Source organism: Pseudomonas sp. RP-B7 (genome assembly GCF_059803535.1).
This window is the reverse complement of the sequence record NZ_JAPFHC010000012.1, coordinates 1-55887: the sequence shown is the minus strand read 5'-3', so window position 1 is coordinate 55887 and position 55887 is coordinate 1. Positions and strand designations below refer to the sequence as shown.

Genomic DNA, 55887 nt, shown 5'->3' with positions numbered 1-55887 from the left:
TTTTTCCATGACCTTGTCGATGCGTACGAAGTCCACGCCGGCGCTGACCAGCTTGGCGAAACCGCCGAAGTACGGGAACAGCACACGGTTGACCAGGAAGCCCGGGCAGTCGTTGACCACGATCGGGTTCTTGCCCATTTTCTTGGCGTAGGCAACGGTGGTGGCGATGGCCAGCTCGCTGGACTTCTCGCCACGGATCACTTCTACCAGCGGCATCATGTGCACCGGGTTGAAGAAGTGCATGCCGACGAAGTTTTCCGGACGCTTGAGAGCCTTGGCCAGCAGCGAGATGGAAATAGTCGAGGTGTTGGACGCCAGGATGGTGTCGTCTTTTACCTGAGCTTCCACTTCGGCCAATACGGCTTGCTTGACCTTCGGGTTTTCGACAACCGCTTCGACCACCAGGTCGACATGGCCGAAATCACCGTAGGACAGCGTAGGACGAATGCCGTTAAGCACTTCAGCCATCTTCGCTGCGGTCATGCGACCTTTATCCACACGACCGACCAGCAGCTTGGCGGCTTCCGCCAGGCCCTGCTCGATGCCGTGTTCATTGATGTCTTTCATCAGGATCGGCGTGCCTTTGGACGCCGACTGATAGGCGATACCGCCGCCCATGATACCGGCGCCGAGTACGGCAGCCTGCTTCACGTCCTTGGCGATTTCGTCGTAGGCCTTGGCCTTTTTCTTCAGTTCCTGATCGTTCAGGAACAGGCCGATCAGGCTCTGGGCCGCCGAGGTTTTCGCCAGTTTGACGAAACCTGCTGCTTCGACTTCCAGGGCTTTGTCGCGACCGAAGTTCGCCGCTTTCTGGATGGTCTTGATCGCTTCAACCGGCGCCGGGTAGTTCGGGCCGGCCTGGCCAGCCACGAAACCTTTGGCGGTTTCGAACGACATCATTTGTTCGATGGCGTTGAGCTTGAGTTTTTCCAGCTTCGGCTGGCGCTTGGCCTTGTAGTCAAATTCGCCGCTGATGGCGCCCTTGATCAGGTTCAGTGCGGCTTCTGCCAGCTTGTCCGGGGCAACCACGGCATCGACGGCGCCGACTTTCAGCGCGTCTTCAGCACGGTTTTCCTTGCCGGCGGCAATCCACTCGATGGCGTTGTCCGCACCGATCAGGCGCGGCAGGCGGACGGTGCCGCCAAACCCTGGGTAGATGCCCAGTTTGACTTCAGGCAGGCCGATCTTGGCCGTGGCTGACATGACGCGGAAGTCCGCCGCCAGGCACATTTCCAGGCCGCCGCCCAACGCGATGCCGTTGATTGCGGCAACGGTCGGCACGTTGAGGTCTTCGAAATCGCTGAAAATCTTGTTGGCTTCGAGGTTGCCAGCCACCAGCTCGGCATCGGGCAGCTTGAAGTTGTCGACGAATTCGGTGATGTCAGCGCCGACGATAAACACGTCCTTGCCGCTGGAAACGATCACGCCCTTGACCGAAGCATCTGCTTTGATGGTGTCTACGGCCTGACGCAATTCATTCAGGGTTAGACGGTTGAACTTGTTGACGGACTCACCCTTGAGGTCGAACTTCAGTTCGACGATGCCACTTTCAAGAGCCGTAACCGTGATGGCTTTACCTTCGTAAATCATCAACTGATCTCCACGATATGGAAGCTGAACAGTACACATTGGACGCTGGCCTATTGGTTGGACATTGATGATTTAGTCAACGTTCAGGCCAATCCGCCAGGCACACCCGCCAATGCGATAGTCGGGATTATGTATGAGCGGTCTGACAGACAAACGCTCAATTCATACGCCCGTTTGATTTGGGTACGCCACCTTCATCCAATTCCAGGCAATTGTCAATCGCTCGAAAGGCTAGGAAAAACGCGACTTTCCAGTCATTTCAGAACCCCGCGCCCACACCGACGCCTCGTCAATATTCGAATATTCAAGAAATCAATAATAGAAAAGAGCCGGGAAAAGGCTGTACAGATTCGGATATACGGCTAGGCTAGCCGCAACCGCAAAGCGCACGGATGAACATCCGGCGCAAGACAACTCAGAATTACCGGCCTGCCTGGCCAACTCCAGCCCGATGATGATGTCGGGCTTTTTATTGCCTGCCATTTTTGCTGCACGGGTTGGCTCAGGCCAAGGCTTTGAGCAGCGTATCAATGTCCTTCAACACACTCGCATCACCCTTCTCGCCCCAATACAAGGCGATCATTTGTTTATCCGCCTCGATTTTGTAGACGTTGTCCGGCAGCGTCGAAAAATACCCCAGCAACGTCTCGTCGACGCACACTTCACGCCACTGGTTGACCCACACCCCCGGCTCCAGTTGCCAGTAACTCCAGAGCGCCGGTGTGCTGCCGCGCCGTGGCCGACAGTACTGCGCGCACGGGCTCGGCGGCTCCTGCTTGAGCCAGTGCGGCCACTCCTGAGGCGCCAATTGCATGGCCAGGCCGATGCGGCGCGCCTCCATGCGCAGGGCCATGCGCCCGCTCTGATGGCGCGAAGGGCGCAGCCAGGCCAGAGGGCTCAGAACCACCACAAGGATTGACACCACTATCCAGACCGTCATATGTGTACTCCCGAATTTCTAGATGAGCGGATTTGATCTGACGCAACCCCATCCGCTTGAAAGCAGCCATACTGAATCTATTGCAGTCCCCTGGAGGAACGCCCCATGTCCTACGAACGTATTCTGGTCGCTGTCGACCTGACTGAAGAGTGCGATCCAGTCATCAAACGTGCGCGCGCGTTAGCCGTCGCCAGCGGCGCCAAATTATCGCTGGTGCATATCGTCGAGCCCATGGCCATGGCCTTTGGCGGCGATGTGCCGATGGACCTGTCCCAGCTGCAGCAACAACAGTTTGATCAGGCCAAGGAGCGTCTTGACCGCCTGATCCTCAAATATCCTGAGGTGACCAAGGAAAATTCCCACCTCACCTACGGCCAACCACGCCAGGAAATCCACCACCTGGCCAAGGAACAGAATTGCGACCTGATCGTGGTCGGCAGCCATGGGCGACACGGCCTGGCGCTGCTGCTGGGCTCCACCGCCAACGACGTGCTGCACGGTGCGCCGTGCGACGTACTGGCCGTCAAGCTGGTCAAAGCCCCTTGAGCGATATGAAGATCCAATGTGGGAGCGGGCTTGCCCGCGAAAGCGGTCTGTCAGCTGCGGCATTTGGCGGCTGATACACCGCTTTCGCAGGCAAGCCAGCTCCCACACGTTTGATAGCATTTCATACAAAAAGCCCGGCGTTCATGCGAATGAAAGCCGGGCTTTTTAATGCGCAGGAATCAATCAGGCATCCAACTCAGCCCAACGCTCAACCAACGCTTCCAGTTCCTGGTTCAATTTTTCCAGGGATGCGATGACCTTGGCAGTCTCAGCCGCCGGACGCAGGTAGAACCCCGCGTCAGCCATTTCCGCTTCTACCGCCGCAATCTGCTGTTCCTTGGCGTCGATGTCACCCGGCAGGGCTTCCAGTTCGCGCTGCAGCTTGTAGCTCAGCTTCTTCTTGGCAGCCGGTGCTGCTTCCTGGACCGGTGCAGCGGCGACCACAGGCGTCACCACCGCCGACGTCAGGTCGGCCTTGCCGGACTTGCTCTCGGTCACGCCCAGCAGGCGCGGCGAGCCGCCCTGACGCAGCCAGTCCTGGTAACCACCGACGTACTCGCGCACCTTGCCTTCACCTTCGAAGACCAGGGTGCTGGTGACCACGTTGTCGAGGAATGCCCGGTCGTGGCTGACCATCAGCACGGTGCCGTTGAAGGTCAGCAACACCTCTTCCAGCAGCTCGAGGGTTTCCACGTCGAGGTCGTTGGTCGGTTCGTCGAGGACCAGCAGGTTCGCCGGCTTGCTGAACAGCTTGGCCAGCAGCAGGCGCGCACGCTCACCACCAGACAAGGCTTTCACCGGCGTGCGTGCACGCTGCGGGCTGAACAGGAAGTCGCCCAGGTAGCTGAGCACGTGACGGCTCTGGCCGTCGATGTCGATAAAGTCACGGCCTTCGGCGACGTTGTCGATCACGGTTTTTTCCAGGTCCAACTGGTGGCGCAACTGGTCGAAGTAAGCCACGTCGATGCGCGTGCCCTCCTCAACCTTGCCGCTGGTCGGTTGCAGGCCGCTGAGCATCAGCTTGAGCAAGGTAGTCTTGCCAGTACCGTTGGCGCCCAACAGGCCGATACGGTCACCGCGCTGCAGGACCATGGAGAAGTCCTTGATCAGGAACGGGCCGTCCGGGTGATGGAAGCTGACGTTTTCCAGCACCATCACCTGCTTGCCGGATTTCTCGGCGGTATCCAGCTGGATATTCGCCTTGCCGGTACGCTCGCGACGCTCGCTGCGCTCGACGCGCAGGGCTTTCAAGGCGCGCACGCGGCCCTCGTTACGGGTGCGACGGGCCTTGATGCCCTGGCGGATCCAGACTTCTTCCTGGGCCAGCTTTTTGTCGAACAGCGCGTTGGCGGTCTCTTCAGCCGCCAGGGTGGCTTCCTTGTGCACCAGGAAGCTGGCGTAGTCGCCGTTCCAATCGATCAGGCCGCCACGGTCCAGTTCAAGGATGCGCGTGGCCAGGTTTTGCAGGAAGGAACGGTCGTGCGTGATAAACAGCACGGCGCCCTGGAAATCCTTGAGGGCTTCTTCCAGCCAGGCGATGGCGCCAATGTCCAGGTGGTTGGTTGGCTCATCGAGCAGCAGCAGGTCCGGTTCGGATACCAGGGCCTGGGCCAGCAGCACACGACGACGCCAGCCGCCGGACAGCTCGGCGAGGGTCTTGTCGGGCGGCAGCTGCAGGCGGCTCAGAGTGCTGTCGACCAGTTGCTGCAAACGCCAGCCGTCACGGGCCTCGAGGTCTTGCTGGACATGCATCAGCTTGTTCAGGTCGTCTTCGGTGACGCAGTTCTGTGCCAGGTGGTGGTATTCGGCGAGCAGTGCGCCGACGCCGTCGAGGCCTTCGGCAACCACGTCGAACACTGTCCGTCCGTCGGCCACCGGCAATTCTTGCGGCAATTCGCCGATCTTGAGGCCTGGGGAGCGCCACACGGAGCCGTCATCGGGCTTCTGGTCGCCTTTTACCAGCTTCATCATGCTGGACTTGCCGGTGCCGTTGCGGCCGATGATGCACACCCGCTCACCACGGGCGATCTGCCAGGACACCTTGTCCAACAACGGCATAGCGCCGAAAGCAAGGGACACATCGCTGAATTTGAGCAGGGTCATACGCTTCTCCAAAAACTGGGCGCGCATTCTACCTGAGTTAGGGGTGGGATGCGGCTGGCATTTTCGCTATCGACACGTTCTGTAGGACATTTCCGGCGAACCTGAACGAACCGGCCAGCAAAGCTTTCGTAGGTGTCGGGCAAAAGGCTAAGCTAGGGGCAATCTAGTGTCGGCCTTACCGGCGCTCTTCGTGATTTCTCTGCACGGACGTCTCATGCGCAGTCGCCTTTTCAACTTTTTATCTTGTCTGCTTCTTTCCGCCACTGCCGCCCAATCCGCCCAGGCCGTGGACCTCACCACCCAACGTCAATATTACGATGAGGCCAAGCGTGCCCTGGCCAAGGGCGATTCCGGCCCGTACATGCAATACAGCCAGGCGCTGGCCGACTACCCGCTGACGCCGTACCTGGCCTACGACGAGCTGACCGCGCGCCTGAAAACCGCGAGCAACGAGGAAATCGAACAATTTCTCGGCAAAAACGGTGACCTGCCCCAAGCTAACTGGATGAAGTTGCGCTGGCTGCGCTGGCTGGCCGAGCGCGGCGACTGGCAGACCTTTGAAAAGTACTACGAGCCCAAGCTCAACTTCGTCGAACTGGACTGCCTGCACGCCCAGTACCAACTCACCCACAATCTGAAGGCAGAAGGCTACAAGACCACCGAAAAGCTCTGGCTGACCGGCAAGTCCCAGCCAGCCGCCTGTGATGCCACCTTCGCCCAATGGGCCGCAGACGGCCAACTCACCGAACAGAAGATCTGGGACCGTGCCAAACTCGCCGCCGAAGCGCGCAACTACGCGCTGGCCAACAGCCTGGTGAAAACCCTGCCAACCCTCGGCGCCCAAGGCCGCCTGATGGTGGACGTTGCGCAAAAGCCCGAGATGCTGAGCGACCCGTCGCGCTTCCGGCCGGTCAACGAGGCCATGTCTGACGCCGTGGGCCTGGGCCTGCGTCGCCTGGCACGCCAGGACCCGGACAAGGCCATGGCCCTGCTCGACGGCTATGCCAGCAGCATGCACTTCTCCCGTGACGAAAAAGTGTCGATCGCCCGTGAAATCGGCCTGACCCTGGCACGTCGCTACGACCCGCGCGCCCTTGACGTGATGACCCAGTACGACCCGGAGCTGCGCGACAACACCGTGTCCGAATGGCGCCTGCGCCTGCTGCTGCGCCTGGCACGCTGGGAAGATGCCTACCAGCTCACCCGCAAGCTCCCACAAGACCTGGCGACCACCAACCGCTGGCGCTACTGGCAGGCCCGCGCCCTGGAACTGGCCGAACCCAAAAACCCGCAAGCCCTGGTGCTGTACAAAAACGTGGCCAAGGAACGTGATTTCTACGGTTTCCTCGCCGCCGACCGCTCCAAATCCCCCTACCAGTTGACCAACAAACCGCTGGTGATGAGCCAGGCGCTGACCAACAAGGTGCGCAACACCCCAGGCGTGCGCCGCGCCCTGGAGTTCTACGCCCGCGGCCAGATCGTCGATGGCCGTCGTGAGTGGTATCACGTCAGCCGCCACTTCAACCGCGACGAAATGGTCGCCCAGGCCAAGCTGGCCTACGACATGAAGTGGTACTTCCCGGCGATCCGTACCATCAGCCAGGCGCAGTACTGGGACGACCTGGACATCCGCTTCCCGATGGCCCACCGCGACACCCTGGTGCGTGAAGCCAAGGTGCGCGGCCTGCATTCGAGCTGGGTGTTCGCCATCACCCGCCAGGAAAGCGCGTTCATGGACGACGCCCGCTCCGGCGTCGGCGCCAGTGGCCTGATGCAACTGATGCCCGGCACCGCCAAGGAAACCGCGCGCAAGTTCAGCATCCCTCTGGCCTCCCCGACCCAGGTGCTCGATCCGGACAAAAACATCCAGCTCGGCGCGGCCTACCTGAGCCAGGTGCACAGCCAGTTCAACGGCAACCGCGTGCTCGCATCGGCCGCCTACAACGCCGGCCCCGGTCGCGTACGTCAATGGCTGCGCGGCGCCGATCACCTGAGTTTCGACGTGTGGGTGGAAAGCATCCCGTTCGACGAAACCCGCCAGTACGTACAGAACGTGCTGTCTTATTCGGTGATCTACGGGCAGAAGCTCAATTCACCGCAGCCGCTGGTGGATTGGCACGAACGCTACTTTGACGACCAATAGTCCTGGTTGTAGTGAGCGGGCTTGCCCCGCGCTGGGTGGCGAAGCCGCCCTAAACCCAGGCACCACGGTGTATCAGTAAGACCGCGGGGCCTGGATTTGGGGCGGCTTCGCCCCCCAGCGCGGGGCAAGCCCGCTCACTACGCCCGTCAGGGGCTGTCACTGAACTGCAACGCCGCCAACCGCGCATACAGCGCATTGCTCGCAATCAGTTGCTGATGCGTGCCCACCGCCACCAGCTTGCCTTGGTCCATCACCGCGATCCGATCCGCGTTCTTCACCGTTGCCAACCGATGGGCGATCACCAGCGTGGTACGGCCCTGCATGAGTTGCGGCAGGGCTTGCTGGATCAAGTGTTCACTCTGGGCATCCAGCGCACTGGTGGCTTCGTCCAGCAGCAGAATCGGTGCATCTACCAGCAAGGCGCGGGCGATGGCCAGGCGTTGGCGCTGGCCGCCGGAAAGGCCCATGCCGCCGTCCCCCAGGTGGGTCTGGTAGCCGTCGGGCATTTGCAGGATGAAATCGTGGGCGTGGGCGATGCGTGCGGCGGCTTCGACCTGTTCCCGGGTGGCGGTCGGGTTGCCATAGCGGATGTTTTCTTCGACGCTGCCGAAGAACAGCGCCGGGCTTTGGGACACCAGGGCGAAGTGGCGGCGCAGGTCCATGGGCTCAAGTTCGGTCAGCGGCTGGCCTTCGATCAGGATACGGCCGTGCTGCGGGTCATAAAAACGCAGCAGCAAATCGAAAATCGTCGATTTGCCTGCGCCGGACGGGCCCACCAGGGCCAGGGTTTCGCCAGGGTTAATCGTCAGATTCAAGCCGTCGATGGCGTAGCTGTCCGGCCGCGATGGGTAGGAAAAGCGCACGTCTTGCAACTCCATACGACCGCTGACGCGCTCCGGCAACTGGACCGTGCCAGTGGCAGGTGCCTGGATGTCATTGTTTGACTGCAACAATTCGCCGATGCGCTCGGCGGCACCGGCAGCACGCTGCAATTCGCCGAGCACTTCACTCAGGGTGCCGACAGCGCTGCCGACGATCAGGCTGTAGAACACAAACGCCGCCAGCTCCCCACCGGAAATGCGCCCGCCAATCACGTCCATACCCCCCACCCAGAGCATCACACCCACGGCGCCGAGCACCAGCATGATCACCAGGGTAATCAGCCATGCGCGCTGGACGATACGTTTGCGCGCCGTGGCGAAGGCCTCTTCCACGGTCATGGCGAAGCGCTGCTCGTCCTGCACCTGATGGTTGTAGGCCTGCACGGTCTTGATCTGCCCAAGGGTCTCGGACACATAGCTGCCCACGTCGGCGATCCGGTCCTGGCTCTGGCGCGACAAGCTGCGCACGCGGCGGCCGAAGATCAGGATCGGCGCAAGCACCAGCGGCAACGCAACCACCACAATACTGGTGAGCTTGGGATTGGTGACAAACAGCAGCACGATGCCACCGATGACCATCAACCCATTGCGCAGGAACAGCGACAGCGACGAACCGATCACCGATTGCAGCAACGTGGTGTCGGTGGTCAGGCGCGACTGGATTTCCGAGCTGCGGTTGTTCTCGTAGAACCCCGGGTGCAGGTAGATCAAGTGGTTGAACACCTGACGCCGGATGTCCGCCACCACCCGCTCGCCAATCCACGACACCAGGTAGAACCGCGCAAAGGTGCCCACGGCCAGGCCCAGTACCAGCAGCATGAACAGACCGATGGACTGGTTGAGCAGGTGCGGCGATTGGGTCATGAAGCCCTGGTCCACCAGCAGGCGGATGCCCTGCCCCATGGACAGGGTGATGCCTGCCGTGATGATCAGCGCCAACAAGGCACCCAGCGCCTGCCAGCGGTAGGGCGCGATAAAGCGGCTGGCCAGGCGGATCGCACGGCGTTGACGGATCGAGAACATGGAGGGCATCACCTGCGCAAGGAGGATAGGTATCTACACTGCAACATTGGGGGAACTTGGCTGAATAACAATGAGTCAGGTTAATTATGCCCGCCAGCATGGGCGCCTAGAGGCTATCGGTCTAATACCCGGCTGGAAATCCGCAGTGGTTTCTGGTGGACTGAGGGTTCGAACCGATGATCTTGCAGGGAGTTGTAACAGCGCGGTCACGCGGGGGAATTAGAGTAGGTACACAACCTGATGAGGAGACAGGCCATGACCTTGCACACCAGCAGCAATGCCAAGATTGAAGTGATCCGTCAGCCGCAGCAGTTGCCTTGCTCGTATATCGATGCAACGGGCCGCGAAGTGCAGATCACCGAAGAGATGATCCAGCAAGCGTGCAGCGAGCTGGAACAGCGACTGGTAACGCCTGCCAAGCAAGGCTGAAGCGCCCAAGCTCTTTCAAACCCGGCCCAGGTGGCCGGGTTTTTTTGTGGAGTGGGAGCGCCTACAGGGACTTGGCGCCCAACGCCGAGACGATACGGGTCAGCACCGCCGACTCACCGTTGATGCGCACGCTCAAACCATCGATCTCACGCCGCGCCGGATAATGCTTGCGCAACAGATCAAAGGCCGTGCGCTGTTCCTGCACCGTACCTACAAGGCTGCGGCGAAAATCCGCATCGTCGCGGCGCGGGTCGTACACGCTGCGGCACAAGGTCGCCAGCGCCCAGGCCGGGTCGGTTTCTGCATTCAGGTGCACCTCGGCCAGCCACAACGGCGGCAGCAGGTCGCTCAGTTGAATGCTCGGCGCCTGCCCCAGATAAGCACAGAACGCCTGATAGATCTGCGCCGTACCGCGCTGGCGGCCTTCCAGGCTATAGCCGGCGATATGCGGCGTGGCCAGCACGCACAGGTCGGCCAGGTCGATGTCGACCTCGGGCTCGCCTTCCCACACGTCCAACACTGCTTGCAGGTCTTCGCGCGCCAGTAACACTTCGCGCAGGGCCGCATTGTCCACCACCGGCCCACGGCTGGCGTTGATCAGCCAAGTGCCGGGCTTGAGCTGGTTGAGGCGCTGACGATCAAACAGGTGCCAGGTGGAACCGTTGCCAGACTTGGTCAGCGGCGTGTGCAGGCTGATCACATCGCACTGCTCGATGATCTGCTCCAGGCTGACGTAATCCCCGCCTTCGGCGCCCTGCCGTGGCGGATCGCACACCAGCACGTTCCAGCCCAGGCCCTTGAGCACCTTGACCAGCCGCCCGCCGACTTCCCCGGCGCCGACGATGCCGTAGGTGCGCTGATTGAGGTCGGCACCTTCGATCTCGGCCAGGGTCTGCAAGCTGCCCAGCACGTAATCCACCACGCCCCGCGCATTGCAGCCGGGGGCGCTGGACCACTGGATGCCGGCCTGCTGGAAGTAGTCGAGGTCCAGGTGATCGGTGCCGATGGTGCACGTGCCGACAAACCGCACCGACGAGCCTTCCAGCAGCGCGCGATTGACGTTGGTCACCGAACGCACCAGCAGCACATCGGCCTGCTCCACGGTGGCGCGGTCAATGGAACGGCCGGGCACCCGGCGGATCTCGCCAAAGCCTTCGAAGAAGGCATCGAGCAGCGGAATATTTTCGTCGGCAACAATCAACATGGCAGGCTCCTTTCGCGGACCCGCAGTGTACACAGTTCCCATGCAGGGGAGCTTGTGTGGGAGCGGGCTTGCTCGCGAATGCAGTGGGTCAGTAACAAATCAGTCGCCTGACACGCCGCCTTCGCGAGCAAGCCCGCTCCCACACAAACCAGCTCCCACAGGGGATTTGTGGTGCTTGGAACGGTGCTTACAAATCGCTAACACAGGTTTTTTCCTGACCATTGCGTCAGGGCGTAGAATCCGCCGTCCTTGCGTCTCCCTTATTCCTGGACACCCGTACGTGAACACTGCCACCGCTCCCCTCACCCGCCCCGCCCGCATCAGCCGGGAAGTGCGCGACCTACTGACGCTCGCCCTGCCGATCATGATCGGCCAACTGGCAACCACCGCGATGAGTTTCGTCGACGCCGTGATGGCCGGGCGCGTCAGCCCGCAGGACCTGGCGGCAGTGGGCCTGGGCAATTCGATCTGGATCCCGGTGTATCTGCTGATGACCGGCACGCTGCTGGCGACCACGCCAAAAGTCGCCCAGCGCTACGGTGCGGGCACGTTCAGCGAAATCGGGCCGTTGGTGCGCCAGTCGCTGTGGCTGGCGCTGGTGGTCGGGAGCATCGCCTCGCTGTTGCTGCTCAGCGCAGAACCGATCCTGCACTGGATGAACGTCGAGCCGGATCTGATCGTACCGTCCATGGGCTACCTGCACGGCATCGCCGCCGGCATGCCGGCGATCGCGCTGTATTACGTGTTGCGCTGCTTCAGTGATGGCCTGGGCCGTACGCGGCCAAGCATGGTCATGGGCCTGTGCGGCCTGGCGCTGAACATTCCGCTGAACTACATCTTCATCTACGGCCACCTCGGCGTGCCAGCCATGGGCGGCGTGGGCTGCGGCTGGGCCACGGCCATCGCGATGTGGGTGATGATGCTCGGCCTGGCCGGCTGGACGTTTTTCGGCCCGGCGTACCAGAGCAGCGAACTGTTCAAGCGGTTCGACTGGCCGCAGTGGGCGGTGATCAAGCGCGTACTGGGTATCGGCCTGCCCATCGGCGTGGCGATCTTTGCCGAATCGAGCATCTTCGCGGTGATCGCCCTGTTGATCGGCAGCCTCGGTGCCACGGTGGTGTCCGGTCACCAGATCGCACTGAACGTCAGCTCGCTGGTGTTCATGATCCCCTACTCCCTGAGCATGGCCGTCACCGTGCGCGTCGGCCAGGCACTGGGGCGGGGCCAGCCGCGGGAAGCGCGCTTCGCCGCCGGGGTCGGCATGGGCACCGCCCTCGCCTACGCATGCTTGTCATGCAGCCTGATGCTGGTGTTTCGCGAGCAGATTGCCGCGATCTATACGCCGGACCCGATCGTGATCCACCTGGCCTCGACGCTGATCGTGTTTTCCGCGCTGTTCCAGTTCTCCGACTCGCTGCAAGTCACCGCCGCCGGTGCACTACGCGGTTATCAGGACACACGGGTGACCATGGTGCTGACCCTGTTCGCGTATTGGGGCGTGGGGCTACCGGTCGGCTACGCCCTGGGGCTCACCGACTGGCTCGGCGAACCGAGCGGCCCCAGCGGTTTGTGGCAGGGCCTGATCGTCGGCCTGAGTTGTGCGGCAGGGATGTTGCTGGTGCGCCTGGCGCGCAGTGCACGTCGACGCATTCGCGCGGCAAAAGCCCTGGGTTAAGCGGACTTCTTGCGAATCCAGTACAGGTACGTACCGGCCTGCTCCTGCTGATCCACCAGTTCGTGGTCAAGGAACACGCAGAACTTGGGAATATCGCGACGGGTCGACGGATCGGTCGCGATCACCTTGAGCAAGCCGCCGGGCGGCAGGTCGCGGATGTGCTGGTGCAGCATCATCACCGGCTCGGGACAGTTGAGGCCGGTGGCGTCGAGCACAGCGTCTACAGGCAAATCGAGGTTCATACATCACTCCTGAAACGGGCGCCGCTCCAACTGTGGGAGCGGGCTTGTGTGGGAGCGGGCTTGCTCGCGAATGCGGTGTGCCAGTCACTGATGATTTGACTGAACCACCGCTTTCGCGAGCAAGCCCGCTCCCACAGGGGTTTTGAGGTCACTTCAAGTATTCAGCGGTTCTTGGGTTTCTTGGCGGTTTCCAGGCGGCGCAGGTGGCAGGTCACTTCCTCGCGGTCGTGGTACAGCTGCTTGCAGCCGATCTCCACCCGAATCCCACGCGCCTTGAAGCCGTCCTCGATACGCTCGAGCAAACGCTTCACTTCAGCATAACGCTGCTTCATCGGCAGCTTCAGGTTCACCACCGCTTCACGGCAATGCCCTTCGCCGATCCAGGTTTCCAGCAACGCGGCATTGCGCGCGGGCTTCTCGACGATGTCACACACCATCCAGTCCACCGGCTGCTTGGGCACGAAGGTAAAACCGTCGGCCATCAAGTGTTGCACCAGGCCGGTGTCCATCAGGCTTTCGGCCATGGGGCCGTTGTCGATGGCGGTCACCAGCATGCCGCGGTTGACCAGTTGCCAGGTCCAGCCGCCGGGGGCGGCACCGAGGTCGACGCCGGTCATGTCGCCGTGCAGGCGCTCGTCCCACTGGTCGCGAGGGATAAAGTGGTGCCAGGCCTCTTCCAGCTTGAGCGTCGAACGGCTCGGCGCCTCACGCGGGAATTTGAGGCGCGGAATGCCCATCGGCCACATCGCCGAGTTGTTCGACTCGGCCAGGCCCATGAACACTTCGCGGCCGCTCTTGAAGGTCAGCAGCAGGCGCGGCTTGCTCGGGTCGTCCACCAGCTTGCCGGCGTTGAGCAGGGCTTTGCGCAAGTGCACTTCGAATTTCTTGCAGAAGTTCGACAGTTCCTTGCCGTCGTTGGTGTCGACCATCTCCAGCCACAGGCTGCCACATACCGGGAACTCGCGCAGGTGGGCAAGGATCACGCTGATACGGTCGGTTTCCGGCAGGTCGATGAATACCCCGCGCGCCCACTGCCTTGGGAAGATCAACTCGGCAAAACGCTGGCCGTGCATCAGGCGCTGGGCGCCGTCTTCTTCGGTGCAGACAAATTCGGCGCAGGCGCTGCCGGTCTTGGCCTTGGCGTAGCCGGAAACGTTCAGGCGCGCGGCGTGTTCCGCGATCTCGGAACAGACTTCACCTTCAAACCCCGGGCGGCAGTGCATAAAAAGGGTGTTCATCAACTCTCCTGGTGACTCGACCGACGTTGCGCTATCGCAATGTCTGTCATGAAAACGCGCGCATGATAGCTGAGTTCGGAACCTTGGACTTAACCATAGAGTCCAGTTATTAGCCTGCTAATGAAAACAGCGCTAGCTTTATAGCTCTGTCTGTCCCGTCAGGTCCGTAGCCGTGCGGATCATAAGGAGTCGCGTCATGTCATCGCTTGATAGCCTGAAAACCCTTAAAACCCTGCAAATCGACAGCAAGACCTACCACTACTTCAGCCTGCCCGAGGCGGCCAAAAGCCTGGGCGACCTGGACCGGTTGCCGATGTCGCTCAAAGTGCTGCTGGAAAACCTGCTGCGCTGGGAAGACGACAAAACCGTCACCGGCGCCGACCTCAAGGCCATTGCCGCCTGGCTCAAGGAGCGCCAGTCCGACCGCGAGATCCAGTACCGCCCCGCCCGCGTACTGATGCAGGACTTTACCGGCGTCCCCGCCGTCGTCGACCTGGCCGCCATGCGCGCCGCCGTGGCCAAGGCCGGGGGCGACCCGCAGCGCATCAACCCGCTGTCGCCGGTGGACCTGGTGATCGACCACTCGGTGATGGTCGATAAATTCGGCAACGCCGACGCCTTTGAACAAAACGTCGATATCGAAATGCAGCGCAACGGCGAACGCTACGCCTTCCTGCGCTGGGGCCAGAGCGCCTTCGACAACTTCAGCGTGGTGCCGCCCGGCACCGGCATCTGCCATCAGGTCAACCTCGAATACCTGGGCCGCACCGTGTGGACCAAGGACGAGGACGGCCGCACCTACGCCTTCCCCGACACCCTGGTCGGCACCGACTCCCACACCACCATGATCAACGGCCTCGGCGTACTCGGCTGGGGCGTCGGCGGCATCGAAGCGGAAGCGGCGATGCTCGGCCAGCCGGTGTCGATGCTGATCCCGGAAGTCATCGGTTTCAAACTCACCGGCAAGCTCAAGGAAGGCATCACCGCCACCGACCTGGTGCTGACCGTGACCCAGATGCTGCGCAAGAAAGGCGTGGTGGGTAAATTCGTCGAGTTCTACGGCGACGGCTTGGCCGACCTGCCTCTGGCCGACCGCGCCACCATTGCCAACATGGCTCCGGAATATGGCGCCACCTGCGGTTTTTTCCCGGTGGATGAGGTGACGCTGGACTACCTGCGTCTGTCGGGCCGTCCGTCAGAAACCGTCAAACTGGTCGAGGCCTACACCAAGGCCCAGGGCCTGTGGCGCAATGCCGGCCAGGAACCGGTGTTCACCGACAGCCTGGCCCTGGACATGGGCAGCGTCGAAGCCAGCCTGGCCGGGCCAAAACGTCCGCAGGACCGTGTTTCGCTGCCGAATGTCGGCCAGGCGTTCAGCGACTTCCTCGACCTGCAGTTCAAACCGGCCAGCAAAGAGGTCGGCCGCCTGGAAAGCGAAGGCGGCGGCGGTGTCGCCGTGGGCAATGCCGACTTGGTGGGTGAAGCCGATTACGACTTCGAAGGTCAGACCTATCGCCTGAAAAACGGCGCCGTGGTGATCGCCGCGATCACCTCCTGCACCAACACCTCCAACCCCAGCGTGATGATGGCCGCCGGGCTGCTGGCGAAAAAGGCCGTGGAAAAGGGCCTGACGCGCAAGCCCTGGGTCAAAAGCTCCCTGGCACCGGGCTCCAAGGTAGTCACCGACTACTACAACGCCGCCGGGCTCACCCACTACCTCGACAAACTTGGCTTCGACCTGGTGGGCTATGGCTGTACCACCTGCATCGGCAACTCCGGCCCGTTGCCGGAGCCGATTGAAAAAGCCATCCAGAAAGCCGACCTCGCCGTGGCTTCGGTGCTGTCCGGCAACCGCAACTTCGAAGGCCGCGTGCACCCACTGGTGAAAACCAACTGGCTGGCCTCGCCGCCCCTGGTGGTCGCCTATGCGTTGGCCGGCACCGTGCGCATCGACATCAGCAGCGAGCCGCTGGGCAACGATCAGCAGGGCAAGCCGGTGTACCTCAAGGACATCTGGCCGAGCAGCCAGGAGATCGCCGACGCGGTGGCCCAAGTCAGCACCGGCATGTTCCACAAGGAATACGCCGAAGTGTTTGCCGGTGACGAGCAGTGGCAGGCGATTGAAGTACCGCAGGCCGCGACCTACGTGTGGCAGGAGGATTCCACCTACATCCAGCACCCGCCTTTCTTCGACGATATTTCCGGACCGCTGCCGGTGATCGAAGACGTCAAGGGCGCCAACGTCCTGGCCCTGCTCGGCGACTCGGTGACCACCGACCACATCTCCCCTGCTGGCAACATCAAAGCCGACAGCCCCGCCGGCCGCTACCTGCGCGAGCAAGGCGTGGAGCCGCGCGACTTCAACTCCTACGGCTCACGCCGGGGCAACCATGAAGTGATGATGCGCGGCACCTTTGCCAACATCCGCATCCGCAATGAAATGCTCGGCGGCGAGGAAGGCGGTAATACGCTGTACATCCCGACTGGCGAGAAAATGGCGATCTACGATGCGTCGATGAAATACCAGGCCTCGGGGACGCCGCTGGTGGTGATCGCCGGCCAGGAATACGGCACGGGCTCGAGCCGCGACTGGGCAGCCAAGGGGACCAACCTGCTGGGGGTGAAGGCGGTGATCGCCGAGAGTTTCGAACGGATCCACCGTTCCAACCTGGTGGGCATGGGCGTGTTGCCGTTGCAGTTCAAGCTGGATCAGAACCGCAAGACGCTCAAGCTCAGCGGCAAGGAGCAGATCGATATTCTGGGGCTGACGGGCGTGGAGATCGTGCCGCGGATGAACCTGACAGTGGTGATCACGCGGGAGGATGGCAGCAGCGAGAAGGTCGAGGTGCTGTGCCGGATTGATACGCTGAACGAAGTTGAATACTTCAAGGCGGGGGGGATCTTGCACTACGTCCTGCGGCAGCTGATCGCGTCCTGAGCAACACTGCAAAACCAAATGTGGGAGCGGGCTTGCTCGCGAATGCGGTATGTCAGTCACAGATGTTTCGACTGATCCACCGCATTCGCGGGCAAGCCCGCTCCCACATTTTGACCGTATTCACAGATTCAGGTCAGAACAACCACTTCCACAGCAGCACCAACACAACGACGGCCAACACCGGCCGCGCAATCCGGTAGGCCTTGGGATGCTTGCGCTTCCACTGCTTCACCACGCCACTGAACTTGTCGCTGAATGTCTTGCTCCAGGCATACGCCTGGTTGATCCCGCCGACGCGCTCGTCGTCCAGGTTCTGCGGCGCCGTGGCGCGGCCCAATTGCTTGCTGACCCAACGATTGACGCGGGTCATGAAGCCATTGCTCAACGGCCGCTCAATGTCGCAGAACAGGATCACGCGGGTCTGTTCGGTCTCGTTCTTCACCCAGTGCACATAGGTTTCATCGAACATCACGTCGTCGCCATCACGCCAGGCGTATTCCTGGCCGTCGACAAAGATGCGGCAAGCGTCGGAATTGGGCGTGGACAGGCCCAGGTGATAACGCAAGGAACCGGCGAACGGATCGCGGTGCGGGTTGAGGTGGCTGCCACCCGGCAACAGCGCGAACATCGCGCCCTTGACGTTGGGAATGCTGCTCACCAGCGCCACGGTTTTCGGGCACAGCGCCTCGGCCGAAGGCAACGGCTTGTCGTACCACTTGAGGTAGAAGCGCTTCCAGCCCTTCTTGAAGAAGGAACCAAAACCGGCGTCGTTGTTCTTTTCGGCGGCGCGGATGTAACCCTCGTCGAACAGGTGCATGGCCTCTTCGCGGATCACTTCCCAGTTGTCCTTCAGCACGTCCAGTTCCGGGAACCTGGAGCGGTCCAGATACGGCTTGGACGGCACCGCCGAGAACAGGTACATCAAGGCGTTATAGGGGGCGAACAGCGCCGAATGGTTGACGAACTGACGCAATATCGGCAAACGGGCCTTGCCGCGCAGGTGCACATACAGCGTGCTGCCGATAAACAACAGCAACACCGACAGTTTGGCGGCCAAAGAAAAGGTCATGCAGCAACTCCTGGAAAAATGCGCCGGGCATCATAAACACTTGGGCCATTATGCAGAAGGCTTTGGCTGACCGGCTGATACATATCAAACCTTGCGCCCTCGCCACAGACACACATCAGGCTTGGTTTTCCTGTTCGGTAAACAGATCGCTGAACAGCATGCTCGACAGGTAGCGCTCACCGGAGTCCGGCAGGATCACCACGATGGTCTTGCCCTGCATCTCCGGTTTCTGCGCCAGGCGCACCGCCACGGCCATCGCCGCACCGCAGGAGATACCGCACAGAATCCCTTCTTCCTGCATCAGGCGCAGGGCCATGGCCTTGGATTCTTCATCACTGGCCAGCTCCACGCGGTCGACCATCGACAGGTCGAGGTTCTTCGGCACGAAACCGGCGCCGATGCCCTGGATCTTGTGCGGGCTTGGCTTGATCTCTTCACCGGCCAGCGCCTGGGTGATCACCGGCGACACGATCGGCTCCACGGCCACCGACAAAATCGGCTTGCCCGCAGTGTTCTTGATATAGCGCGACACGCCGGTGATGGTGCCACCCGTGCCGACGCCGGCCACCAGCACATCCACCGCGCCATCGGTGTCGTTCCAGATTTCCGGGCCGGTGGTTTTTTCGTGGATCGCCGGGTTGGCCGGGTTTTCGAACTGGCCGGGCATAAAGTACTGGGCCGGGTCGCTGGCGACGATTTCAGCGGCTTTCTCGATCGCGCCCTTCATGCCCTTGGCCGGTTCGGTCAGCACCAGCTCGGCGCCGAGGGCCTTGAGCACCTTGCGCCGCTCGATGCTCATGGACGCCGGCATGGTCAACAGCAGCTTGTAGCCACGGGCGGCAGCGACAAACGCCAGGCCGATGCCGGTGTTGCCCGAGGTCGGCTCGACAATGGTCATGCCCGGCTTGAGTTTGCCGGTGCTTTCCGCGTCCCAGATCATGTTCGCGCCGATACGGCACTTCACTGAGTAACCGGGGTTACGCCCTTCGATCTTGGCCAGGATGGTCACACCACGCGGCGCGATACGGTTGATTTGCACCAGGGGCGTATTACCGATGGAGTGCGCGTTGTCTGCAAAGATGCGGCTCATGACGGGTCCTATGTTGACGGTATCCGGGAAGGCAACAAGGGTATGCCTCGTGCGGCAAAGCGTCCAGTCGCTGGAACGTTGCGCGCCCCTTAGAGGTCAATCGCCTATCTATACGGAGAATACCTACATGAAACGTCGCTACAGCTGGCCGCTATGGACCGTCGCCGGGCTGGTAGTGGTGCTGGTCGCCCTGGACCTGGCCCTGCCCTATCTGGTGCGCAACTACCTGAACGACAAGCTCGCCGACATGGGCGACTACCGCGGCCGGGTCAGCGACGTGGACCTGGCCCTGTGGCGCGGCGCGTACAGGATCAACGACCTGGAGATCATCAAGATTGACGGCAAGGTGCCAGTTCCGCTGCTCAAGGCGCCGTTGATCGATTTGGCGGTGAGTTGGCAAGCATTGTGGTCCGACCGTGCGGTGGTGGCCAAGGTGCGGTTTATCAAGCCTGAGGTGAACTTCGTTGACGGCGGCGCCAACAAACAGGCGTCCCAGACCGGTAAGGGGACCGACTGGCGTGCACAACTGAGCAAGCTGGCACCGATCACCCTCGACGAAGTGCGCATCGAAGACGGCAAAATTGCCTTCCACAACTTCAGCTCCAAGCCGCCAGTCAACATCAACGCAACGGCGGTCAATGCCAGCTTCTATAACCTGACCAACATCGTAGACGTCAAAGGCCAGCGCGACGCCCGCTTCGAGGGCAAGGCCCTGCTGCAAGGCCAGGCGCCGCTGGAAGCCAGCGCGACCTTTGACCCGTTGAGCAATTTCGAAAACTTCGAATTCCGTTTCCGTGCCAAGGATTTACAGCTCAAACGCATGAACGCCTTCGCCTCGGCCTACGGCAAGTTCGATTTCAAGGCCGGTACCGGCGATGTGGTGATCGAAGCCCAGGCGGAAAAAGGCCAGTTGACTGGCTATATCAAGCCGCTGATGCGGGACGTGGAAGTCTTCGACTGGCAACAGGACGTGGAAAACAAAGACAAGAACATCTTCCGGTCGATCTGGGAGGCCGTGGTGGGCACCAGCGAAACCGTGTTGAAGAACCAGCAGAAAAACCAGTTCGCCACCCGGGTGGAATTGAGCGGCAGCGTGCATCAGCGAGATGTCAGCGCATTCGGTGCGTTTCTGGCGATTTTACGCAATGGTTTCATCCAGGCCTTTAATGCCCGCTACGAGCAACCCAAGCCCAGCACCGATTAAATGTGGGAGCGGGCTTGCTCGCGAAGGCGGAGTGTCAGCCACCGTAAATGCCGACTGAACCACCGCATTCGCGAGCAAGTCCGCTCCCACATGGGTACGAGTACACATTCAGGTCGTGACCCGCCATTCAGAGACTGAATAACCCGTCTGCGTTCACAGTCGCCGGGGCTGCGCGGTATAGTCCGGGCATTGATGAATTCGAGGAAACACCGATGAAGTTCGAAGGCACCCAGGCCTATGTAGCCACCGACGACCTGAAACTGGCCGTCAACGCCGCCATCACCCTGGAGCGGCCGCTGCTGGTCAAGGGCGAGCCCGGCACCGGCAAGACCATGCTCGCCGAGCAATTGGCCGAGTCCTTCGGCGCCAAGCTGATCACCTGGCACATCAAGTCCACCACCAAGGCCCACCAGGGCCTCTACGAGTACGACGCGGTCAGCCGCCTGCGCGACTCGCAACTGGGCGTGGACAAGGTGCACGACGTACGCAACTACCTGAAAAAGGGCAAGCTCTGGGAAGCCTTCGAGTCCGAGGAACGGGTGATCCTGCTGATCGATGAAATCGACAAGGCCGACATCGAGTTCCCCAACGACTTGCTGCAAGAACTCGACAAGATGGAGTTCTACGTCTACGAGATCGACGAGACCATCAAGGCCAAGAAGCGCCCGATCATCATCATTACCTCCAACAACGAAAAAGAGCTGCCGGACGCGTTCCTGCGCCGCTGCTTCTTCCACTACATCGCCTTCCCCGACCGTACCACCCTGCAAAAGATCGTCGACGTGCACTACCCCGACATCAAGAAAGACCTGGTCAGCGAAGCGCTGGACGTGTTCTTCGACGTGCGCAAGGTGCCAGGCCTGAAGAAAAAACCGTCCACCTCCGAACTGGTGGACTGGCTCAAGCTGCTGATGGCCGACAACATCGGCGAAGCCGTACTGCGCGAGCGCGACCCGACCAAGGCGATCCCACCGCTGGCCGGAGCGCTGGTGAAGAACGAGCAGGACGTGCAGTTGCTGGAGCGTCTGGCGTTCATGAGCCGTCGCGGTAATCGCTGATGCTGCTCAACCTGTTCAATGAAATGCGCGCCGCCAAGGTGCCGGTGTCGGTGCGCGAGCTGCTGGACCTGATCAACGCGCTGAAAATGCGCGTGACCTTCGCCGACATGGACGAGTTCTACTACCTGGCCCGGGCGATCCTGGTCAAGGACGAGCGGCATTTCGACAAGTTCGACCGGGCGTTCAGTGCCTATTTCAACGGCCTGGAAAAGCTCGACGAGCACTTGCAGGCACTGATCCCCGAAGACTGGCTGCGCAAGGAGTTCGAACGTTCGCTGAGCGATGAAGAACGTGCGCAGATCCAATCCCTGGGCGGCCTCGACAAGCTGATCGAGGAGTTCAAGAAACGCCTGGAAGAACAGAAAGAACGCCATGCCGGCGGCAACAAGTGGATCGGCACCGGCGGCACCAGCCCGTTCGGTTCCGGCGGCTACAACCCCGAGGGCATCCGCGTCGGTGACGCCGGCAAGCGCCAGGGCAAGGCCGTCAAAGTGTGGGACCAGCGCGAGTACAAGAACCTCGACGATCAGGTGGAACTGGGCACACGCAATATCAAGATCGCCCTGCGCCGCCTGCGCAAGTTCGCGCGCCAGGGCGCCGCCGAAGAGCTGGACATCGACGGCACCATCGACCACACCGCCCGCGATGCCGGCTTGCTGAACATCCAGATGCGCCCGGAGCGGCGCAACACCATCAAGCTGCTGCTGCTGTTCGACATCGGCGGCTCGATGGACGCCCACGTGAAGATCTGCGAAGAGCTGTTTTCGGCGTGCAAGACCGAGTTCAAGCACCTGGAGTACTTCTACTTTCACAACTTCGTGTACGAGTCGGTGTGGAAGAACAACGGACGCCGCACCTCGGAGCGCACCTCCACCCAGGACCTGCTGCACAAGTACGGCGCGGACTACAAAGTGATCTTTATCGGCGATGCGTCGATGGCACCGTATGAGATCACCCAGGCCGGCGGCAGCGTCGAGCACTGGAACGAAGAACCGGGGTATGTGTGGATGCAGCGCTTCATGGCCAAGTACAAGAAGCTGATCTGGATTAACCCGTATCCCAAGGACACCTGGGGGTATACGGCGTCGACGGGGATTGTGCGGGAGTTGGTCGAGGATCAGATGTATCCGCTGACGTTGCGCGGGCTGGAAGAAGGGATGCGCTTCCTCTCCAAATAAAATGGAGATCCCAATGTGGGAGCGGGCTTGCTCGCGAAAGCGGTGGTTCAGTCGACTCATCAGGTGGCTGACACACTGTATTCGCGAGCAAGCCCGCTCCCACACAAGCCCGCTCCCACATTTTTAATTGCGACGTTACTTAAAACGCTGCAAGAACTCGGTGTGCTGCCGATGCGCCGTCTCCTGCACCACCGGCGCCAACCTGACCTTCTCCCCCGGCAAACACTGCGCCAGCCGCGCCAGCGCCAACGGCGTCAACGCGCCCAGGCGCGGGTACCCACCAATCGTCTGCCGATCGTTGAGCAACACAATCGGCTGCCCATCCGGCGGCACCTGGATCGCCCCCAACGGAATCCCTTCGGAGATCAGCGACGGCCCCTGGTACTGCAACGGCGTGCCCAGCAAACGCATGCCCATGCGGTCGGCGCGGCTGTCGAGGGTCCATTCGCTGTTGAACGCATCGAACAGGCTTTGCCCGCTGAATTGGCCGATTTGTGCGCCGACGATCACATCCAACGCAGCTCTAGCCGGCAAGCTTGGATCGCTGAGCACTTTCATCGCGCCGCCGGCACCGGAATACGCCAGGCACCCGCCTTCAGCCAGCGCTTTGCCAAAACCATCCACCCCGCCCAGTTCTTCGCGCACCACCGTGGCGCAACTGCCGAGCACCTGCGGCGCGTCAAACCCGCCTGGCGCGGCGAGGTAAGCCCGCGCACCATTGAACGGTTGGGTGAAACGCAAACGCTGGCCCTTTTGCAGGATAAAACTGCGGCCGGGGCTGATCGCACGTTCGTCGATAAACGCCCCCAGGTCCGCGCCGGCCAGGGCCAACAAGCAATAGTCCTCGGCGTGCACGGTAAAACCGCCGAGGGTGATTTCCACCACGGGCGCATCCAGAGCATTGCCCAGCAGCCAGTTGGCCCAGGCCATCGACACCCAATCCAGCGCCCCGCCCTGGGTCACGCCCAGATGGCGCACGCCAAAGCGTCCGGCGTCCTGCAACAGGCACAGCGGCGTGCTGGCCTCGATCAATAAGCGGCTCATGCCTGCGCCTCCAACGGTGTGTCATCGCCACCCAGCTGGATGAATTCGGCGTGCTCGACCGGTTCGAAGCGCACCGTATCGCCGGGCTGCATCAGGCTGTAGCCGTCGCGCTCGCGGTCGAACAACTTGGCCGGGGTGCGGCCGATCAGGTTCCAGCCGCCCGGCGACACCACCGGGTACGCAGCGGTCTGCCGTTCGGCGATGCCGACGCTGCCGGCCGCCACGCGTTTGCGCGGAGTACTCAGGCGCGGCGTGGCGAGGATGTCCTCCACCAGCCCCATAAAGGCGAAACCGGGGGCGAAGCCGAGGGCGAACACCTGGTATTCGTGGGCGCTGTGGCGGCGGATCACCTCGTCGATGTTCAAGCCACTGCGCTGGCTGAGCAGGCTCAGTTCGGGGCCGACGCTCAGGTCGTACCACACCGGCAGCACGTGGCACTGGCCGCTGCCCTGGGTGTGCGGTTGCAGGTCGGTCAGCGCCTGGTCGATCAACTCGCGTGCCTGGGCCGGGCTCAATGCCGTGAGGTCGTAATGCACCATCAAGGTGGTGTAGGACGGCACCAGGTCGACCAATGCCGCGCCGAATCCGCTGCGCAAGCGTTGGGTGGCGGCAAGCATCCACGGCATGTTGGCTTCGGCGATGACATCAAACAGGCGCACCATCAGGCAGTCGATGGCCACTACTTCGATCCGTGGCTTCATGCGGGCTTCAATGCCTCGCGGATGCGCTGCACGGCGGCGACCGAGCTGGCGTTATCGCCGTGCACGCACAGGGTGTTGGCCTGCAACACCAGCGGGCTGCCGTCGCTGGCGACCAGCGCTGCGCCGCGGGAAATGGTCAGGGACTGCTGCACGATGGTGTCGGCATCATGGTGCACGGCACCGGGCAATTGCCGCGAAACCAGGTGGCCCTGGCTGTCGTAGGCACGGTCGGCGAACGCTTCGAACCACAGGGTCACACCGTACTCATCGCCCAAGGCCTGGGCCGCGCTGTTGTCGCGGGTGGCCAGCAGCATCAGCGGCAAGTCGCCGTACGCGGCCACGGCCTGGATCACCGCGCGCAATTGCGCCGGGTTGGCCATCATGTCGTTGTACATCGCGCCGTGGGGTTTGATGTAGCTGACACGTGCACCTTGTGCGCGGCAGATGCCATCCAGCGCACCGATCTGGTAATGCAGCAGATCCTGGATTTCCTGCGGCGTGTAGGCCATGGAGCGGCGGCCGAAGCCTTGCAGATCCTGGTACGCCGGGTGCGCACCGATTTGCACACCGTGCTTGAGCGCCAGGCTGACAGTCTTGCGCATGATGCTCGGGTCGCCGGCATGGAAACCGCAGGCCACGTTGGCGCAATCGATGAACGGCATGACTTCGGCGTCCAGACCCAGGGTCCAGTTGCCAAAGCTTTCGCCGATGTCGCAATTCAATAGCAGACGGCTCACGGTGGGCTACTCCTGTAGGCTTTGTTTTTTTGTAGTGTGGGATTTTTTACGCAGAACTCGCAACTTGTCCTGACACCCCTACACGCTTATCGTGGAATAGCTCGATTTTTGGCGCTGGCCTGGTGCGGCGTCCAACTAATAAAAACCGATCCATGCATAAGAAAAAGTTGATCCCATGAATTTGAAGTTCCTCGAAACCTTCGTCTGGGTGGCCAAGCTCAAGAGCTTTCGCCTGACCGCCGAGAAGTTGTTCACCACCCAGGCCTCGATTTCCAGCCGTATCGCCGTGCTGGAAAGCGAGCTGGGGGTGAAACTGTTTCTGCGCGACTCACGCGGCGTGAGCCTGACCCCGGAAGGCGTGAAGGTGCTCGATTACGCCGAGCAGATGATGGTGACCATGCAGGGCTTGAAGCAGTCCCTGGAGACCAGCAGCAGCAAGGTCGGGCGCATCCGCATCGGTGCGATGGACACAGTGATCCACACCTGGCTGAGCCCGTTGGTCGCCGAACTGATGGACCATTTCCCGCTGGTGGAAATCGAATTGGTCGCCGATACCGCATTGAACCTCAGCGATCAGCTGCAAAAAGGCTTCCTTGACCTGATCCTGCAAACCGACCTGCTGCGCCTCGAAACCGTGCGCAGCCTGGAACTGGCCAGCCACCCGATGGCCTGGATCGTCGCCAGCCAGTCGATCTACCACCGCGACTACGCGTCCCTCGCCGAACTGGCCCAGGAACGCATCATCACCTACTCGAAAAACTCCCACCCGCACCAGGACGTGTTGAGCCTGATGCAAGCCAACGGCGTGGCCGCACCACGGATGAACTGTGTGAACTCGGTGTCGGCAATTACCCGCTTGCTGCGTGACGGCTTCGGGATTGGCGCATTGCCGCCGGTGCTGGTGATGGAAGAGCTGGAGCGCGGCGAATTGGTGATGCTGCCGATGGCGCAGAAACTGCCGAATTTGCAGGTGGTGGTGTCGTGGCGCGTAGGGGTGGAGTTGGTGGAGGAAATTGTCGGGTTGTGCCAGAAGGTGGTGGCTCGGTATGCGGTAGAAGTCGGCGAAAACAGAATGCAACTGACGAAACCCGATTAAAACTGTGGGAGCGGGCTTGCTCGCGAATGCGGTAGATCAGTCACAACATCTTTGACTGACACTCCGCTTTCGCGAGCAAGCCCGCTCCCACATGTGGATCTGTGTGCGGCTTATAAACCCTTCAGGTCGCGCTCTTCGATCGGCCGGCTCTGGCGCAGACGCTTGCCGCCCAACACCACCCAGTCGATCAACCGGAACAGGCATTCCAACCCGAACGACAGCAACATCGCCCCGCCCAGCCCCCAGCCCATGGCTTCGGGTGTCAGCAGGATCTGGTAGCTGTAGCCCTTCCAGGTCTCCAGGCGAATGTCCGGGTCGGCCGCCACCGCCACTTGCAGCGCACGGATGTACCACGGGCCTTGCATCGCCTGGAATTGCTTGTCCAACGCCACCTGGCGATCCAGCATCGCGCCCAGGCTGCTGGCATCGCTCTGGAACACCGGGTCATCACTGGCGCGGTAATGCGCGACCAGCGCCTTCAAATCGCCGTTGAAGAACTGCTGCGCCGTCGACTCAAACCCGCGCAGGCCGGTCTGGGCCTCGATCAGGTGGGCTTCGACGCGCTTGGCGTAGTCGTTGATAAACCCCGGCACTTGCACGCCGACCAACAAGCCAATGGCAAACAACACCAACCGCAGATAGCTGAGCAACATGGTCAATATCCTTACTCGGTGATGCCCTGGCTGACGCATTCACCGCGTCGCCACAGGCTCCATTGGCCCGGTACGTAGCGGGTCCAGTTTTCGTTGTCGGTCAGCGGCTCGGTGGCGATCACCGTCACCACGTCATTGGGGGTGGTTTCAGCCTGAAAATCGACGATCACGTCGACATCTTTCAAACGCGCCGGGCCAAAAGGCGCGCGACGGGTAATCTGCGCCAGCTTGGTCGAGCAGTAGCAGAACAGCCAGTCACCATCGCTGAGCAGGCAGTTGAACACGCCTTTGCTGCGGTACTCGGCACAGGCGGCGATCAGGTCCGGCAGCACCTGCTCGATGTCCACAGGTTCCGGGAAAGCCTCACGCACACGGTTGAGCAGATCACAGAACGCCGCTTCGCTATCGGTATCGCCCACCGGGCGATAGAAGGTGGCGCGCGGGTTGAAGTCCGCCAGTTGGCCGTTGTGGGCAAAACACCAGTTGCGCCCCCACAGCTCGCGCACGAACGGGTGGGTGTTGGACAAGCACACCTTGCCGACGTTGGCCTGGCGGATATGGCCAATCACCACTTCACTTTTGATGGGATAACGCTGCACCAGCAGCGCGACTTCCGACTCACTGCTCGCCGCCGGGTCCTGGAACAGCCGCAGGCCACGGCCTTCATAGAAGGCGATGCCCCACCCATCACGATGGGGACCGGTGCGCCCGCCACGCTGCATCAGCCCGGTAAAGCTGAACACGATGTCGGTGGGGACGTTGGCACTCATGCCCAATAATTCACACATGCCAGGGCTCTCGCTACGTCGTTAAAGGCGCGGTTCGACGCGCATGCCACTGACAGGCGCCGGACGGCGAAAAGGTTCGTCATCCTCTTCTGGCTCGGCCGCCAATGCCGCATCGGCAGCGGCCTTGCGCTCACGGCGGGCGTTGGCCGCGCGTTCGATGGGCCAGCGGATCAACACGATGACGAGATACACGCCAAAGGCAATCATCGTGTACATAAACAAATCGGAAATGGCGCGCCATGCGTTGTTGCCGACCTTGAGCACCAGGTCCAGCGCAGTGATGGCCACGGCGGGCGCGAACTGGGTCTTGACCGGGTCGACGATGGTCGGGCTGAACAGCAGCACCGCCATCAGCAGTTGCAACGGTTCGCGCAGCCAGCGCCAGATCCAGCGGGTCATGCGCCACCACACCAACAGGCAGCCCAAAGCGGCGAAGGCGTAGAGGCCCCAAGCGGTCAGATAGTCGTTCTCGGTCATGGTGTCCATGGCAAGGTAGGCAAACAGGCGGCTATGATAACGGCTTTTGCGTGCCGCGGCTGCAATGCCTGCCACCGTCCGCCAGACAGGGATAGATACATGCCTTTATCATCCAACGCCCCGATTGCCCGCAAGGCCCCAGGCCAGGACCCTTACGCCTGGCTGCAGGAACGTGACAGTGCCGAGGTCCTGGATTATCTCAAGGCCGAAAACGCCTGGCAGGAAGCCCAGCTCGCCGACCAGCAGGCCCTGCGCGAAACCCTGTTCGAAGAGATCAAGGGCCGCATCCTCGAAACCGACCTGTCCCTGCCCTCCCCATGGGGCCCGTACCTGTATTACACACGCACCACCGCCGGCGACGAATACGCCCGCCACTACCGCTGCCGTCGCCCGGCCGATGACAGCAACACCGTGGACGAGAGCAGCGAAGAACTGCTGCTGGACCCGAACGTACTGGCCAATGGCGGCTTTTTTTCGCTGGGCGCGTTCAGCATCAGCCCTGACCATCAGCGTCTGGCCTACAGTCTGGATACCAACGGTGAAGAGATTTACACCCTGTTCGTGAAGGAATTGGCCAGCGGCAAGGTCAGCGAACTGGAGTTCGAGAACTGCGACGGCAGCATGACCTGGGCCAATGACAGCCTGACCCTGTTCTTTGCCGAGCTGGACGACACCCACCGCCCGCACAAGCTGTATCGCTACCGCCTGGACGGCACGGCGGCGCAGGAAGTGTTCCACGAGCCCGACGGACGTTTCTTCCTGCATTGCTACCGTTCCAGCTCCGAACGGCAACTGCTGCTAGCCCTGGGCAGCAAGACCACCAGCGAGATCTGGGCGCTGGACGCCGAGCAGCCACACCTTGACTTCAGGTGCCTGGCGCCACGGGTCGAAGACCATGAATACGATGTCGACCACGGCCAACTGAATGGCGCCTGGACCTGGTTTATCCGCAGCAACCGCGATGGCATCAACTACGCGCTGTTCGTGGCGACCGACATTGGCGACGTGCCGACCGAAGCCGAGTGGCAGAACCTGATCCCCCACAGCGACGCCGTGATGCTCGATGGCGTCAGCCTCAACACCAGCGCCATGACCCTGAGCCTGCGCATCGGTGGCCTGCCGGTGATCGAAGTGCATCCAGAGGGTCTGCCTGCCTACCGCGTGGAATTGCCCGACGCCGCCTACAGCCTCTACGTACAAAACAGCCTGGAATTTGCCAGCGACAAGATCCGCCTGCGCTACGAAGCCCTGAACCGCCCGGCCCAGGTGCGCCAGCTGGAACTGGCCAGCGGCGCGCAACAGGTACTCAAGGAAACCCCGGTGCTTGGCGTGTTCAACGCCGACGACTACGTGAGCCAGCGCCTATGGGCCACCTCCGCCGATGGCACCCAGGTGCCGATCAGCCTGGTGGTCAAGCGCGACCAACTGGGCAAGCCGACACCGCTGTATCTGTACGGCTACGGCGCCTACGGTTCGAGCCTCGATCCGTGGTTCTCCCACGCCCGCCTGAGCCTGCTGGACCGTGGCGTGGCGTTTGCCATCGCGCACGTGCGCGGCGGCGGCGAGCTGGGCGAAGCCTGGTATCGCAACGGCAAGCAGGAACACAAGCAGAACACCTTCAGCGACTTCATCGCCTGCGCCGAACACTTGATCGCCGAGGGTTTGACCAGCGCCTCACAACTGGCGATCAGCGGCGGCAGTGCCGGCGGCCTGCTGATCGGCGCGGTGCTCAACCAACGCCCGGAGCTGTTCCAGGCAGCGATTGCCGAAGTGCCGTTCGTCGATGTGCTCAACACCATGCTCGACCCGGAACTGCCGCTGACCATCACTGAGTACGACGAGTGGGGCAACCCGGAAGAACCCGAGGTGTATGCGCGGATAAAAGCCTACGCACCGTACGAAAACGTACGCGCCCAGGCCTATCCGCACCTGCTGGTGATCGCCGGCTATAACGACAGCCGTGTGCAGTACTGGGAAGCGGCCAAGTGGGTGGCCAAGTTGCGCGACACCAAGACCGACAACAACCTGCTGTTGCTCAAGACCGAACTGGGCGCCGGCCATGGCGGGATGAGCGGGCGTTACCAGGGATTACGTGACGTAGCGCTCGAATATGCATTTGTGTTCAAGGCGCTGGGGTTGATTTAGGAACTTAGCGCGGCGGTTCTGTCTGAACACAGAACCGCCCTACAAGATTGACGGACCAATACCTACGCCATGCCAGAACCGACCTTACTCAACAATGCAATCCGCGACATGCTCATGGACTGCGGCCTGTTCGACCCCTTGTTGCCGGAAGATTTTCACATCGCCGCCGGCTACTTCAACATCAGCAGCATGGCCCGGGACGAGGTGATCTTCCTCGAAGGCGATGCCGGCACCTTCATGTGCATCCTCCACAGCGGCCAGGTGGCCGTGCAGAAAGCCAACCCCAGCGGCCAGCGCGTGACCATCGCCACCCTGCGCAGCGGGCGGGCGTTTGGCGAAATGGCCGTGCTCGATGGCGAGCGACGTTCCGCCAGTTGTGTGGCCGCTTCGGAGTGTGTGCTGTTGAACCTGGGCAAGGATTCCTTGGAGAAAATGCTCAATGACGCGCCCAGGGTCGCGGCCAAGATTATCCGCGCCATCGCCATTGCCCTGTCCAAGCGCCTGCGCATGGCCGACGGGCAATTGCTCTCCCAGCAGTTTTAACCGCCCGGGGTCTTCGGTTTGCTGTCGTTCTGCTGCAAGCCGGGCACCGTCTGGTCTTTTGGCGGCGTCGGCAACACGATCGGCACCAGCGCGGGGGAACCGTTAGCCGTGGCCTTGGGCGCGACCGGCGGGGTGACCTGCGGATACAACGTCGGCGTGGGCGTGCCCGGTGCGCCTGGGGTTGGCGCCGGCGCAACCGGTACGGTTTGCAACTCCTGAGCCTGCGCCGCACCCAATGTGAGCGCGCTCAACACAATGACCGTTAGAATGCTGCACTTCATCGATGGCTCCATGGCCTGACCGGAATGTCGTAAGGCTACTCCCAACCGCGCAAGAATGCCCTTCCCAATGAGATTTCCATGAAACGTTTCGTTCTGCTGGACACCACCCCGATCCCCGACAACGGCGGTGCCTTGTGCCTGTTCGAATACGGCGAGGATTTTGTGATCAAGATCCAGGGCGGTGACGGCGGCCAACTGATGAACACGCGCATGCATGGCTCCGAAGACGCGCTGGCGGAGATTCCTTGCCGCAAGGTCGCCGGGCGCCCGGATTCACGGGTGCTGATCGGCGGCCTGGGCATGGGCTTTACCCTGGCCTCGGCGCTCAAGCATTTGGGCAAGACCGCCGAGGTGGTGGTCGCTGAATTGGTGCCCGGCGTGGTGGAGTGGAACCGTGGCCCACTGGGGGAGAAATCCGGCCGGCCGTTGCTGGACCCGCGCACGGTGATCCGCATGGAAGACGTGGCCAAGGTGCTGCAGGCCGAGCCGCAGGGCTTTGACGCGATCATGCTCGACGTCGACAACGGCCCCGAAGGCCTCACCCAACGCGCCAACAGCTGGCTGTACTCCGCCGGCGGCCTGGCGGCCTGCGCCAAGGCCCTGCGGCCCAAGGGCGTACTGGCGGTGTGGTCGGCAAGTGCCGACAAGCTGTTCAGCGATAAACTGCGCAAGGCCGGCTTCAAGGCCGAAGAGGTGCAGGTGTTCGCCCACGGCAACAAAGGCACGCGGCACACCATCTGGATCGCCGAAAAGCTCAAGGGCTAAATGCGCCGTGAACGGCTAGAATCAAGCCTTACCGTGACCACCAAAATATAGGAGCCATGATGAGCTCAACCAACCCGCCCTCCCACACCGCCAAGCTGGACCGCATCCTCGCCGATGCCCAGCGCGACCGGGAAATGGGCTATCGCGACAAAGCGTTGAAGATGTACCCCCACGTGTGCGGCCGCTGCGCCCGTGAATTCGCCGGCAAGCGCCTGAGCGAACTGACCGTGCATCACCGTAACCATAACCATGATGACAACCCCCAGGATGGCTCCAACTGGGAATTGCTGTGCCTGTATTGCCACGACAATGAACACTCGCGGTACACCGACCAGCAGTATTTCGGCGAAGGCTCCACCAGCAGCCCGACGATTGCCAAGGCGACGCACAACCCGTTTGCGGCGTTGGCGGGGCTGATGAAGAAGGACGACTGATAGTCCTGTGTTGTCGGTACTGGCCGCTTCGCGAGCAAGCCCGCTCCCACATTTGACTGTATTCACAAATAGACATCTGTGAACCCAATCCAATGTGGGAGCGGGCTTGCTCGCGAAAGCAATGGCCCAAGCACCACAGCCCTCAGCACCGTATAATCGCGTTTTTTCCGCCAAGGCACCCTTCCCCGTGGGCAATAAACGCTACAGCTGCATCGGTCTGTATAACCCCAAATCCCCCGAAAACGTCGGCTCGGTCATGCGCGCCGCCGGCTGCTACGGCGTGGCCTCGGTGTTCTACACCGGCGTGCGTTACGAGCGCGCGCGGGACTTCATCACCGACACCAAGAAGGTCCACCACGACATTCCGCTGATCGGCATCGATGACCTGAAAAAGATCCTGCCCCTGGGCTGCATCCCGGTCGCCGTTGAGCTGGTGGACGGCGCCCGCCCGCTGCCCGAATACACCCACCCCGACCGTGCGCTGTACATCTTCGGCCCCGAGGACGGTTCTCTCGACAAAGAGATCCGCGACTGGTGTGAAGACGTGGTCTACATCCCGACCACCGGCTGCATGAACCTCGCCGCCACCGTCAATGTGGTGCTTTACGACCGCCTGGCCAAGGGCAACAACACCCGCTCGGGCCCCAAATACTGATTTTGCGGGAACATCCGGCGCCTGCCGGCAGTCAGCTACGTATCACTCGCCTTGTTGGAGACAGATCATGAACGACAGCAAAAACGTGCACGGCTTGGAACGCATCGGCTCCGTGGCCGGTGGCGTGATGATGGTAGGCAAAGGCCTGCGCCGTGGCGGGATTTTTGGCCTGATCCAGGTGGCGATTGGCGGCGTTGTGCTGGCCCGTGGGGTAACTGGGCACAGTTCGCTCAAGGACAAGCTGGAGCAGGGCCGGCAGGAGATGAACACCATTCGTACAAAGATCGAACGCGTGGGAACCGAGTTGAAAAACCTCAAGACCCCGGCTGAAGTGGCTGCGGAAAAACCCACTGTCTGAACACGATCTATCAAATGTTGGAGATCCAATTGTGGGAGCGGGCTTGCTCGCGAAAGCGGTGGTTCAGCCAATACAACTGGCACAGATAGACCGCTATCGCAGGCAAGCCAGCTCCCACATTGATCGTTGCCACATTGGGTTCAGCGTCAACGCAGTAATTTGCTGTCCAGCACTACCGACCCTTCGCCGATCACGCTTTCAGCCAGCTGCACAAACTCCGCTGTGGTAATGCTGTTGGCCCGCATCACCGCCTGGGCCAGGTCATCCAGCGAGCGCTTGTTGTGGGTCTTCACCCGAATCTCGCGATCCAGCTCCTGCAACACCACCACCGCCCGCGACACCGTCGCCCCGCTGACATGCTCGCCGCGCAGCGACGTCACGTCCTTGCCCTCCTTCACCAACCGCGCCTGGATCGCCTGATAACGCTCATCGGTAATCCCCCCGGCACGCCGTACCAGTTCGATGGCGTAGTACTCCGCCAACCCTTCGCTGATCCAGTCGCTGGTGTCGTGATCATTGAAGCGCCCAATCGCCTGCACCACTTCGCGGATCAACGGGCTGCTGCCGCTCTCGCTGACCAGCGGCGTGCGGCTGTTGAGGTAGATCGAATCGCGCGCGGCAAACGCGCCGCGGCGCATCGGGTCGCTGGCGCCGACCACCAGCAGCTTGGCTGGATGGCGTGGGAACGCCGCTTCCACTTGCGGCCAGACGAACGTCAGCAACGTCAGCACATCCATGCGGCGCATGGCCTGGCCCTTGGGCGAAGCCACGGTGACCTCGGTTTCGCCCAGGCGCACGCGGCGGCTGCCAAGGGTGCCGGCAAGCATCCAGCCGGTGGGCCGGTCGAACAGGCGCGAGACGTTGTCGATGCGGAATTTGTTTTTGCCGATACGCGGCCAGGCGGTCTCGACGCTTTTCCAGCCGGCGGGCAATTCGAAGGTCAGGCGCGAGACCAACTCGACGCCGTCCTGCTGGTCGAGCCGCGCAGTGGGCACCAGGTCTTCGCCGCGAAACAGCGCCCAGCCTGGGGTCATGCGCGCTTCGTAGATCCCGGCCTTGCGTGCATGGCTCAGGCGTACGCGGTAGGTCAGGCTGACTTTGTCGGCGCCGGGCTGCCACACACCCCGCTGGCCTTTGACGCGCCATTGGCCGTCGGCCTTGAAGTCGCTGTAGTCGCCGTCACGGCCCAGGTCAAAGTCCAGGCTGCGCACCGCCGAACCCTGGGACAGGCTCACCCGCACTTCGGCCTGATCGCTCTGGGGCAGCAACTTGACGTGATAATCCAGATCGACTTTCTTCGCGCACCACCCCGGCCCGCTCAGCGCCAGCAACACCAGGGTGGTGGCCAGCTTGGCTGCGATCGTCATAGCGACTCCTTTATCAGCCTGCGCGGAAGATCAGGTAATCCTCCCAGTCGTCTTCGGGCACACTGCCTTCGGCGAGCATGCGCCCGGACTGGGAAATACGTTCGTGGTGCACCGCGTCACGGTCGCCGCAGACCAGGTGGTGCCACAGCGGCAGATCCTTGCGCTCGCTGACCAGGCGGTAGCCGCAGGTCGGCGGCAGCCATTTGAACTGGTCGGCCTGCCCGGGCGTGAGCTGGATGCAATCGGGCACCGAGTCGCGGCGGTTGGGGTAGTCGGTGCACTGGCAGGTTTTCAGGTCGAGCAGTTTGCAGGCGATGCGCGTGTAATAGACGCTGTTGTCGTCTTCGTCCTCAAGCTTTTGCAGGCAGCACAGGCCACAGCCGTCGCACAACGACTCCCACTCCTCCTGATCGAGGTGTTCAAGGGTTTTGCGTATCCAGAAAGGTTCGACTTTGGCGGCCATGGCTCTACATCAGTATCGGTAGGTGAAAAGGCCGCCAGTCTAGTGCCCAAGCCCTCGGGAACCAAGCGCTTACGACTGGCGGTGTAACAACACTTGTCAGTCTAGTGACCGCGCAGTAGCTTTGAACGCCGAATTGACCCTCAGGAACCGCCCATGACACGTGTTGCCGATTACCCGATCCACCCCCAGTTCACCGACCGCTGGTCGCCCCGCGCCTTTACCGGCGAGAGCATCCCACAGGAAACCCTGCTGAGCTTTTTCGAAGCTGCGCGCTGGGCGCCATCGGCCTACAACTCGCAGCCATGGCGCTTTCTCTATGCACGCCGCGATACGCCGGACTGGGAACGTTTCCTCGGCCTGCTGAATGAGTTCAACCGTGGTTGGGCGCAACACGCCTCGGCGCTGGTGATCATTGCCTCGAAGACCGACTTCACCGCCCCCGGCGCCAGCGAAGAAACCCCAGCGCTGTGGCACACCTTCGACACCGGTTCGGCCTGGGGCCACCTAGCGTTGCAAGCCAGCCTCAGCGGCTGGCACACCCACGGTATGGCCGGTTTCGATCAGGAGCTGACGCGCAAAGAGCTGAAGATTCCAGAAGGTTATGCGCTGCATGCCGCCGTGGCGGTGGGCAAGTTGGGCGACAAATCGACCTTGCCGGAATACCTGCAAGGCCGTGAAGTGCCGAGCCCACGTCGACCGTTGAGCGAGCTGGTTTCCGAAGGCGATTTCAGCCTCTGAAGCTGAGGCAATACCCCATGTGGGAGCGGGCTTGTGTGGGAGCGGGCTTGCTCGCGAATACGGTGGGTCAGCCAACTCATCAGGCGACTGACACACCGCATTCGCGAGCAAGCCCGCTCCCACATTTTTTACTGCGTGGTGTCAGTAGCCGCGGGCGAAATCCACTTCGCCGCGCAACGCTTGCTTGGCTTGATACGCCCGCACGTTCTGCAAGAACAACTCCACCATCAACTGCGGTGACGTCGGCGCCGAGCTGTGCCCGGTCAGCAACAGCCCCCAGGCGGTCCAGAACGGGTGGCGTTGCGGCAATGGTTCCTGGCGGCACACGTCGATCACCGCGCCAGCCAAGTGCCCTTCCTTCAGCGCTTCGACCAAGTCGGCATCGACCACAGCAACACCGCGCCCAACGTTGATAAACAAACCAGTCGGCTTGAATTGCTTGAACAGCGCCGCGTCGTACAAATCATGGGTGCTCGGCGTGTTCGGCAGCAGGTTGATCACATAGTCCACCTCGCCCACCAAGCGGCCCAACTGATCCAGACCGGCCACTTCGATAAACGGCGCCTGCTCGCGCGCAGTGCTGGCAATGCCGTACAGCTTGACGCCAAACGGCACCAGGAACTGCGCAACGCTCTGGCCGATATCGCCGGTGCCGACGATCAGCACCTTACGCCCCGCCAGGCTCTGGCCCGTGCGGCTGTCCCACTTGCGTTCCACTTGGCTGACCAAGCGCGCCAGCACTTCGCGCTCATGGCCGAGCATGTAGGTGAGGACAAACTCAGCCATGACCTGGCCATAAATGCCCACTGCGCGGGTCAGGCGATAGTCGCGGGTCAGGCCGTCGGCCAGCAGCGGCGTGATGCCGGCCCAGGTCGATTGCAGCCACTGCGGTTGATGGCCTTGGCGCAACAGGGTGGCCAGTAGATCGGGCTGGCCCAGCCATACCGGGCAATCGGCGGCCAGGCGGGACAATTCGGCCGAGTCGCCGCTGGTCAACACCTCAAGGTCGGGTGCCGCTTCGCCCAGCAATTGGGCGTAGAGCGGGTGATCCTGTTCAGCAATCAGAACACGCATGCTTAAAACCTTTCAAAAACAGTGCAGACGGCCGCCCGCATCCTTACGGCCACCGCCCACCAATACGATTGCATTGAAAAATGTGCCCGGAAGGGGGCACTGACCGATCACATCGGGTCGTTACGGCGCAGCAGTTCTTCGGGCAAGTGCTCGATGTACTCGTCCTCGGGCGGCGGCATTTGCAGGTGGTAGCCCTGCTTGTCGAGGTTTTCCAGGACCTGGGCGATGTCTTCCTGTTGCAGCTTGCGCTCAGGGGTCAGCACCAGGTTGAACGCGTGCACCGGCTTGCCGAACACCGCGAGCAGGCCTTCGGGCACACGTTCCAGCACGTCGCTTTTAAGCACGTAAAGGTACATGCCGGCGCGTTTGGGGCTGCGGTAGATGGAGCAAATACGTTTCAAGGCTGTTCTCCGGCAGTGGCCAGGCTGTCGAGCAGCGCCTGGCCCATCAACTCGCGGCGCCAGCCACGCAGCGAGTCTGGCAATTGGTAAGGCCCATCGGGGTAGCCACTTTTGACCAGGGCTTCGAGGGTTTTCTTGCGCAGCATCAGTTCCGGCGCCATGTTCAGGCGTTCGGCTTCGGCCTGGCCCAGGGCACGCAGTTGCTTGATCAGCGCGGCGGCGTCCACCGGCAAGGGCTCGGCGACGGCGGGCGGCCACTGGTCAGCGGGCACACTGCCGGCACGTTTGATCAGGTCCAGCAGGAACTGGCCATCCTGACGCACGGTGCGCGGGTGCATGTCTTCGATCTTGCCCAGGGCGGCGAGGTTATCCGGCTGGGTCTTGGCCAGGGGCCACAGCGAGTGTTCGCGAATAATGCGGTTGCGCGGCAGGTCGCGGGCACGCGCCTGCTGTTCGCGCCAGGCGCACAGCTCACGTAATACCGCGAGTTGCGCGCGGGACAGTTTCCACGCCAGCTTGGCGTCGCGGTACACCTCGTAGGGGTCGACTTCGCGGCGCAGGTTGGCCACCAGCTCGGCGCCGTCGTCCAATACCCAGGCGTATTTGTCGTCGGACAGCTGCGGACGCAGGCGGATGTAGACCTGCGCCAAGTGCAACGCGTCTTCGGCGGCGTAGCTGATCTGCGTCTCGGACAACGGCCGCTGCAGCCAGTCCGAGCGGGTTTCGCCCTTGGGCAGCTCAATGTCCAGCACGGCCTGCACCAGGCGCGAATAGCCCATGGAGAAACCGAGGTTCAGGTAAGCGGCCGCCAATTGCGTATCGAACAACGGCACCGGCAGGCTGCCGGTCAGGCGCAGCAGCACTTCGAGGTCTTCGCTGCACGCGTGCACCACCTTGATCACCGCCGGGTTTTCCAGCAAGGCGGCCAAGGGTTGCCAGTTGTCGATGGTCAGGGGATCGATCAGGTAAGCGCGTACGCCATCACCAATCTGGATCAGCCCGGCGATGGGATAAAAGGTGTCGACCCGCATGAATTCGGTGTCGAGGGCGACGAATGGCAACTGCTGCCATTCGGCGCAATGCTGGCCGAGGCTATCGTTGTCGCAGATCCAGTGAATATCGATGGCCACACGGCTCTCCCTTGAAGAATGGCGCGCAGTATATATCGCGAAAGGGCATTGCGAGCATCCGCAATGCGTGCGCCACACGAAAACTCCCACAAGAGATAAAGAATAGTCCGATGAACGGGAGTTATCCTGCCTTACGCAGCACGTAGACCCGCCACAGCTTGGAGCCCGGCACGAATTCCTGGTGGTTGAGCACCTCGAAACCGGCCTGGCGAAACTCCGGCTCCACCGCCACCGCCGAATTGACCGAAACAATCACCGTGTCGCGACTGACCCGGTAAAACTCGCGCAGCAGCGCCAGGCGCCCGTCACTGCCGGGGACATGCCGAAACAGCTCCAGGCAGAAAATGCAGTCCACCGCGTTCGCGGACAGGCCGATGGAAAACGCCGAGCCCTGGAACGTCTTGATCCGCTTGAGCAATGCCGGGTGATGACCGCGGGCGTGGTCGAGCATGTCCTGGGAATTATCCGAGGCCAGGATCACGCGGTTGACGTGCTCGGCCAACACCGGCCAGAAGCGCCCCGAACCACACGCCAGATCCAGAATCAGCCCCGGCTCGCCCGCCGCGTTCAGTGCATGACGCACCAGCCGCTGCACACGCCAGGCCGCCAGGCGCTGCAGCAGCCCGGGCGGACGCGTATCGCCGCAGACCCGCGCGTGCTCACGGCCACAGCGCTCGGCGAATTCGATCTCGATGGAGGATGGAGGTTGTGGCGACATCGCGAGCTCATGTAAGTGAAACGGGAGTGAACGACCTTGATTCGCAGCTTAACCACTGCAACGTGAAAAAAAGGTTGAAACCATCACTACCGTCGACTTGTTCAGGCCTGATGCAGATACCAGCGCCAATCCTGCGCGCCGACCTCGCCCATGAACTGGCGGTATTCCGCACGTTTTACCGCCAGGTACACGCCGAGGAACTCACGGCCAAACGCTTCTCGCGCCCAGCTTGAGCCTTCCAGCGCACGCAGGGTGGTCAGCCAGTCAGTGGGCAGCAACTCCTTGGCCTGGGCATAGCCATTGCCTTCCACCGGCGCGCCGGGGTCGCGTTGTTCGCGGATACCTCGATGGATGCCGGCCAGGATCGCAGCAGCAGCCAGGTAGGGGTTGGCGTCGGCACCGCAGATGCGGTGTTCGATGTGCCGGGATGGGGCCGGGCCACCAGGTACACGCAGGCTGACGGTGCGGTTGTCGACCCCCCAGGTGGCGGCCAGTGGCGCATAGCTGTTGCTCTGGAAACGCCGGTAGGAGTTGGCGTTGGGGCAAAACAGCAGCAGCGAATCGAGCAAAGTACTTAGCATGCCGCCCACCGCCTGGCGCAGCAGCGGCGTGCCGTCGGCAGCCTCACTGGCGAACAGGTTGTTGCCCGCTGCGTCTGCCAGGCTGACGTGCATGTGCATGCCGGTGCCGGCGAGGTCGTCGAACGGCTTGGCCATGAAGCAGGCGGTCATCCCGTGCTTGTGCGCCACGCCCTTGACCAGGCGCTTGTAGCGCACCGCCTCATCCATCGCTTGCAGGGCGTCGGCGCGGTGCTCCAGGGTGATCTCGACTTGGCCCGGGGCGTATTCGGAGATCGCCGTACGTGCCGGGATGCCTTGCAATTTGCAGGCGCTATAGAGGTCAGCGAGAAACGGTTCGATCTGTTCCAGCTCGCGCAGGCCGTAGACCTGGGTCGAACGTGGGCGGCCGCCGTCCATGTCCCGTGCCGGTTGCGGGCGGCCATGGCTGTCGGGTTGCTGGTCCAGCAGGTAGAACTCCAGCTCCGCCGCCATCACCGGGTAATAACCGTCGGCCTTGAGCCCGTCGATCACCCTGGCCAGCAAGTGCCGGGGGTCGGCCACCGTGGCGGGCAGGCCTTCGCTTGGGTGCATGCTGACTTGCACCGCCGCCGTCGGGATCAACCGCCATGGCATGCGCTGCAGGCTGCCACTGAGGGGGTAGGCGCGACAGTCAATATCGCCCACGTCCCAGACCAGCCCGGAGTCCTCTACGTCGTCGCCATTGATGGTCAGGCCGAGGATGGTGCTGGGCAGCGGCCGGCCGCTGGCGTACACCGCCAGCAGTTCATCGCGGTGCAGGAGCTTGCCACGTGGCACGCCATTGTTGTCGAGGATAAACAGTTCGAACATCTCGATGTCCGGGTGCTGGTCCAGAAAGGTCTGGGCTTCGTGCAGGCAGGCGAAATCGCTCATGGGCATTCTCATACGTTTGTGTCGGACAGGCGCGCAGGAGCACGCCCTACAGGGGGTGGATCAACGTAGGAGAAAGACGTCTGGTGGGCGTGCGTGCCGGCAGTGGAACAGTGCCCAGAAAGCCAGCTCGGGGAGCGTATCGGCGGAACCGTCCATGGGCGATCACAGTGAGGTCGATGCCCGGCAGCGTCACACGCCGGCATAGGTGAATAAATTCAGGCTTGGCGGAGTTTGGGTGCAACTTGGCTAAACATTCGACGCCTTGGACTACAGCCGTCTACGCTCTTGGCACATCAACAAGAACGAGGAACGGACCATGAAGGCACTGCGCCACATCACCTGGCTGCTGTTGTTGTGTTTCAGCCAGGTGCACGCTGCAACGACTCAGGACGAGGACGCTCAAGCCGCCAAGGCACTGCTGGAAAAAGCCTTGGCGTATTACCAGAGCAACGGTGACAAGGCCTTCGCCGCGTTCAGCCGCCAAGGCGAATTCATCGACAAGGACCGCTACGTGTTCGTGCTCGACACCAAAGGCGTGCTGCTGGCCAGCGGCGGCCCCTCCTCCGCCTTGATCGGCCGTGATGTCAGTGAGGTGCTTGGGCCCGAGCTGCGCCAATCGTTCAAGGACGCCCTCAACGTGCCCGAAAGCCAAGGCATCCAGCAGGCCGACTATCGCTGGCAGAACTGGAACGACGGCAAAGTGGAACACAAGCATGTGTTCTATCAGCGCGTCGGCGAGCGCATCCTCGCGGTCGGCTACTACCTGCCAAGGGCCACTCCGGAACAGGCGCGTGCCCTGCGCAACAAGGCCGTGAACGCACTGGTCAAGGACGAAGCCGGCACACTGAAAGCGATCAATTCGTTGCAAGGCGGCTTTCTGCAGGATGACCTGTACGTGTTTGTGGTCGACCTCAATACCGAGCGCTACGTGGCCCACGGCACCACCCTGCGGTTGATCAACACCGACTTCGGCAAGATCAAGGACCCGGACGGCAAGCCGGTGGGCGAGCCGATCCTCAAGCTGATGGCCGAGCAGGACCAGGGTGAGTACAAGTACCGCTGGAAAAACCCGGTGACCGGCAAGGTCGAGAACAAGCATGCGTACTTGCGCAAGAGCGGGCATTACATGGTCGCAGTGGGTTACTACAGCCCCTGAAACCACCTACAGGCGTTGCAGGGGGGTTAGTCGATGGTTTCGTAGGGTAGGCCTACGTAGTTTTCGGCAATGGTCCTACGCCCCGCCTCGGAGTGGATGAAGTAATCAAGCTCACTCTCGGCAATCCGCTGGCTGAAGCCATCCGCCTCTGGAAACTGGTGCAGCATCGAGGTCATCCACCAGGAAAACCGCTCGGCCTTCCACACCCGGCGCAGGCAGATCGCCGAGTAGTTTTCCAATAGGTCCACACGTCCTTCGCGGTACACCTTGAGCAAGATCCGCAACAGCGTGTTCACATCGCTGGCCGCCAGGTTCAAGCCCTTGGCGCCGGTGGGCGGCACGATGTGCGCGGCATCGCCGAGCAGGAACAGGCGCCCGTATTGCATCGGCTCGACCACGAAACTGCGCAGCGGCGCGATGCTTTTCTCGATGGACGGCCCGGTCACCAACTGCGCGGCCAGGTCGCCTGGCAGGCGGGTCTTCAGTTCATCCCAGAAGCGTGCGTCCGACCATTCATCCAACGGCTCTTGCACCGGCACTTGCAAGTAATAACGACTGCGCGTGGGCGAGCGCATGCTGCATAGGGCAAAGCCACGCGGGTGCTTGGCGTACACCAGCTCGGCGTGTACCGGCGGCGTGTCGGCGAGGATGCCGAGCCAGCCGAAGGGATACACACGTTCGAAGATTTTCAGCGACTCTTGCGGAATCGACTGACGGGCAACACCGTGGAATCCATCGCAACCGGCGATGTAGTCGCACTCCAGGCGATAGGGTTCGCCCTGGTGTTCGAAGGTCAGCCAGGGTTGATCACTTTTCAGCGCGTGCGGCTGCACATGGCTGGCTTCGTAGAAGGTGGTGGCGCCGGCAGCGACGCGGGCGGCCATGAGGTCGCGGGTCACTTCGGTCTGGCCGTAGACCATCACCGACTGGCCGCCGGTCAAGCCCTTGAGGTCGATATGGCTGAGCTTGCCGTTCAGCGCCAGTTCGAAGCCGTCATGCACCAACCCTTCGGCGTCCATGCGCTGGCTCACGCCCGCCTCGCGCAGCAGGTCGACCATGCCTTGTTCCAGCACCCCGGCACGGATGCGGCCACGCACATAGTCGGCGCTCTGGCGCTCTACGATCAGGGTCTGGATACCGGCGTTGTGCAACAGTTGGCCGAGCAACAGCCCGGAAGGTCCGGCGCCGATGATGGCGACTTGGGTTTTCAGGATTTTCATTATTTTTATCGCCTGCGTATTCCACTCGAACGGATAGAGTGAAAGAGTTGTCATTGATCTTGTTGCTGGCATTTTTAACTTGAGTGGCTGGCATAAGAAGGTGAAAACTGAGCCAAAACCTGCGTTTTTCGCCAATCGGGGCGATTACCGCACCACTGTCCTGAGTGTCGGATTGAAACCATGACCAAAACCGCGATTCCGGTCTTCAAGCTTTACGGGGAAAACCAGCAATGGCCGACCCCCGATTTGTTGCACTGCGAAACCATTTCCCGACGCAGCCGGGAATACCAGTGGGAAATCCAGCCCCACCGGCACGCGGATCTGTGCCAATTGCTGTACGTGCATAAAGGCCAGGCACAACTGGAAATCGAAGGCCTGCGCAGTACCCTCAACGAAGCGACATTGCAGGTGCTGCCGCCGCTGTGTGTGCACGGGTTCCGGTTTGCCGAGGATGTCGAGGGTTATGTGGTGACACTGGCGGCGCCACTGGTCAATCACTTGCAGACGCAACTGGGCGGCACGATGGACGGTTTGCAGGCGCTGGGCAGTTACCCGGCGGGCAAGGACAGTGGCTATCTCAACAGCCAGTTCGCCCGCCTGCAGGACGAATACGCCAACGAACAACCGTCACGGGACATGATGATGCACGCCCTGGTCAGCGTGCTGCTGGTGTGGATCAGCCGCCAGGCGATTCAGCGTCGCCATCCGCGCGCGCCGCGCGGGCGCGAGTACTTTCGGCGCTTTACCCAACTGGTCGAGCAGCATTACCGCGAACATCCAAAGATTGAGGACTTGGCCCACAAGTTGGGTATCTCGGTCTCACACCTGAATGGGACGTGTCGGGAACTGGGCGGGAAACCGGCATTGCAGATCATGCATGACCGCCAGTTGCTGGAGGCCAAACGCCTGCTGACCTACACCAGCATGACCATCAATGAAATGTCGGAAGTGCTGGGTTTTTCCGACCCGACCAACTTCTCCCGACTGTTTCGCCGACGGGTCGGCTTTTCACCCAAGGCGTTTCGCGAGCAGCTCAAGGCTGAGACAACACCGAACTAAACAGTGGGAACAGGTCTATGTGAGAGCGGGCTTGCCCGCTCCCACATGGAATCTCCAGCGGACGGGTTCTAGCGCAAGGCGCTGAAACTGCCGGTGTGGGGGACACATTGGTCCTGATGGCAACTGATCGCAAAGCTCGGTTGCATACGGGTTTGCTCGACGCGGTAGGCGGCAGTCCCGTACAGCGCGCTGGCCAATGCGCTAAGGGTGAAAATCATCAGGTACTTTCTGGTTTTGATGCTCATGGCACAGACCTCTGAGCGGATCTACACAGTGCTGTTTAAAGCATAGGCCAGCCCGGGCAAGTTGCCATTATTGGCGCCTATTCAGTCTGTTTATATCGACTCAGAGCCCCTCGTCCCAAAGAGGTGTTTGGGGAAACCTCGACACCAGGAAATCCAACAGGCTGCGCAGCGCCGACGGCATGTGCTTGCGTGACGCGTATACCGCATAGATGTGCATTTGCCGGGGCTCGGCCGCGGGCAGCAGACGCACCAGTTCGCCACGGCGGATGTAATCGCCGGCCTGGTAGCTGGGCAACATGCCCACCCCCGCCCCGGCCAGGGTCACGCGCAATAAGGTACTGGCCTCGTTGGCCGTGATGTTGCCGTGCACCGGCACCGAAACGTGTTCGCCGCCCTCTTCGAAATGCCACAGGCTTTTGCCGAAATAGGAATGGGTGAGGCAGTTGTGCCGCGCCAGGTCCTCGACTTTCTGCGGCGCCGGATGCTCCAGCAGGTACGCCGGGGTGGCACACACCACCGAGCGGCAAACCGTCAGGCGTCGGGCGATCAGGTTGGGGTCCAGGTCAGTGCTGGTGCGGATGGCCAGGTCGATGCGCTCATCCACCAGGTTCACCGTGCGATCGAGCATTTGCAGGTCCACCGTCACCAGCGGGTAGCGCTTGACGTACTCGGCGATCGCCTCGGCCAATTGCGCCTGGCCGAACGAGGTGCTCACGCTCAGGCGCAGCAGGCCACGGGGCGCATCATCGGGTTCACTGACGGCGGCTTGCATGTCGCAGCTCAGCTCCAGCAATTGCCGGCAACGGGGCAGGGTTTCGCTGCCGGCCGCCGTCAGGCTTAGTTTGCGCGTGGTGCGGTGCAGCAGGCGCGCGCCGACCCAATCTTCCAGCTCGGCCAGGTAACGCGAGACCACCGGGCGTGACAGGTCCAGGTGGTCGGCGGCGGCAGACTGGCTACCCAGGTCCACCACCGTGACAAACACGCGCATTGCTTGAAGCCGATCCATGATTTGCCCGCTTTTAGAAACAAACTATGTCCCAGCATCGCATTTTTAGTTGGGTTTGGTGCAACTAAGCTCTGTGCATCCTTTGAATCGACTGCTGGAGCTGCCCGATGTTGTCCACCCTCAAACGCTTGACCCTGGCGACCGCCGCCCTGGCCTTCGCCGCGCACGCCGCCGCAGCCGACCTGACCCTTGAGGTGTACAACCCAGGCGAAGCCGCGATCTTCCCGGTCAGCTCGGTGCTGGTCAGCGGCGCCAAGGACGCGATCCTGGTGGACGCGCAATTCGGCAAGGCCCAGGCCGAGCAGCTTGTGCAGAAGATTCGCGCCAGCGGCAAGCACTTGACCACTATCTACATCAGCCACGGCGACCCGGACTACTACTTCGGCCTCGACACCCTCACCACTGCATTCCCCGATGCCAAGGTGCTCGCGCCGCAACCAGTGGTCGACCACATCAAGGCCACCGTGGCCGGCAAGCTGGAATTCTGGGGCCCGAAAATGGGCGCCGACAAGCCGGCTAAAACCATCGTGCCGGACGTGCTGCCAGGTCATAGCCTGAGCCTCGAAGGCCAGCAACTGGAAGTCATCGGCCTGGACGGCGCGCAGCCGGACCGCAGCTTTGTGTGGATCCCTTCAATCAAGGCCGTGGTCGGTGGCGTGGTGGTCGCCGAGAACATTCACCTGTGGATGGCCGACACCCAGAGTGCCCAGTCCCACAAAGACTGGCTGGCGACCCTGCAGCGCATCCAACAGCTCAAGCCACGCAGCGTGATCCCGGGCCACTACCTCGGTACGCCGACCCTGAAATCGGTGGCGTTCACTGCCGACTACATCAAGGCCTTCGACATCGAAACCGCCAAGGCCAAAGACTCCGCCGCGCTGATCGCGGCCATGAAAAAGCGTTACCCGTCCCTCGCCGACGAAAGCTCGCTGGAACTGAGCGCCAAAGTCGCCAAGGGCGAAATGAAGTGGTGAATGGTTTTAACCCCCTGACTGACTGGAGAAGATCATGAGCAAGATTGCAATCATTGGTGCTACCGGCCGTGCGGGTAGCCAACTGCTGGAAGAAGCGTTGCGTCGTGGGCACAGTGTCACCGCCATCGCGCGTAATACCGACAAGATCGCCGCGCGCCCTGGCGTCACGGTCAAGCAGGCCGATGCGCTGGACGCCCAGGCCCTGCAGGCAGCGGTCAGCGGCAACGATGTGGTGATCAGCGCGGCACACTTCGCCACCCTGCCCGCCAGGGCGGTGATCGGGCCGGTGAAAAAAGCCGGGGTCAAACGCCTGCTGGTGGTGGGCGGCGCGGGTTCGTTGTTGCTGCCGGATGGCAGCCGTGTGATTGACAGCCCGGGCTTTCCGGCCGAGTACAAGGCTGAGGCCAGTGCCGGCGCTGAATTTCTGGCTGCGCTGCGTCAGGAGCAGGAACTGGATTGGACCTTCCTGTCGCCGTCGGCGGAGTTCGTGGAGACCGAGCGCACCGGCCAGTTCCGTGTGGGTCAGGATGATTTGCTGGTGAGCAGTGAAGGTCGTAGCTGGATCAGTTTTGCGGACTACGCGATTGCGTTGATCGATGAAGTTGAATCGCCAAAACACTCGCGCCAACGTTTCACTGTGGGCTACTGACACAACGCGGTAAAACCTGTGGGCGCTGGTTTATGTGGGAGCGGGCTTGCCCGCGATAGCGGTGGGTCAGCGACATCTGTGTTGACTGACAGGCCGCCTTCGCGGGCAAGCCCGCTCCCACAATTGGATCTGCGGTGTCAGGACGATTGTGCCTGGCTGACCAACCAATCCATTAACGCTTCAAGCCCTTGCGACGGCACCGTCCCAGGCGGATACACCAGGTAATACCCCATCCCCGTCGGCACCCTCAGCGCAAACGGCATCGCCAATCGTCCCGCCTTCACATCCTCGCCAATCAACGCGCTGTCGCCAATCGCCACGCCCGAGCCTTGGGACGCCACGGTCATCGCCAGATCCAGCGTTTCGAAATGATGCCCCTGGGCCAGGTTGCTCAAGCGGGTGTTTGCCGCGCTCAACCACAACGCCCAATCCCGTTCGTCCCGCGTGGGGTGCAGCAGCACCTGTCGCTGCAGATCCGCCGGGCTGTGCAAGTCGCCGAGCAGCGTGGGCGCGCAGACCGGGGTGAGTTGTTCATCGAACAAATGCCGCGCCTCGGCCGGCTGCTCGGCGATGGGCGCATAGATCAGCGCCGCGTCGAACTGCTCGCGGCGAAAGTCCACGGTGTAGGCCACGGTGGTGGTGAGCTCCACCGGAACCTGCGGGCGCTCCTTTTGCCATTGCATCAGGCGCGGCAGCAACCAACGCATCACACAGGTGGAAGCCTTGAGTTGCAGGGTATGGCGACGGCCGCCGATCTGCTCCACCGCTTCACCGATCAGGCCGAATACCTGTTGCACCCGCAGTGACCATTCGCGGCCCTCGTCGGTAAGGCTCAAGCCACGCGCCTGGCGCTGGAACAGCGTGTAGCCCAGATGACTTTCCAGCCCGGCGATCTGTCGGCTGACAGCGCCTTGGGTGATGTGCAATTGCTCGGCGGCGCGGGTGAAGTTGCAGCACTGGGCGGTGACCCAGAAGGTGTGCAACGCGGGCAACGGCGGAAGGCGTTTCATTGGAGGCGCAGCCATGACGTGGAGACATGGCTAGTATGACTTTTTATCGATTGTTGCCGCTACCGGCCAGCCGCTCCAATACCGCCTCGAATCCATAACAAGAGCGACCTCAATGGCAACCTGCGGCGAAGTATTGGTCAACCTCCTCGAAGGCTATGGCGTGGACCAGGTGTTCGGCATCCCAGGCGTGCACACCGTGGAGTTGTATCGCGGCCTGGCCCGTTCCAGCATCCGCCACGTCACCCCGCGCCATGAACAGGGCGCCGGTTTCATGGCCGACGGCTACGCACGCACCAGCGGCAAGCCCGGCGTGTGTTTCATCATCACCGGCCCCGGCATGACCAACATCACCACTGCGATGGGCCAGGCGTATGCCGACTCGATCCCGATGCTGGTGATTTCCAGCGTGCAATCGCGCAGCCAGCTGGGCGGCGGGCGCGGCAAGTTGCACGAGTTGCCGAACCAGGGCGCGATGATGGCCGGCGTGGCGGCGTTCTCCCATACCTTGATGTCGGCAGCCGAGTTGCCCGGCGTATTGGCGCGGGCGTTCGCGCTGTTCCAGGCCGGGCGACCGCGGCCGGTACACATCGAGATTCCGCTGGATGTGTTGGTGGAAAACGCCGACGCCCTGCTCGGCAGCGAGCCGGTCAGCGTGGCGCGTGCCGGGGCGGCGCCGGCGGCGGTCAAGCAGATGAGCCAGTTGCTGGCGGCGGCCAAGCGCCCGTTGATCCTGGCCGGTGGCGGTGCCATCGATGCGGCCCCCGAACTGACCCGGTTGGCAGACGCGCTGGGCGCGCCGGTGGCCTTGACCATCAACGCCAAAGGCATGCTGCCTTCGACTCACCCACTGCTGATCGGCTCGACCCAGACCCTGCTCGCCACCCGCGCCCTGGTCGCCGAAGCGGATGTGGTGCTGGCCATCGGCACCGAGCTGGCCGAGACCGACTACGACGTCACCTTCGCCGGCGGTTTCAAGATTCCCGGCGCCCTGCTGCGCATCGACATCGACGCCGACCAGACGGTGCGCAACTACCCGCCGCAAGTGGCGCTGGTGGCCGACGCACAGATCGCCGCCGAGGCGCTGCTGAGCGAGCTGAACCGCCAACCACTGCCCCCACGCGAGGCCCACTGGGGCGCACCACGCGTTGCCCGGTTGCGGGCCGAACTGGCGCCCACCTGGGACGCCGCCACCCGCGCGCAAACCCTATTCCTCGACACCGTCCTGCAAGAACTGCCCGATGCCGTCATCGTCGGCGACTCCACCCAACCGGTGTACAGCGCCAACCTCACCTTGAACCTCGACCACCCGCGCCGTTGGTTCAATTCGTCCACCGGCTACGGCACCCTGGGCTACGCCCTGCCCGCCGCGATCGGCGCCTGGCTGGGACGTGGCACCGGGCAACCGGTGGTGTGCCTGATCGGTGACGGCGGCGTGCAATTCACCCTGCCGGAACTGGCCAGTGCGGTGGAGGCACGCACGCCGATCATCGTGCTGCTGTGGAACAACCAGGGCTACGAAGAGATCAAGAAATACATGCTCAACCGCGCCATCGAACCCGTCGGCGTAGACATCTACACCCCCGACTTCATCGGCGTGGCCAAGGCACTGGGCTGCGCCGCCGAGAGCATCCAGGGCATCACGCAATTGCGCGCCGCCTTGCGCGCGGCCGTTGATCGCCAGGGGCCGACGCTGATTGAAATCGACCAGGGACTTTGGATGCAGGAGGTGGCGGTATGAACGGCGTGTTTATCAACGGCGAATGGCTGGCCGGTAGCGAGATGCTGGAGGTGATCAACCCGGCCACCGAGGCGGTGTTGGCGCACGTCAGCGTGGGCAATGCCGCGGCGGTAACGCGGGCGGTGGACGCGGCCAGTGCGGCATTCGGCGACTGGTCGAAAAGCACTGGCAGGGATCGCGGCGCACTGTTGCGCAAGGTCGCCAAAGGTGTGGCCGAGCAGCGCGAACCGCTGATGCAGTTGCAATCGAGCAACAACGGCAAACCGCTGTTTGAGGCGGGTATCGACGTGGACGACGTGATCGCCACCTTCGAGTACTACGCCACGATTGCCGAGGACATGGACGCAGGGCAGGACCGTCCGGTCGAGTTGCCCACCACGGATTTCAGCGCACGCTTGCGCCGCGAACCGTGCGGCGTGGTGGGGCTGATTGTGCCGTGGAATTTTCCGATGGTGACCACCGCCTGGAAACTCGCGCCGGCCCTAGCCGCCGGCTGCTGCGTGGTGCTCAAACCGTCGGAGGTCACGCCGTTGGCCGAGCTGCAACTGGCGCGGATCATCGCCGCTGCGGGCTTCCCGGCGGGCGTGTTCAACCTGGTCTGCGGCACCGGCCTGGCGGTGGGTGCGCCACTGGCAGCGGACCGGCGCGTGGCGAAGATTTCCTTCACCGGCAGCAATGCCGTGGGGGTGCAGGTGATGCAGCGCGCGGCCGAAACCATCAAGGGCGTAAGCCTGGAATTGGGCGGCAAATCTTCGCTGCTGGTACTGGCCGATGCCGACCTCGACCTCGCCGTGGAGTTGGCGTGCGGCGGTGGCTTTTTCAACGCGGGGCAGATCTGTTCGGCGACCAGCCGCGTGCTGGTGGCCGACAATTTGGCCGACGAATTCCTACGCCGTTTGCAGCTGCGCGCTCAAGGCATCCGCGTGGCAGATCCGTTTGCCGACGAGGTGGAAATGGGTGCGCTGATCAACCGTGCGCAATACCAGCGCGTACTCGGGCACATCAGACGCGGTATCGAGGACGGCGCGCGGTTAGTGTGCGGCGGTGAGCGTCCGGCGCAACTGACCCAGGGCTTTTTCATCCGGCCGACGGTGTTTACCGATGTGCCCTTGGATAGCGCGTTGTGGAACGAAGAGATCTTCGGCCCGGTGCTGTGTGTCAGACGCTTTGCCACTGAAGCCGAGGCAATCGCCTTGGCCAACGACAGCGATTTCGGGCTGGTGGCCAGTGTGGTCAGCAGTGATGCCGAAGCCGCCGCGCGCGTGGCCAATGCGTTGCAGGCTGGGCTGGTGTGGATCAATGCACCGCAGGTGATCTTCCCGCAGACGGCGTGGGGCGGTTACAAGCAGAGCAGCATCGGCCGCGAGCTGGGGCCGTGGGGGTTGGCGGCGTTTCAGGAGGTCAAGCATGTGATCAGGCCCACCTGACACTGAAGTTCGCCTGTCGGCGCGAGATTGTGTGGGAGCGGGCTTGCTCGCGAATGCAGTGTGTCAGTCGCTGAAGGTATTGACTGATACACCGCTTTCGCGAGCAAGCCCGCTCCCACACAAGCCAGTTTCCGCATTTAGAGAGGTGGTGTGTCAGCGACCTGCATTTTTTCAATAGCGCCTGCGACTTTCTGATTTGCCCCCCTGCCCCGCCCGTGGCCTGATTCGCCCTTGTTCACTCAAGGCAGGCCCATGGAAAACGTTCACGCAAAACCCACCACCGCCGTTTGGCTGATGATCAGCGTGGTGCTGGTCGCCCTTAACCTGCGCCCCTCAATGGCGGCGGTCGGCCCGTTGTTGTCGTCGATACGCGGCGAGGTGCCGTTGAGTTTCAGCAGCGCCGCCTTGCTGACTATGTTGCCGGTGATGGCCATGGGGCTGGCGATGTTTTTTGGCATGGGCGTGGCCAAGCGCATTGGCGAGCACCGCAGCATTGTGTGGTCGCTGGTGGTGATTGGCGTGGCGACGCTGTCGCGGTTGTTTTTGGATTCGGCGCTGGAGTTGATCGTCAGCGCGATTGCCGCCGGGGTCGGGATCGCCTTGATCCAGGCGTTGATGCCGGCGCTGATCAAGTCGCGCTTCAGCGATAACGTCTCGCTGTTCATGGGCTTATACGTCACTGCGATCATGGGCGGCGCGGCATTGGCGGCGTCGTTCGCGCCGTTCGTGCAGGTGCAGACCGGCAGCTGGCGCATCGGCCTGGCCGTGTGGGCGCTGCTCGCGCTGCTGGCCCTGGTGTGCTGGTACACACAGCGCGCAGCATTGCCGCCATTACCCCACGCCGCTGCCGGCACGCAGGAGTCGTTTTTCGGCAACCGCCGCGCCTGGCTGCTGGCGGTATTTTTTGGGCTCGGTACAGCGTCCTACACCTGTGTACTGGCGTGGCTGGCGCCGTACTACGTGGAGCAAGGCTGGAGTGAACAGAACGCCGGTTTGCTCCTGGGTTTTCTGACGGCGATGGAAGTGGTTTCCGGCTTGGTCACCCCGGCTATCGCCAACCGTCGCCAGGATAAACGCGGTGTGGTCGCCGTGTTGCTGGTGCTGATCATCCTGGGTTTCTGCGGCCTGATCCTCAGCCCCCAACACCTGAGCCTGCTGTGGCCGTGCCTGCTCGGCCTGGGCATCGGCGGGCTGTTCCCGATGAGCCTGATCCTGTCGCTAGACCATCTGCACAACCCGCGCCGCGCCGGCGGCCTGACTGCGTTTGTGCAAGGCGTGGGCTACCTGATTGCGGGCTTGTCGCCGCTGATCGCCGGGATGATCCGCGACCAGTTGGGCAGCTTCGAATGGGCTTGGTGGTCGCTGACAGCGGTAGTGGTGGTGATGCTGCTGATCGTCACGCGCTTCGACCCCAGGCATTACGCCCGCCATATCCGCTGACGTCGTGTTGCCAACAGTATTTGTCTCACGCCAAACATAGAAACGCCCTACAGAGCTTTCTAATGGTACGGCCGTTCCGTTAAGCTTTTGCGCTGTCTTGTACTGAGTTCGGTACAACGGGTTTACGGACGAAACCGATGTTAAACAGTAACTTGCTCAGAAAGCTCGATATGCAGGACTTGATGGTGTTTATCGCCGTCTACGACCAGAGCAGCGTTACCGACGTGTCCGAAACACTCTTCGTCAGCCAGTCCACCGTGAGCTACAGCCTGAAGAAACTGCGCACCAGTTTTGAAGATGAGCTGTTTATCAACACGCGGGCGGGCATGCGTCCGACGTACAAGGCCACCAGCATGTATGGCCATGTGCAGAAGATCCTTGAAAGCATCAACCTGTGCCACGCCGGTGGCCAGGCGTTTGATCCGACGCAAAAGGCGGTGACCTTCAATGTGTGTGCTCCGGAGTATTTCGAGCAGTTGATCCTGCCGCGCCTGCTGAAGAACTTCGACCGCGCCGACCTGCCGGTGATCGTCAATGTGCAGAAACTGGAAACCGACATCCCGGCCGACGACCTGCGCGAAGGCCGCCTGGATCTGGTGATCTGCTTCGGCCCGCACTTTCACCGCGCCCACAAAGACTTCAAGACCCAGATGCTGCTGGAAGACGACCTGGTGTGCGTATTCGACAAGCGCTCGGCGCCGAAAGAGCCGGCGTTCAGCCTGCAATCCTTCATCGAACGGCGCCATGTGTTCCCCACGCCGTGGACCTCCGACACCAACATGATCGACGGCTGGCTCGCGCGCCAGGCCCACAAGCGCCAAGTGATTGCCCGCGCCAACAGCTATAGTGCCGCGCTGAAGATGATCACCGGCACTGACTTTATCGTCACCCTGCCGCGCCGCGTGCAGAAACTGCTGGCCCCCGCCACTGTGTTTGGCCACTGCGAGGCGCCCAACGGGTTGCCGGGGTTCACCCTGGATATGCAATGGAACGAAACCAGTGAGCAGGACAGTGCCAATACGTGGTTTCGTGAGCAGGTGGTGAAAGTCTGCGCTGACCAGGGCTTGCTATAACGCTTTGCGGTGAGGGAGCTTGCTCCCTCGCCACAAGGGGTTGTGGGTCAGCCGATGGCGACTTTGCTGTAGGAATCGCGATCTATATCCAGCAGTTCGACGCTCAATTGAACCTGCACGCCTTCAGGCCAAACGCTGAGCTCCTGCAACACAGCCAGCAGGCTTTCCGAGAGTTGCTTCTTGGCCTGGGGCGAACGCCCACTGAGCAATGCCAGGCGCACCGCAACAAACCCACGCTCGTTCAGGCCGGTGCCGACACGGAAATTCTCGACCTTGCACGCACGGCTTTTGATGTCGAACTCGGCGCCGAACTGACCGGAGGCCACCAACGCATGGTTCAGGCGCAACAAGGCCTTGTCGGTGTCCAGTTGCGTCAGGTTGGCGGTGTATTCCAGGTGCAGGTGCGGCATGGGTGTCTCCGAGGCTAACGTAGGAAGATTTCTAGATATATCACGGATAAACGCCTCAGGCTTGGGTTGCCAGGCCGCGGTCACTCATAAACGCTTCCAGTCGTGAACGCACCCAGCGCTCGGCCGGGTCGGTGTCCACGTGGCTGAGCCAGACCATGGACAAATCCAGGGTTGGCGTCTCGAACGGAAACGGCTCGCAGAACAGGTTGCCCGACACGGCCATGGCCTCGGCGGTGTAGTCCGGCAGGCTGGCGATCAGGTCGGTGCCGGCCAGCAGCGCCGGCAATGCGCTGTATTGCGGCACCGATAACACCACCTGGCGCTTGCGGCCGATCTCTGCCAGCCACTCATCGGCAAACCCGGAGACATTGGCGGTGTGGGACACCAGCACATGGGGCCGTGAGCAATATTCATCGAGGGTCAGCGGTGTGTCGGACGCGTCGGCGCGCAGGATACGCGGGCGGATATGGCGCAGCAGTTTGCGCTTGGCATTGGCCGGCAGGCCACGGGTCTGGGTGATGCCCACGGTGATATCGCCAGACGCGAGCAGATCGGGGATGCGCCAGTAGTCGACGTGCTGCACCACGAACACCACCTTCGGCGCTTCGCTGCGCAGGCTGCGCAGCAAAGGCGGCAGCAGGCCGAACTCGACATCGTCGGACAGGCCGATACGAAAGGTCATGGAACTGATCGAGGGGTCGAAATCGTGGGTCAGGCTCAAGGCTGACGACAGCGAATCCAACGCCGGCGACAAGTGCTGGATGATTTCCTCGGCGCGCGCGGTGGGCTCCATGCGATGACCGACGCGAATGAACAGCGGATCGTTGAACAATGTGCGCAGACGGTTGAGCGCCGAACTGATGGTGGGCTGGCCAAGAAACAACTTCTCCGCGACCCGCGTGACGTTGCGCTCCAGCATCAGTGCTTCGAAGACCACCATCAGGTTGATGTCGGCCTTGCGTAATTCATTGCGATTCATCGGCGCCTGCCCTTTCCCCACGACAAGCCGCAGTGTAGGAAGCCCGCGGGGCTGCGTCTATGTGCACACTGTTCATCCGGCGGCTTTGGGACTATAAATCAGCGTTTGAAGGTCGCGGGAACACCATCGTGTGGGTCATTATCGCCTTGGCCATTGTCGTGGCCGGGCTCTGTATCTGGGTTGTTCAGTTCATCGCCTCCCCCACCGTGAGGACGCTACTGCGCGTGTTCATCGGTTTGTGCCTGGCGGCGGTGATCGCCTTTGTGGTGCTGGCGGCGGGGTTTCCGACGTCGTTGCTGGTGTAGTGCCCTTTTTGTCTGCTTGTGGAATGGATGCCCTGCTGTGATAAAACCAACCCTCTGCCTCGCCTCACTGCTGTTGATCGCCAGCTACCGCCCAGGGCTGCTACCTCTGCCCACTACCGACAAGGACCGCCAACCATGAAATTTGCCTACACCATCATCTACGTGCCCGACGTGGCCGCCTCCCTGGAATTTTTCGAAAAAGCCTTCGGCTTCAGTCGCCGTTTCCTGCATGAATCCGGCACGTATGGCGAGCTGGAAACTGGCGAGACCACGCTCTCGTTCGCTGCCCATGAACTGGGGGAGATGAATTTCCCGGGCGGCCATGTGCAGGCGCATGCCTCCAAGCAGCCCTTGGGCATGGAGGTGGGGTTTGTGACTGAAGACGTGCTCGTCGCCCATGCCAAGGCCCTTGAACACGGCGCGACCGAACTGTCGGCGCCGAGCGCCAAGCCGTGGGGGCAAGTGGTGTCGTATGTGCGTTGTCCGGATGGGACGCTAGTGGAGTTGTGCACACCTATCCAAGGCTGAACATAGAAACCCTGTGGGAGCGGGCTTGCTCGCGAAGGCGGTGGGTCAGTTGAACCATCTGTAACTGACACACCGCC

At 62.0% G+C, this 55887-nt stretch carries 55 protein-coding genes (1 of these 55 only partly in view); 26 read left to right on the top strand and 29 right to left on the bottom strand.

All coding sequences use genetic code 11. From position 1 onward, the window contains the following. Both fadB and OPU96_RS13325 read right to left on the bottom strand, forming a co-directional pair. Window positions 1-1590: the 5' portion of a fatty acid oxidation complex subunit alpha FadB gene (gene fadB, locus OPU96_RS13330; RefSeq protein ID WP_226455315.1), read on the bottom strand. The gene continues 558 nt to the left of window position 1, outside the view; only the first 1590 of its 2148 coding nucleotides appear in the window; the start codon lies at window positions 1588-1590; its stop codon lies beyond the left edge, outside the window. Between the two features lie 502 nt (window positions 1591-2092). Further along, window positions 2093-2530 carry a hypothetical protein gene (locus OPU96_RS13325; RefSeq protein WP_226455314.1) on the bottom strand — a complete coding sequence of 146 codons (438 nt, stop codon included), beginning with the start codon at window positions 2528-2530 and terminating at the stop codon, window positions 2093-2095. A 105-nt stretch (window positions 2531-2635) separates the two neighbouring features. Between OPU96_RS13325 and OPU96_RS13320 the strand changes: the two genes are divergently transcribed. Further along, the gene (locus OPU96_RS13320) at window positions 2636-3076 is read left to right on the top strand and encodes a universal stress protein (RefSeq protein WP_192298621.1); all 441 of its coding nucleotides are present in this window, start codon (window positions 2636-2638) and stop codon (window positions 3074-3076) included. Between the two features lie 183 nt (window positions 3077-3259). Here the strand turns inward: OPU96_RS13320 and OPU96_RS13315 are convergent, their stop codons facing one another. Continuing rightward, window positions 3260-5179, bottom strand: a complete 1920-nt coding sequence (locus OPU96_RS13315) for an ATP-binding cassette domain-containing protein (RefSeq protein ID WP_305392263.1) — start codon at window positions 5177-5179, stop codon at window positions 3260-3262. Between the two features lie 214 nt (window positions 5180-5393). Between OPU96_RS13315 and OPU96_RS13310 the strand changes: the two genes are divergently transcribed. Next, window positions 5394-7322 (top strand): transglycosylase SLT domain-containing protein, encoded by a 1929-nt coding sequence (locus OPU96_RS13310; protein ID WP_226455312.1) that lies wholly within the window; start codon window positions 5394-5396, stop codon window positions 7320-7322. Between the two features lie 146 nt (window positions 7323-7468). Here OPU96_RS13310 and OPU96_RS13305 read toward each other — a convergent pair whose 3' ends face one another. Further along, window positions 7469-9235: an ABC transporter transmembrane domain-containing protein gene (locus OPU96_RS13305; RefSeq protein ID WP_192298618.1), complete on the bottom strand. Its 1767-nt coding sequence runs from the start codon at window positions 9233-9235 to the stop codon at window positions 7469-7471. Window positions 9236-9481: 246 nt separating this feature from the next. Between OPU96_RS13305 and OPU96_RS13300 the strand changes: the two genes are divergently transcribed. Then, window positions 9482-9655, top strand: a complete 174-nt coding sequence (locus OPU96_RS13300) for a PA1571 family protein (protein ID WP_192298617.1) — start codon at window positions 9482-9484, stop codon at window positions 9653-9655. Window positions 9656-9716: 61 nt separating this feature from the next. Here OPU96_RS13300 and pdxB read toward each other — a convergent pair whose 3' ends face one another. Then, the gene (gene pdxB, locus OPU96_RS13295) at window positions 9717-10859 is read right to left on the bottom strand and encodes a 4-phosphoerythronate dehydrogenase PdxB (RefSeq protein WP_226455310.1); all 1143 of its coding nucleotides are present in this window, start codon (window positions 10857-10859) and stop codon (window positions 9717-9719) included. Between the two features lie 280 nt (window positions 10860-11139). On the opposite strand from pdxB, the gene OPU96_RS13290 reads away from it, so the two are divergent. Next, window positions 11140-12534 (top strand): MATE family efflux transporter, encoded by a 1395-nt coding sequence (locus OPU96_RS13290; protein ID WP_226455309.1) that lies wholly within the window; start codon window positions 11140-11142, stop codon window positions 12532-12534. Here OPU96_RS13290 and tusA read toward each other — a convergent pair. Continuing rightward, window positions 12531-12776: a sulfurtransferase TusA gene (gene tusA, locus OPU96_RS13285; protein WP_192298614.1), complete on the bottom strand. Its 246-nt coding sequence runs from the start codon at window positions 12774-12776 to the stop codon at window positions 12531-12533. The two genes, OPU96_RS13290 and tusA, sit on opposite strands and share 4 nt — an antisense overlap. Before the next feature lie 161 nt (window positions 12777-12937). Next, on the bottom strand, window positions 12938-14014 hold the full coding sequence (gene rlmM / locus OPU96_RS13280; protein WP_498559186.1) for a 23S rRNA (cytidine(2498)-2'-O)-methyltransferase RlmM: 1077 nt from the start codon (window positions 14012-14014) through the stop codon (window positions 12938-12940). A 196-nt stretch (window positions 14015-14210) separates the two neighbouring features. On the opposite strand from rlmM, the gene acnA reads away from it, so the two are divergent. Next, window positions 14211-16952 (top strand): aconitate hydratase AcnA, encoded by a 2742-nt coding sequence (gene acnA, locus OPU96_RS13275; RefSeq protein WP_226455307.1) that lies wholly within the window; start codon window positions 14211-14213, stop codon window positions 16950-16952. A 133-nt stretch (window positions 16953-17085) separates the two neighbouring features. Here acnA and OPU96_RS13270 read toward each other — a convergent pair whose 3' ends face one another. Further along, window positions 17086-18021, bottom strand: a complete 936-nt coding sequence (locus OPU96_RS13270) for an aspartyl/asparaginyl beta-hydroxylase domain-containing protein (RefSeq protein WP_192298611.1) — start codon at window positions 18019-18021, stop codon at window positions 17086-17088. Window positions 18022-18136: 115 nt separating this feature from the next. Then, entirely contained in the window at window positions 18137-19111 is a 975-nt protein-coding gene (gene cysK, locus OPU96_RS13265) for a cysteine synthase A (RefSeq protein ID WP_226455305.1), read from the bottom strand. 127 nt (window positions 19112-19238) lie between these two features. Here cysK and OPU96_RS13260 point away from each other — a divergent pair, with 127 nt between their 5' ends. The 3 genes from OPU96_RS13260 to OPU96_RS13250 all read left to right on the top strand — a co-directional run bounded on the left by OPU96_RS13260 (window position 19239) and on the right by OPU96_RS13250 (window position 22551). Further along, a complete protein-coding gene (locus OPU96_RS13260) occupies window positions 19239-20315 on the top strand; it encodes an AsmA family protein (RefSeq protein WP_498559185.1) in 1077 nt (358 codons plus the stop codon). 212 nt (window positions 20316-20527) lie between these two features. Further along, on the top strand, window positions 20528-21373 hold the full coding sequence (locus OPU96_RS13255) for an AAA family ATPase (protein ID WP_003210690.1): 846 nt from the start codon (window positions 20528-20530) through the stop codon (window positions 21371-21373). Next, on the top strand, window positions 21373-22551 hold the full coding sequence (locus OPU96_RS13250) for a vWA domain-containing protein (RefSeq protein ID WP_226455303.1): 1179 nt from the start codon (window positions 21373-21375) through the stop codon (window positions 22549-22551). The genes OPU96_RS13255 and OPU96_RS13250 overlap by 1 nt, the downstream gene beginning before the upstream one ends. A 135-nt stretch (window positions 22552-22686) precedes the next feature. Here OPU96_RS13250 and OPU96_RS13245 read toward each other — a convergent pair whose 3' ends face one another. Genes OPU96_RS13245 through OPU96_RS13235 form a run of 3 tightly spaced genes read right to left on the bottom strand, consistent with a single transcriptional unit; the run spans window position 22687 to window position 25033 of the window. Further along, entirely contained in the window at window positions 22687-23595 is a 909-nt protein-coding gene (locus OPU96_RS13245) for a 5-oxoprolinase subunit C family protein (RefSeq protein ID WP_498559184.1), read from the bottom strand. After that, the gene (locus tag OPU96_RS13240; protein ID WP_226455301.1) at window positions 23592-24296 is read right to left on the bottom strand and encodes a 5-oxoprolinase subunit B family protein; all 705 of its coding nucleotides are present in this window, start codon (window positions 24294-24296) and stop codon (window positions 23592-23594) included. Before OPU96_RS13240 ends, OPU96_RS13245 begins: the two co-directional genes overlap by 4 nt. Further along, window positions 24293-25033 carry a 5-oxoprolinase subunit PxpA gene (locus OPU96_RS13235; protein ID WP_498559183.1) on the bottom strand — a complete coding sequence of 247 codons (741 nt, stop codon included), beginning with the start codon at window positions 25031-25033 and terminating at the stop codon, window positions 24293-24295. The genes OPU96_RS13240 and OPU96_RS13235 overlap by 4 nt, the downstream gene beginning before the upstream one ends. A gap of 175 nt (window positions 25034-25208) precedes the next feature. On the opposite strand from OPU96_RS13235, the gene OPU96_RS13230 reads away from it, so the two are divergent. Beyond that, window positions 25209-26129 (top strand): LysR family transcriptional regulator, encoded by a 921-nt coding sequence (locus OPU96_RS13230; RefSeq protein WP_226455300.1) that lies wholly within the window; start codon window positions 25209-25211, stop codon window positions 26127-26129. 110 nt (window positions 26130-26239) lie between these two features. Here OPU96_RS13230 and OPU96_RS13225 read toward each other — a convergent pair whose 3' ends face one another. Genes OPU96_RS13225 through OPU96_RS13215 form a run of 3 tightly spaced genes read right to left on the bottom strand, consistent with a single transcriptional unit; the run spans window position 26240 to window position 28122 of the window. Continuing rightward, window positions 26240-26782, bottom strand: a complete 543-nt coding sequence (locus OPU96_RS13225; protein WP_192299119.1) for a DUF2937 family protein — start codon at window positions 26780-26782, stop codon at window positions 26240-26242. 11 nt (window positions 26783-26793) lie between these two features. After that, the gene (locus tag OPU96_RS13220; RefSeq protein WP_192299120.1) at window positions 26794-27570 is read right to left on the bottom strand and encodes a class II glutamine amidotransferase; all 777 of its coding nucleotides are present in this window, start codon (window positions 27568-27570) and stop codon (window positions 26794-26796) included. Between the two features lie 21 nt (window positions 27571-27591). Then, window positions 27592-28122: an MFS transporter gene (locus OPU96_RS13215; RefSeq protein WP_192299121.1), complete on the bottom strand. Its 531-nt coding sequence runs from the start codon at window positions 28120-28122 to the stop codon at window positions 27592-27594. A gap of 24 nt (window positions 28123-28146) precedes the next feature. Between OPU96_RS13215 and OPU96_RS13210 the strand changes: the two genes are divergently transcribed. Continuing rightward, window positions 28147-30192: a S9 family peptidase gene (locus tag OPU96_RS13210; protein WP_226455299.1), complete on the top strand. Its 2046-nt coding sequence runs from the start codon at window positions 28147-28149 to the stop codon at window positions 30190-30192. Window positions 30193-30261: 69 nt separating this feature from the next. Beyond that, complete coding sequence (locus OPU96_RS13205) at window positions 30262-30735, top strand: cyclic nucleotide-binding domain-containing protein (RefSeq protein ID WP_226455298.1); 474 nt, start codon at window positions 30262-30264, stop codon at window positions 30733-30735. Here OPU96_RS13205 and OPU96_RS13200 read toward each other — a convergent pair. Further along, complete coding sequence (locus tag OPU96_RS13200; protein WP_017736284.1) at window positions 30732-31016, bottom strand: hypothetical protein; 285 nt, start codon at window positions 31014-31016, stop codon at window positions 30732-30734. The genes OPU96_RS13205 and OPU96_RS13200 overlap by 4 nt on opposite strands. A 78-nt stretch (window positions 31017-31094) precedes the next feature. On the opposite strand from OPU96_RS13200, the gene OPU96_RS13195 reads away from it, so the two are divergent. The 4 genes from OPU96_RS13195 to OPU96_RS13180 all read left to right on the top strand — a co-directional run bounded on the left by OPU96_RS13195 (window position 31095) and on the right by OPU96_RS13180 (window position 33228). Beyond that, the gene (locus tag OPU96_RS13195; RefSeq protein WP_305392255.1) at window positions 31095-31781 is read left to right on the top strand and encodes a spermidine synthase; all 687 of its coding nucleotides are present in this window, start codon (window positions 31095-31097) and stop codon (window positions 31779-31781) included. A 59-nt stretch (window positions 31782-31840) separates the two neighbouring features. Then, a complete protein-coding gene (locus OPU96_RS13190; protein WP_003210675.1) occupies window positions 31841-32215 on the top strand; it encodes a YajD family HNH nuclease in 375 nt (124 codons plus the stop codon). A 187-nt stretch (window positions 32216-32402) separates the two neighbouring features. Then, entirely contained in the window at window positions 32403-32870 is a 468-nt protein-coding gene (locus OPU96_RS13185; RefSeq protein ID WP_014717486.1) for an RNA methyltransferase, read from the top strand. 67 nt (window positions 32871-32937) lie between these two features. Further along, entirely contained in the window at window positions 32938-33228 is a 291-nt protein-coding gene (locus OPU96_RS13180) for a YgaP family membrane protein (RefSeq protein WP_498559182.1), read from the top strand. A gap of 146 nt (window positions 33229-33374) precedes the next feature. On the opposite strand, the gene OPU96_RS13175 is transcribed toward OPU96_RS13180, so the two are convergent. Beyond that, window positions 33375-34595, bottom strand: a complete 1221-nt coding sequence (locus OPU96_RS13175; protein WP_305392254.1) for a hypothetical protein — start codon at window positions 34593-34595, stop codon at window positions 33375-33377. A gap of 13 nt (window positions 34596-34608) precedes the next feature. Beyond that, window positions 34609-35058, bottom strand: coding sequence for a YcgN family cysteine cluster protein (locus OPU96_RS13170; RefSeq protein ID WP_207044615.1), 450 nt, complete (start codon window positions 35056-35058; stop codon window positions 34609-34611). A gap of 153 nt (window positions 35059-35211) precedes the next feature. On the opposite strand from OPU96_RS13170, the gene OPU96_RS13165 reads away from it, so the two are divergent. Further along, complete coding sequence (locus OPU96_RS13165) at window positions 35212-35796, top strand: nitroreductase family protein (protein WP_226455294.1); 585 nt, start codon at window positions 35212-35214, stop codon at window positions 35794-35796. A gap of 141 nt (window positions 35797-35937) precedes the next feature. Here the strand turns inward: OPU96_RS13165 and OPU96_RS13160 are convergent, their stop codons facing one another. The 5 genes from OPU96_RS13160 to OPU96_RS13140 all read right to left on the bottom strand — a co-directional run bounded on the left by OPU96_RS13160 (window position 35938) and on the right by OPU96_RS13140 (window position 40591). Then, window positions 35938-36870 (bottom strand): D-2-hydroxyacid dehydrogenase, encoded by a 933-nt coding sequence (locus tag OPU96_RS13160; protein ID WP_305392253.1) that lies wholly within the window; start codon window positions 36868-36870, stop codon window positions 35938-35940. 107 nt (window positions 36871-36977) lie between these two features. Next, window positions 36978-37271 (bottom strand): YcgL domain-containing protein, encoded by a 294-nt coding sequence (locus OPU96_RS13155; protein ID WP_159962113.1) that lies wholly within the window; start codon window positions 37269-37271, stop codon window positions 36978-36980. Then, on the bottom strand, window positions 37268-38401 hold the full coding sequence (rnd, locus tag OPU96_RS13150) for a ribonuclease D (RefSeq protein WP_192299130.1): 1134 nt from the start codon (window positions 38399-38401) through the stop codon (window positions 37268-37270). Before rnd ends, OPU96_RS13155 begins: the two co-directional genes overlap by 4 nt. A 121-nt stretch (window positions 38402-38522) precedes the next feature. Beyond that, the gene (locus OPU96_RS13145; RefSeq protein WP_226455292.1) at window positions 38523-39119 is read right to left on the bottom strand and encodes a class I SAM-dependent methyltransferase; all 597 of its coding nucleotides are present in this window, start codon (window positions 39117-39119) and stop codon (window positions 38523-38525) included. Between the two features lie 101 nt (window positions 39120-39220). Next, window positions 39221-40591 (bottom strand): glutamine synthetase family protein, encoded by a 1371-nt coding sequence (locus OPU96_RS13140; protein WP_498559181.1) that lies wholly within the window; start codon window positions 40589-40591, stop codon window positions 39221-39223. Window positions 40592-40907: 316 nt separating this feature from the next. Between OPU96_RS13140 and OPU96_RS13135 the strand changes: the two genes are divergently transcribed. After that, window positions 40908-41747, top strand: coding sequence for a cache domain-containing protein (locus OPU96_RS13135; RefSeq protein ID WP_226455290.1), 840 nt, complete (start codon window positions 40908-40910; stop codon window positions 41745-41747). A 26-nt stretch (window positions 41748-41773) separates the two neighbouring features. Here OPU96_RS13135 and pobA read toward each other — a convergent pair whose 3' ends face one another. After that, window positions 41774-42967, bottom strand: a complete 1194-nt coding sequence (gene pobA / locus OPU96_RS13130; protein WP_226455289.1) for a 4-hydroxybenzoate 3-monooxygenase — start codon at window positions 42965-42967, stop codon at window positions 41774-41776. Window positions 42968-43147: 180 nt separating this feature from the next. Between pobA and OPU96_RS13125 the strand changes: the two genes are divergently transcribed. Then, a complete protein-coding gene (locus OPU96_RS13125) occupies window positions 43148-44026 on the top strand; it encodes a helix-turn-helix domain-containing protein (RefSeq protein ID WP_498559180.1) in 879 nt (292 codons plus the stop codon). 68 nt (window positions 44027-44094) lie between these two features. Here OPU96_RS13125 and OPU96_RS13120 read toward each other — a convergent pair whose 3' ends face one another. Together OPU96_RS13120 and OPU96_RS13115 are read right to left on the bottom strand one after the other, a co-directional pair. Continuing rightward, window positions 44095-44271, bottom strand: a complete 177-nt coding sequence (locus tag OPU96_RS13120) for a hypothetical protein (protein WP_192299136.1) — start codon at window positions 44269-44271, stop codon at window positions 44095-44097. 100 nt (window positions 44272-44371) lie between these two features. Further along, window positions 44372-45277 (bottom strand): LysR family transcriptional regulator, encoded by a 906-nt coding sequence (locus OPU96_RS13115; RefSeq protein ID WP_498559179.1) that lies wholly within the window; start codon window positions 45275-45277, stop codon window positions 44372-44374. A 107-nt stretch (window positions 45278-45384) separates the two neighbouring features. Between OPU96_RS13115 and OPU96_RS13110 the strand changes: the two genes are divergently transcribed. Together OPU96_RS13110 and OPU96_RS13105 are read left to right on the top strand one after the other, a co-directional pair. After that, window positions 45385-46251: an MBL fold metallo-hydrolase gene (locus OPU96_RS13110; protein ID WP_498559178.1), complete on the top strand. Its 867-nt coding sequence runs from the start codon at window positions 45385-45387 to the stop codon at window positions 46249-46251. A 34-nt stretch (window positions 46252-46285) separates the two neighbouring features. Then, window positions 46286-46900: an NAD(P)-dependent oxidoreductase gene (locus OPU96_RS13105; RefSeq protein WP_498559177.1), complete on the top strand. Its 615-nt coding sequence runs from the start codon at window positions 46286-46288 to the stop codon at window positions 46898-46900. 137 nt (window positions 46901-47037) lie between these two features. On the opposite strand, the gene OPU96_RS13100 is transcribed toward OPU96_RS13105, so the two are convergent. Then, window positions 47038-47910 carry a LysR substrate-binding domain-containing protein gene (locus tag OPU96_RS13100; RefSeq protein WP_498559176.1) on the bottom strand — a complete coding sequence of 291 codons (873 nt, stop codon included), beginning with the start codon at window positions 47908-47910 and terminating at the stop codon, window positions 47038-47040. Between the two features lie 112 nt (window positions 47911-48022). Between OPU96_RS13100 and OPU96_RS13095 the strand changes: the two genes are divergently transcribed. The 4 genes from OPU96_RS13095 (at window position 48023) to OPU96_RS13080 (ending at window position 53588) form a co-directional block, all read left to right on the top strand. Next, the gene (locus OPU96_RS13095) at window positions 48023-49648 is read left to right on the top strand and encodes a 5-guanidino-2-oxopentanoate decarboxylase (RefSeq protein ID WP_498559175.1); all 1626 of its coding nucleotides are present in this window, start codon (window positions 48023-48025) and stop codon (window positions 49646-49648) included. Further along, window positions 49645-51075, top strand: a complete 1431-nt coding sequence (locus OPU96_RS13090) for an aldehyde dehydrogenase family protein (protein WP_498559174.1) — start codon at window positions 49645-49647, stop codon at window positions 51073-51075. Before OPU96_RS13095 ends, OPU96_RS13090 begins: the two co-directional genes overlap by 4 nt. Window positions 51076-51327: 252 nt before the next feature. Then, window positions 51328-52515 carry a cyanate transporter gene (locus OPU96_RS13085; RefSeq protein WP_226455282.1) on the top strand — a complete coding sequence of 396 codons (1188 nt, stop codon included), beginning with the start codon at window positions 51328-51330 and terminating at the stop codon, window positions 52513-52515. 137 nt (window positions 52516-52652) lie between these two features. Beyond that, the gene (locus OPU96_RS13080) at window positions 52653-53588 is read left to right on the top strand and encodes a LysR family transcriptional regulator (protein WP_192299144.1); all 936 of its coding nucleotides are present in this window, start codon (window positions 52653-52655) and stop codon (window positions 53586-53588) included. A 47-nt stretch (window positions 53589-53635) separates the two neighbouring features. Here OPU96_RS13080 and OPU96_RS13075 read toward each other — a convergent pair whose 3' ends face one another. Next, the gene (locus OPU96_RS13075; protein WP_226455281.1) at window positions 53636-53998 is read right to left on the bottom strand and encodes a 5-carboxymethyl-2-hydroxymuconate Delta-isomerase; all 363 of its coding nucleotides are present in this window, start codon (window positions 53996-53998) and stop codon (window positions 53636-53638) included. 55 nt (window positions 53999-54053) lie between these two features. Then, window positions 54054-54977: a LysR substrate-binding domain-containing protein gene (locus tag OPU96_RS13070; RefSeq protein ID WP_192299146.1), complete on the bottom strand. Its 924-nt coding sequence runs from the start codon at window positions 54975-54977 to the stop codon at window positions 54054-54056. A gap of 128 nt (window positions 54978-55105) precedes the next feature. Between OPU96_RS13070 and OPU96_RS13065 the strand changes: the two genes are divergently transcribed. Both OPU96_RS13065 and OPU96_RS13060 read left to right on the top strand, forming a co-directional pair. Beyond that, window positions 55106-55282 (top strand): hypothetical protein, encoded by a 177-nt coding sequence (locus OPU96_RS13065; protein ID WP_226455280.1) that lies wholly within the window; start codon window positions 55106-55108, stop codon window positions 55280-55282. Window positions 55283-55417: 135 nt separating this feature from the next. Beyond that, window positions 55418-55810: a VOC family protein gene (locus tag OPU96_RS13060; RefSeq protein WP_226455279.1), complete on the top strand. Its 393-nt coding sequence runs from the start codon at window positions 55418-55420 to the stop codon at window positions 55808-55810. Window positions 55811-55887 lie beyond the last annotated feature (77 nt).

What these genes read in the sequence shown, in the direction of transcription:
- OPU96_RS13200 (WP_017736284.1), bottom strand. Translation starts at nt 31,016, where the DNA reads ATGAAGTGCAGCATTCTAACGGTCATTGTGTTGAGCGCGCTCACATTG.
- pobA (WP_226455289.1), bottom strand. Translation starts at nt 42,967, where the DNA reads ATGAAAATCCTGAAAACCCAAGTCGCCATCATCGGCGCCGGACCTTCC.
- OPU96_RS13230 (WP_226455300.1), top strand. Translation starts at nt 25,209, where the DNA reads ATGAATTTGAAGTTCCTCGAAACCTTCGTCTGGGTGGCCAAGCTCAAG.
- OPU96_RS13105 (WP_498559177.1), top strand. Translation starts at nt 46,286, where the DNA reads ATGAGCAAGATTGCAATCATTGGTGCTACCGGCCGTGCGGGTAGCCAA.
- cysK (WP_226455305.1), bottom strand. Translation starts at nt 19,111, where the DNA reads ATGAGCCGCATCTTTGCAGACAACGCGCACTCCATCGGTAATACGCCC.
- OPU96_RS13145 (WP_226455292.1), bottom strand. Translation starts at nt 39,119, where the DNA reads ATGTCGCCACAACCTCCATCCTCCATCGAGATCGAATTCGCCGAGCGC.
- OPU96_RS13205 (WP_226455298.1), top strand. Translation starts at nt 30,262, where the DNA reads ATGCCAGAACCGACCTTACTCAACAATGCAATCCGCGACATGCTCATG.
- acnA (WP_226455307.1), top strand. Translation starts at nt 14,211, where the DNA reads ATGTCATCGCTTGATAGCCTGAAAACCCTTAAAACCCTGCAAATCGAC.
- OPU96_RS13160 (WP_305392253.1), bottom strand. Translation starts at nt 36,870, where the DNA reads ATGCGTGTTCTGATTGCTGAACAGGATCACCCGCTCTACGCCCAATTG.
- OPU96_RS13180 (WP_498559182.1), top strand. Translation starts at nt 32,938, where the DNA reads ATGAACGACAGCAAAAACGTGCACGGCTTGGAACGCATCGGCTCCGTG.
- OPU96_RS13135 (WP_226455290.1), top strand. Translation starts at nt 40,908, where the DNA reads ATGAAGGCACTGCGCCACATCACCTGGCTGCTGTTGTTGTGTTTCAGC.
- OPU96_RS13125 (WP_498559180.1), top strand. Translation starts at nt 43,148, where the DNA reads ATGACCAAAACCGCGATTCCGGTCTTCAAGCTTTACGGGGAAAACCAG.
- OPU96_RS13320 (WP_192298621.1), top strand. Translation starts at nt 2,636, where the DNA reads ATGTCCTACGAACGTATTCTGGTCGCTGTCGACCTGACTGAAGAGTGC.
- OPU96_RS13060 (WP_226455279.1), top strand. Translation starts at nt 55,418, where the DNA reads ATGAAATTTGCCTACACCATCATCTACGTGCCCGACGTGGCCGCCTCC.
- OPU96_RS13120 (WP_192299136.1), bottom strand. Translation starts at nt 44,271, where the DNA reads ATGAGCATCAAAACCAGAAAGTACCTGATGATTTTCACCCTTAGCGCA.
- OPU96_RS13310 (WP_226455312.1), top strand. Translation starts at nt 5,394, where the DNA reads ATGCGCAGTCGCCTTTTCAACTTTTTATCTTGTCTGCTTCTTTCCGCC.
- OPU96_RS13225 (WP_192299119.1), bottom strand. Translation starts at nt 26,782, where the DNA reads ATGTTGCTCAGCTATCTGCGGTTGGTGTTGTTTGCCATTGGCTTGTTG.
- OPU96_RS13305 (WP_192298618.1), bottom strand. Translation starts at nt 9,235, where the DNA reads ATGCCCTCCATGTTCTCGATCCGTCAACGCCGTGCGATCCGCCTGGCC.
- OPU96_RS13250 (WP_226455303.1), top strand. Translation starts at nt 21,373, where the DNA reads ATGCTGCTCAACCTGTTCAATGAAATGCGCGCCGCCAAGGTGCCGGTG.
- OPU96_RS13085 (WP_226455282.1), top strand. Translation starts at nt 51,328, where the DNA reads ATGGAAAACGTTCACGCAAAACCCACCACCGCCGTTTGGCTGATGATC.
- OPU96_RS13165 (WP_226455294.1), top strand. Translation starts at nt 35,212, where the DNA reads ATGACACGTGTTGCCGATTACCCGATCCACCCCCAGTTCACCGACCGC.
- rlmM (WP_498559186.1), bottom strand. Translation starts at nt 14,014, where the DNA reads ATGAACACCCTTTTTATGCACTGCCGCCCGGGGTTTGAAGGTGAAGTC.
- OPU96_RS13170 (WP_207044615.1), bottom strand. Translation starts at nt 35,058, where the DNA reads ATGGCCGCCAAAGTCGAACCTTTCTGGATACGCAAAACCCTTGAACAC.
- OPU96_RS13140 (WP_498559181.1), bottom strand. Translation starts at nt 40,591, where the DNA reads ATGAGCGATTTCGCCTGCCTGCACGAAGCCCAGACCTTTCTGGACCAG.
- OPU96_RS13190 (WP_003210675.1), top strand. Translation starts at nt 31,841, where the DNA reads ATGAGCTCAACCAACCCGCCCTCCCACACCGCCAAGCTGGACCGCATC.
- OPU96_RS13095 (WP_498559175.1), top strand. Translation starts at nt 48,023, where the DNA reads ATGGCAACCTGCGGCGAAGTATTGGTCAACCTCCTCGAAGGCTATGGC.
- OPU96_RS13270 (WP_192298611.1), bottom strand. Translation starts at nt 18,021, where the DNA reads ATGACCTTTTCTTTGGCCGCCAAACTGTCGGTGTTGCTGTTGTTTATC.
- OPU96_RS13080 (WP_192299144.1), top strand. Translation starts at nt 52,653, where the DNA reads ATGTTAAACAGTAACTTGCTCAGAAAGCTCGATATGCAGGACTTGATG.
- OPU96_RS13110 (WP_498559178.1), top strand. Translation starts at nt 45,385, where the DNA reads ATGTTGTCCACCCTCAAACGCTTGACCCTGGCGACCGCCGCCCTGGCC.
- OPU96_RS13240 (WP_226455301.1), bottom strand. Translation starts at nt 24,296, where the DNA reads ATGAAGCCACGGATCGAAGTAGTGGCCATCGACTGCCTGATGGTGCGC.
- pdxB (WP_226455310.1), bottom strand. Translation starts at nt 10,859, where the DNA reads ATGTTGATTGTTGCCGACGAAAATATTCCGCTGCTCGATGCCTTCTTC.
- OPU96_RS13300 (WP_192298617.1), top strand. Translation starts at nt 9,482, where the DNA reads ATGACCTTGCACACCAGCAGCAATGCCAAGATTGAAGTGATCCGTCAG.
- tusA (WP_192298614.1), bottom strand. Translation starts at nt 12,776, where the DNA reads ATGAACCTCGATTTGCCTGTAGACGCTGTGCTCGACGCCACCGGCCTC.
- OPU96_RS13075 (WP_226455281.1), bottom strand. Translation starts at nt 53,998, where the DNA reads ATGCCGCACCTGCACCTGGAATACACCGCCAACCTGACGCAACTGGAC.
- OPU96_RS13210 (WP_226455299.1), top strand. Translation starts at nt 28,147, where the DNA reads ATGCCTTTATCATCCAACGCCCCGATTGCCCGCAAGGCCCCAGGCCAG.
- OPU96_RS13175 (WP_305392254.1), bottom strand. Translation starts at nt 34,595, where the DNA reads ATGACGATCGCAGCCAAGCTGGCCACCACCCTGGTGTTGCTGGCGCTG.
- OPU96_RS13090 (WP_498559174.1), top strand. Translation starts at nt 49,645, where the DNA reads ATGAACGGCGTGTTTATCAACGGCGAATGGCTGGCCGGTAGCGAGATG.
- OPU96_RS13195 (WP_305392255.1), top strand. Translation starts at nt 31,095, where the DNA reads ATGAAACGTTTCGTTCTGCTGGACACCACCCCGATCCCCGACAACGGC.
- OPU96_RS13115 (WP_498559179.1), bottom strand. Translation starts at nt 45,277, where the DNA reads ATGGATCGGCTTCAAGCAATGCGCGTGTTTGTCACGGTGGTGGACCTG.
- OPU96_RS13315 (WP_305392263.1), bottom strand. Translation starts at nt 5,179, where the DNA reads ATGACCCTGCTCAAATTCAGCGATGTGTCCCTTGCTTTCGGCGCTATG.
- OPU96_RS13260 (WP_498559185.1), top strand. Translation starts at nt 19,239, where the DNA reads ATGAAACGTCGCTACAGCTGGCCGCTATGGACCGTCGCCGGGCTGGTA.
- OPU96_RS13220 (WP_192299120.1), bottom strand. Translation starts at nt 27,570, where the DNA reads ATGTGTGAATTATTGGGCATGAGTGCCAACGTCCCCACCGACATCGTG.
- OPU96_RS13070 (WP_192299146.1), bottom strand. Translation starts at nt 54,977, where the DNA reads ATGAATCGCAATGAATTACGCAAGGCCGACATCAACCTGATGGTGGTC.
- OPU96_RS13255 (WP_003210690.1), top strand. Translation starts at nt 20,528, where the DNA reads ATGAAGTTCGAAGGCACCCAGGCCTATGTAGCCACCGACGACCTGAAA.
- OPU96_RS13100 (WP_498559176.1), bottom strand. Translation starts at nt 47,910, where the DNA reads ATGAAACGCCTTCCGCCGTTGCCCGCGTTGCACACCTTCTGGGTCACC.
- OPU96_RS13245 (WP_498559184.1), bottom strand. Translation starts at nt 23,595, where the DNA reads ATGAGCCGCTTATTGATCGAGGCCAGCACGCCGCTGTGCCTGTTGCAG.
- OPU96_RS13325 (WP_226455314.1), bottom strand. Translation starts at nt 2,530, where the DNA reads ATGACGGTCTGGATAGTGGTGTCAATCCTTGTGGTGGTTCTGAGCCCT.